Consider the following 55,370-nt stretch of genomic DNA (forward strand, 5'->3'; position numbering starts at 1 on the left):
ACAAAGTTGGGCGAGGCCGGTATCCTCTGCCCCACGGTCCCCGAGGAGTACGGTGGAATCGGCGCCGATTTCCGCATGCATACGGTTATCGCCGAGGAGCTTGCCTATTCCGGCTTCATGGGGCCCGCCGCCGATGTCTCGGTGCATTCGGACGTCTGCCTCGGTTATCTGCTGAAACACACCACGCCCGAGCAGAAGCAGCGCTGGCTGCCGGGCATGGTCGACGGCTCGCTGGTCTGCGCCATCGCCATGAGCGAGCCCGGCACCGGGTCCGACCTTCAGGGTGTGCGGACCAAGGCCGTGCGAGATGGCGACGACTGGGTGATCTCCGGCGCCAAGACCTTCATCTCCAACGGCCAGCACGCCGATATCGTGATCACCGTGACCCGCACGGGCGAGGGGCGCGGGCGCGGCGCCATGTCGCTGGTGGTGATCGAGGCGAACCGCGCGGGCTTTCGCCGCGGCCGCAACCTCGACAAGCTGGGGCAGATCAGTGCCGACACCTCGGAACTCTTCTTCGACGAGGTACGCGTGCCGGTCGCCAACACGCTGGGCGCCGAGGGTCAGGCGATGGCGATCCTGATGAGCGAACTGCCGCAGGAAAGACTGATCATCGGCACCACCTCGATCGCATCGGCGCAGAAGGCCTATGACATCACCGTGGACTATGTGCGCGAGCGTCAGGCCTTCGGCAAGGCGGTGGCGGAGTTTCAGACCACCCGACACAAGCTCGCCGAGCTGAAGACCGAGCTGACGGTCGGCTGGGCGTTTCTCGACCAGTGTATCGCGCGGCATCTCGACGGACAGCTTTCGACCTACGAGGCCTCGATGGCCAAGCTCTGGTGCTCGGAAATGCAGGGCCGCGTGGTGGATGCCTGCGTGCAGCTCCATGGCGGTTACGGCTTCATGCGCGAATACGAGATCTGCCGGCTTTACGCGGATGCGCGGGTGCAGCGCATCTATGGCGGCACGTCGGAGATCATGAAGGAATTGATTGCGAGGAACCTATGATGGCCTCCGGCGGGGCGGAATAGCCGCAGGGCGCCGCCTTTCAGCGGCACCGCCCGCCCGGGCCTGCGCTCAGCTTGCCCCGTAGCGTGTGTAGAAGGTGAAGGGTCCGCCAAGATAACGCGGGAATCCGGCGCGCGTGGCGCAGTAGAAATCCGCCAGATTGCGCTCTTGCGAAGCGATCCGGCCGCGCCAGTCCGCCGCCACCGTCGCACCGGCCGATAGCACCGACATGGCGGCGTCTTCGACGTCGCCCCGCGGGTCCTCGAACCATTGCGGCTTGCGCGCGGCGACGTCCCGCGCTGCACTCACATCGCCCGGCGCGGCCCCGTCAATCCCGGCGAAAGCAGCCGCGCGCTGCCCCAGTTCGCCGAACTCCGCGACCCGCGCCGCCATCGCCGCCTTCACCGCCTCGCCAAATTCCTCCAGCCCCTCGGGCAGCGCATTCTTGCGCTTGCGCTTGTCGTAGTCGAGCCTGCCCAGGAACATCGTCGCGATCATATTGCGCGGCTCGATGCGCTGCACCAGATCCTTGAACACGTCGATCTCGGCGGCAACACCCGCATCCATGCCGACCGGCAGCCCCCGGTCGAGGCAATCGAGGATCGCCAGCTCCGCCGGGAAATGCCCGCCCGTCTCGCGCAGATACTTTTCGCGCACCGGATCGGTGACCGCATGCAGCTCGGCCTCGGTCACCGGGACCCAGTCCTCGCGGTCCCAGGGCTGACGCGGATCGGGGGTGCTACGGATCCAGGCCTCGGCGGCGGCAATCGCCTCTTCTGCCGGAACCACCGCCTGCGCAAAGCCGTTTTCCAGCGCCTCGGCGGCGGTGAAGCGCGCGCCTTCCAGCAGCATGGGCAGAGACCTGGCCACGCCCACCACGCGCGGCATCCGCTGCGTGCCGCCGCCGCCCGGCAGCAGGCCCACCAGCGATTCCGGCAGTCCGACCTGGGTTTCGGGTGCGTCGCTCAGCACCCGGTAATGCGCCCCCAGCGCAAACTCGCAGCCGCCGCCAAGCGCCAGACCGTGGATCACCACCGCGACCGGCTTGCCCGCCGTCTCCAACTTGCGGAACGCCCGTCCGATGGGCGAGAAATGCGCAACGGTCAGCGCATCGCGCTCGGCCTCGCGGGCGGCCATGATCATGTCATAGGCCTCGGACAACTCTCCCAGATCGGCACCGGCGCAAAAGGCGCCGCTCTTGCCCGACGAGATCACCACGCCGCTCACATCCGCGCCCGCCAGCCAGTCGGCAAAGGCCTCGGCTTCGTGGATGGCCGCATTGGAGAACACATTCATCGACCGGCCCGGCATGTCGAAGATCAGGTGCAAGATTCCGTCTTCGGTCCTCCCGGTGCGGAAATTGGTCATCTTGGGTAAATCGCTCATGCGCCTGTCGCCTCCCTCGCGCAAAACCATACGGTTCAGCATAGTAAGTTAGCTAATATCTTCAATGGCGAAGTTATCTTTTTGCGCGATTTTTGTAACTTAGCGTACTATATGCTATACATATGTCTTGATCGCCGCTAGTCTGGCGTCGGAGCAGGAGGAGGAGCCTATGAGCCCGTATCGCGGCGACGTACTGAAGGGAAAGCGGATTCTGGTGACCGGCGGCGGCACCGGGCTGGGCAAGGAGATGTCGGTGGGCTTTGCCGCCCATGGGGCGCATGTGGCTATCTGCGGGCGGCGCGAGGCGGTGCTGGAAGAGGCCTGCACCGAGATCGCCGAACGTTCGGGCGGCACGGCGGAATACCGCGTCGTCAACATCCGCGACGCCGAGGCGGTCGACGAGATGGTGGGTGATCTCTGGCAGGGCGGGCCGCTGACCGGGCTTGTCAACAACGCGGGCGCCAATTTCATCGCGCCGACCGAGTCGATCTCGCACCGCGCCTATGACGCGGTGCGCGCAACGGTTATGGACGGCAGCTTTTATGCCACCCATGCCTGCGGCAAGCGCTGGATCGCCGAGGGGCTGCCGGGCACGGTGCTGTCGAACCTCGTTACCTGGGTGTTCTCGGGCTCGGCCTATGTCGTGCCCTGCGCCATGGCCAAGACCGCGGTCCACGCCATGACCATGTCGCTCGCCGCCGAATGGGGGCCGAAGGGCATCCGCCTGAACGCGGTGGCACCGGGGCCGTTCCCGACCGAGAACGCCTGGGAAAAGCTGAACCCGATCCCGGGGTCGTCCTTCGGCGCGACCCAGCCCGACATGGTACCGATGCGCCGCTACGGCCAGATGGACGAGCTGCGCAATATCCTCATCTTCCTGATGCTGGACGAATGCTCCTACGTGAACGGGGTCACCATACCCATCGATGGTGGTCACCGGCTGACTGCGCATTCCACCTTTGCCGAAATGTCGAAGATGAGCGACGAGGACTGGGACAAAGCCCGCGAGGCGCTGAAGGCCAGCCAGGCGAAGGAACGGCAGGGGCGATGAGCGAGGTCCTGCTAGAGATCGACGGCCCGGTCGCCACCATGCGGCTGAACCGTCCGGAGAAGCGCAACGCGCTGACCGACGGCATGGTCGACCTGCTGCTGGCACAGCTCGACGAAGTGGCGCGGTCCGACGCGCTGGTGCTGGTGCTGAGCGGCGAGGGCAAGGGCTTCTGCGCGGGGTTCGACCTGTCGCTGGCCTCCGACGCCTCGGACGATACCGGGTTCTGGATGGCCAGGCAGGAGAAATACGCCTCGGTCGTGACCCGGCTGCGGGCGATCCCGCAACCCACGATCGCGGCAGTGAACGGGGCGGCGGCGGGCGCGGGTCTGGGACTCGCGCTGGCCTGCGACACGCGGATCGGGTCGACCGCCTGCCGGTTCAACTCGGCCTTCATTCGCGTTGGCATGTCGAGCTGCGACATCGGGGTGAGCTGGCTTCTGCCCCGGGTGCTGGGCATCACGCGCGCGTTCGAGATGATGCTGACCGGCCGCATGGTCGAGGCCGAAGAGGCCGAACGCATCGGCCTGGTGCTGCGGCTGACCGAGCCGGAGGCGTTGCTGGCCGAGGCGCAGGCGCTGGCGGGAATGATATCCGAGAACGGGAAAATGGGCATCTGGATGACCAAGCGCGGCATGTGGGCCAATCTCGAGACTGGCAGCCTGCAGACAGCCATCGAACTCGAGAACCGGACACAGATCCTCATGCGTGGCACCGGATCTTTGGAGAGCCGCGCCGAGGCACGTGGCTTTCTCCAGAAGGATCAATCCAGCAACAGCCGGTAGATGCCGCTTGCGCGCAGGCAGGGCACGCCATCCGCCTCGATCAGTGCGCGGAAGAACAGCATAGAGCCGGTCTCGCGCACGAGCTCCGGCGTGCTTTGCACCCAGGCGCCTTCCGGTGCGGGGCCGGCATAATCCAGCGACAACGTGACCGTGGGCGACTTTCCCTTCAGCCCCAGCGTTTTTTTCAGCGCGCTTCCCTGAATGTCGGCGAAGGTCGCCAGCACCCCGCCATGACAGATTCCGAAACCGTTCAGCTTGGCCGTGGTCACGCGGAAGCCGAGCTGCCAAACGCCCCTTTCGGTGCAACGTTCGTAGAACGGGCCGGCATGGGCTTCGATCGGCATGCGTCCGGTGAGTTGCGTGAACCCCTCGGGTGGCGCATCTTCACTGTAGCCACGGGTTTGCAGATCGTCCATGGGCCCTCCCCTCCCGTGGTCGGGAAGGAAAAATCCCGCCTTCCCGCAAGTCGTTCTCTTGCTAATCGTACGTATATGTACAAAATAGGCAAGAGCTTCAGGGAACGGGAGGAGCCCGCATGGACGTGATTGCACTGGACACACTGACCTGCCGGATCGAGGACGGTCTGGCGGAGGTGACACTGACCGAGGAGAAGCGGGGCAACCCCATCGACGGACCGTTCTGCGCCGACATGAATGCGCTTTCGGTGGCGCTGGCCACGCGGGCGGATATACGCGCGGTGCTGATTCGCGCCGAGGGCAGGTTCTTTTCGGTGGGCGGCGACATCCGCAGCTTTGTCACCGACCGCGCGGCGCTGCCGGGCAAGGTGATCGCATGGACCTCGGATCTGCACATGGCCATCGGCCGGATGCAGCGGATGAACGCGCCCGTGGTTTGCGCGGTACAGGGTGACGTCGCGGGCGGCGCGGTGTCGCTGGTGGCCATGGCCGATGTGGTCTTTGCCGCCGAGGGGGTGAGCTTCAACGCGGCCTTCTCGATGATCGGCTTCTGCGCGGATTCGGGCTCGACCGTGTCCCTGTCGAACCGCATGGGCCTGTCTCGGGCCAAGCGCTTTCTGCTGCTCTCCGAGGCGCTGACCGCGGCCGAGGCCGAGGCGGCGGGTCTGGCGGATTTCGTGCTGCCCGCAGAAGAGCTGGGGGCGGCGTCGGAAAAGCTCGCCCGCAAGCTCGCGGCGGGGCCGACGCTGGCCTATGGCGATATCAAGCGGACGATGATGACCGCCCGGACCGAAGCCTTCGAGACGCAGCTCGAGCACGAGGCACAGGCGCTGGCGCGGCTCGCGGCGACCGACGACGCCTGGGAGGGGGTCACGAGCTTTGCCGAGCGGCGCAAGCCGGCCTTCAGGGGGCGCTAGATCTAGACAGCGGCGGGGCGGGGGCCGCGCCCGTTCCGGCTGCGGCCCCGCGCGACTTCAGGCCGTCAGACTGGTTTGCCGGCCTTGAAATCCTCAGCCGCCTTCACTGCGTCGGCGGCGAAGCTGTTGAGGGTGATCGCGGTGCCTCCGCCATCCACCGGGATCACGGCTCCGGTCACGAACCCGGCGGCATCGCTGGCAAGGAAGGCCGCGACATTGGCGATGTCCTCGGGCTGGCCCGCCCGCCCGATGGGCTGAACCCTGGCCACGCGCTTGCTGAGATATTCCATGAATGCCTCGGCCTGATCGTCGGGCACACCGAAAGAATGCGGCATGATCGGCGTCATGATGATGCCCGGGCAGATCGCATTCGACCGGATTCCCAGCGGCGCCAGCTCGGCCGCGGCCTGGCGGATCACACCCAGCACCCCGTGCTTGGCGATGGTATAGCCGGCCGCGCTCCACCCGCCCTCGAGCGCTGCGGCGCTGGCGGTGGTGACGATGGCGCCCGGCGTGCCCTGTTTCTGAAACTGCCGCGCGGCGTATTTGTGGCCCAGCACGACCGACCGCAGCAGCAGAGCCATGGTTTTGTCGAACCCGTCGGCGGGCATGTCGACCAGCGGCGCAGGGCTGCCCTGCGCGCCGGCATTGTTGTACAAGATGTCGAGCTTGCCGAATTTCTCGACGGCGAAATCGACCATCGCCTCGATATCCGCATCGCTGGTGACGTCGGTGTGCTTGTACGCGACATCGCTTCCCAGCCGAGCCTCGAGCGCGGCGCCCTGCTCGTCCTGGATATCAGCGATCAACACCTTGGCGCCCTGCGCCACAAAGGTTTCGACGCTTGCAAGACCGATACCGCTTGCACCGCCGGTCACGATCGCGACCTTGTTTTCAAGCTGCTTTGCCATGTAAAATCCTTTCGTTACACGCGGAGAAGGCGTTGACGGCCCGACTGCGGACAGCCTTGAAGCCCCTCTCCGCATTCTTTGTAGATAGACACCGCTCGCCCTCCAACCAGAGCAGGGGGGCGATCTGTCGCAGGCCGCCGGAGCTAGAGATGCTGCTTCCAGAGCTTCTGCAGCCCGCCGATCAGCCCTTCCCGGAAGATCAGCACGAAGACCATGAAGACCGCGCCCTGGATGAGCAGAACCCAGGGGCCGTATGGCGCCAGGAAATGCTCGAGCGCCAGCACCAGATAGGCCCCCGCCACCGGGCCGAAGATAGTTCCGATGCCGCCCACCAGGGTGATCAGCACCACCTCGGTCGTAGTGGTCACCGACACGTCGGTCAACGTCGCAATGCCGAAGATCACCGTTTTGAGCGAGGCCGCGAAACCCGACAGGGCCGCCGAGATGGTGAAGGAGAAGAGCTTGTAGCGGTCCACGTCGTAGCCAAGCGATTTCGCCCGCTCGGCATTGTTGCGGATCGCCCGCAGCACCTGTCCGAACGGCGAATGCACGATGCGGTTGTAGAACGCCACCACCGCCAGCACGATCACCGCCATCACCCAGTAAAGCGCGGTGTCGTTTTCGAGATCGACGATCCCCAGCAGGACACCACGCGGCACCGACTGGATGCCGTCCTCACCGCCGGTGAAGGGCGCCTTGAGCGCGATGAAATAGACCATCTGCGCCAGCGCCAGCGTGATCATCGCGAAATAGAGCCCCTGCCGCCGGATCGCGACCCAGCCGAACACCACCCCCAGAAAAGCGGCGAAGACCGTGCCCGCCAGCACCGCCAGTTCGACGGGCAGCCCCCATTGCGTCGCCGCATAACCGCAGAGATAGGCACCCGTGCCGAAAAACGCCGCGTGGCCGAAACTCATGAGCCCGGTGTACCCCAGCAGCAGGTTGTAGGCGCAGGCGAAGATGATGAAGCAGTAGATCTTCATCAGAAAGATCGGGTAGAGCACCATCGGCGACAGCGCCACCACGACCGCGAAAACCAGAAACAGGACGCTCCGCGCCTGGATGAACCCGAGGATGTGGAACTTGCCTTGATCCGCCACGCGCGAGGCTCCCTTGCTGTGCGTCTTCATCTCGATGCTCCTCACGCCATTTTTCCGAACAGGCCCCGCGGGCGCAGGATCAGAACCACCACCATGGCGACGAAGATCACGGTCGAGCTGGCCTCGGGAAAGACCGCCTTGGTCAGTCCCTCAAGCAGCCCCAGCCCCAGCCCGGTCACGATGGAGCCCATGATCGAGCCCATGCCGCCGATCACCACCACGGCGAAGACGACGATGACGATATTGGTGCCCATGGCCGGATCGACCGACATGATCGGCGCCGCCATCACCCCGCCTAACCCTGCCAGCGCCACACCGGCGCCGTAGGTGAGCGTCAACATCACCGGCACGTTGATGCCGAAAGCCTGCACCAGTTTCGGGTTGTCGGTGGCCGCGCGCAGCTTTGCGCCGAGCGGCGTGCGCTCGATCACCGCCCAGGTCGCAAGGCAGAGCACGATCCCCGCCACCACCACCCAGACCCGGTAGAGCGGCATGAACATGAAACCCAGATTGACCGCCCCGCGCAGGCTGGGCGGGATCGCATAGGGCAGGCCCTGCGGCCCGAAGACGATGCGGATGAACCCCTCGGCAAAGAGCGCGATGCCCAGCGTCAGCAAGAGCCCGTAAAGATGGTCGAGCTTGTAGAGATGCCGGATCAGCAGCACCTCGACCACCAGCCCGAGCGCGCCGATGATCAGCGGCGCCAGCACCAGCGCGCCCCAGTAGCCGATGCCCAGCGTTTCGCCCAGCATATAGGCCATGAAGGCGCCCAGCATGAAGAACACGCCATGGGCGAAGTTGATGACACCGAGGAGGCCGAAGATAATGGCGAGCCCCAACGACAGGATTGCGTAGAACACCCCGTTCACCAGACCCAGCACCATCTGGCCCATCAGCAGGTCAAGATTGATATCGAACATCGCGGTCTCCTCAGACGCCCAGAAGCCGGTCGACCCGGTCGATGTTGGCCGAGAACTCGGTAGCCTCGAGCCGGTCGACGATAGCGCCGTTCTCGATCAGGTAATGGATGTCGGCGAGCCCCTCGACGAAATGCGCGTTCTGCTCGACCAGCAGGATGGTGTAGCCGAGGCTCTTGATCTCGGCCATGGTGCGGGCGATCTGCTGCACAATGACCGGCGCGAGCCCCTCGGTCGGCTCGTCAAAGAGCAGCACCCGCGCGCCGGTGCGCAGGATCCGCGCAATCGCCAGCATCTGCTGTTCGCCGCCCGAAAGCTGCGTGCCCCGGCTGGAACCGCGTTCCTTGATGTTCGGAAAGAGTTCGTAGAGATGCGCGACACTCATGCCGCCCTTGGCGACGATGGGCGGCAGCATCAGGTTCTCGGTCACCGTGAGCGAGGGGAAAATCCCCCGGTCCTCGGGGCAGAGCGCCACGCCGAGCCGGGCGATCTGGTCGGGGCGCAGGGTCAGGAGATTTGTGCCCTTCAGCGCAATGGCCCCCTCGGCACGGTCCATCAGCCCCATGATCGCGCGCATGACCGTGGTCTTGCCCGCGCCGTTGCGGCCGAGAAGCGAGACGACCTTGCCCTCGGGAATCGTCATGTCGAGCCCGTGCAGTACATGGCTTTCGCCGTACCAGGCGTTGAGGCTTTGCATCTCAAGCATGGGCCGCCCCCAGATAGGCCTCGACCACATGCGGGTCGTGCGCCACCTCGTCATAGGTGCCGCGCGCGATGACCTGGCCGCGCGCCAGCACGGTGACATGATCGCACAGCCCCGAAACGACGGGCAGGTTATGCTCGACCATCACCACGGTGCGGCCCACGGCCACCTTGCGGATGAGATCGGTCACCCGGCCGATATCCTCGCGCCCCATACCGCTGGTGGGCTCGTCGAGCAGCAGCACCTTGGGGTCGAGCGCTAGCGTCGTCGCGATTTCGAGCGCGCGCTTGCGGCCATAGGGCAGATCGCCGGCGCGGGTCTCGGCCCAACTCGCCAGATCCAGATCCTCGAGCAGCGCCATGGCGCGTTCGTTCAGCCGGTTCAGGCGCTTTTCGGAGCGCCAGAAATCGAAGTTGCTCTTGCGCTCCAGCTGAAGCGCGAAGCGCACGTTGTTGAGCACGGTGAAATCGGGAAAGATCGAGGAGATCTGGTATGAGCGCACCAGACCCTTGCGGGCGATGCGGTCCATGGGCAGGCCCGAGATCGTCTCGCCATGCAGCCTGATCGTGCCCGCGCTCAGCGGCAGATTTCCGGTCAGCAGGTTGAAACAGGTGGTCTTGCCAGCCCCGTTGGGACCGATAAGGGCGTGTATTTCGCCCGCCGCGACATCCAGATCGACCCCATCCACAGCCTTGAACGCGTCGAATATTCTGGTGATGCCCCGCACTTCGAGAGCCGTCTGAGCCAACCGTTCCTCCTCCGCTTCAGATCGTGGCCGGACCTTGCGGCCCGAGTGGGGCCGGGCGGGCGCCTGAAGCTCGCCCGCCCACGCCTCTTTCGATCTCAGCCGCCGGACACCAGCGGGCAGGTGCTATCCTCGAGCGAGGGCGCGATCTGGTCGGCGGGAACCGTCCCGGTGATCTCGAGGAAGTCCCAGTCCCCATCGCTCTCGCCCGGTGTCTTGGTCTTGTAGGAGAGCACGTCGCGCAGCGTGTAACCGTCCTTGCGGATGGTTGCGGTGCTTCCGTTGATCAAGGACATCGGGTTTTCCTGGAGCCAAGCCTGAATCGCATCGGCATCGGTGCCGCCGGTGGCCTCGACCGCCTTCAGGTAATGCCTGGTGAACTCGTAGGCATAGGCGTTGGTAAAGCTGGGCGGCCGATTGAAGCCCTCCTGGAACCTCTCGGAAAACGCGCGGGTGGCATCGTTCTCATCCCAGTAGAACAGGATCGTGCCAGTGACGTTCTGCAGCGTGTCGAGCCCCGCCGACTTGATATCGGTAATCGCCAGATAGAAAGGCGAGAGGCTGGCGGAAACGCCGAATTCCTGCGCCTGCTTCGAGATCGTGTTCTGCCAGGCGCCGAAGGTCGCCATGCCGATATTGCTTGCCCCGCTGTTCATCGCCTCGAGCAGGAAGGACGAGAAATCGGTGGCCTGCGGCGAATGGATCACCGAGCCCACGACCTCGCCGCCCGCCTCCTCGATGGCCTTGCTGGCCTGGGCCTGCAGGTCGTGGCCCAAGGCGTAATCGACGGTGATGAAGAACCACTTGTCACCGCCCGCCTCGACCTGCGGCAGCGTCACCGCCTTGGCCAGTGCCGAGGTGTCAAGCAGCATCATGGACTGATGCGGACCACAGCTTTCATTGATAAGCTTGGAATTCGAAGCGCCCATCATCATGGTCACGTTCTTGTCCCGGATCAGATCGCTCACCGCCAGCGCCACCGCCGAATTGTCGACGTTGAAGAGCAGGTTGACTTTCTTCTCGTCGATCCACTCGCGCGCGGTGCCGAGGCCCACATCGGGCTTGCCCAAGTGGTCGGCCACCAGAACCTCGATGGGCTCGCCGTTCACCTCGCCGCCGAAGTCCTCGATGGCCATGCGCATAGCGTGCAGCGAGCCCTCGCCGCTCATGTCGGCCTGTGCCCCGGAAAGCGCGGCAAGATAGCCGATGGTCACATCCGCCTTTGCCGGTAATGCGGATGTCGCCGTAAGTGCGAGGGCCAAGACAGCCGCTCTGGTCCATTGAATCGTCATGTGTTTGCTCCTCCCTGTCGAGCTGCGGCGGCTCCTCCTCCGCCGCCGTATCCAGCGTCGTTCTGCTCGTCCCACCCCGGGGATGCGCGCACCAATCGAGCCGGATTAAAGTAAGTTAGCGTATCTTATATCATCTGCCAAGATTTAAATAATCTACCGTATCGTTCATCCATAATACGGATTAACGGGCTGCGGGTTCGCGCATCAATAGGACACGGCCGCGCGGCCGATCTTCTGGCGGGCGATGATCTGCTTCATCACCCCTGCCGTGCCATCGCCGATCTGGAGCCCCATCACGTCACGCATCCGCTGCTGGTGCGGGCTGTCCATGGACCAGCCGTAATGGCCGAAGCTCAGCAGGCAGTTCTGGATCACTTCGGCCGCGAATTTCGGCCCCATCCATTTGCACATCGCCGCCTCAGACGTGTGCGGCATACCGGCCTCGCGCAACTGAAGCGTGTGATAGGCAAGCTGCCGGATGGCCTCCATCATCGACTCGCCCTCGGAAAGCGGAAAGCTCACTCCTTGGAACTGGCCGATGGGCCGCCCGAAGGCCTGCCGTTCCTTCACATAATCCCAGGTCTCGTCCAGCGAGGCGCGCGCGGCGCCCGCGCATTCCAACGCGATGAGCGCACGTGAATAGTCGAAGCCTTGCATGACCTGGGTAAAGCCGCTGCCCTCCGGCCCCAGCCGGTAGCGTTCGGGGATCACCACGTCCTCGAAGAAAAGCGAACCGCGCCCGACCACCTTGTGCCCGAAATCGTCGAAGACCAACCGTCCGATCCCCGGCGTGCCCTCGGGGATGAAAAAGGCCGAGACGCCGCGCGCGCCCTCCTCCGGGCCGGTGCGGGCGAAGACGAGGAAGATGTCGGCGCTGTCCACGAAGCTGATCGAGGTCTTCTCGCCGCTCAGCACATAGTCGCCGCCGCGCTTCTTCGCGCGCAACGCCAGCCGCGCCGCATCGGACCCGCCGCGCGGCTCGGTGAGGCAGATTGCCATGATCTTCTGCCCCGCGATCATCTGCGGCACCCATTCCTGCGCGATCTCGGGCGTGGCGTGCTGCAGCAGGACGGCGGCGTTCAGCGACACGTTCACCGGAATGGCCGCGATGTTGAAATCGCCATAGGCCAGCGCCTCGGCGACGATGCCGGCCATGATCGAATCCGCGCCGAGCCCGCCCAACTCCTCGGGCAGGTCGGCGCCCAGAAAGCCCATGGCGCCCAGCTCCCGCACCAGTGACCTGTCGAGCGGCGCCTTTTCACGCGCCTGATAGCCGGGCAGCAACGCGTCGCGGGCAAAGCGAAGCGCCGCCTCGCGGATCGCATTCTGGTCGTCGTTGAAAATCATTGGGCCTTCTCCATGATACCCCAGTCTTTCAGCACCTCTGCCGTATCGGCCCCGGGCTCCGGTGCCGGATTGCGCAGGCGGCCCGGCGTCGCCGAGAGCCGCGGCGCCGGGCCGGGCCAGGTGAGCCCGGCCATTTCCTGAAACGTGCCGCGCGCAACCATCTGCGGATGAGCCCAGGCCTCGTCGATGCTCAGCACCGGCGAGAAACAGGCGTTGCGCCCGGCCATATGCGCCTCCCATTCGGCGCGGGTTCTGGTCGCAAAGACCGCAGCGAAGCGCGCCCGCAATATCGGCCAGTTGGCCCGGTCGGCGCGATCGGGCAGCATCGCGGGGTCGAGATCCAGCGCCGTCAGCAGGTTGGCGTAGAACTGCGGCTCCATCGCACCGACCGACACATAGAAGCCATCCGCCGTCTCGTAAGTGCCGAAATAGGGTGCGCCGCCGTCGACGATATTGTCCTGCCGGTTGGCCGACCAGCTTCCCTCCTGCCGGAAGGCCTGAAAGGCCGACATAAGCTGGGCCACGCCATCAAGCATGGCGCAATCGACAACCTGCCCCTGCCCCGTCGCCCGGGCGTGATGCAGCGCCACCAGCAGCCCCATGACGAGGAACATCCCTCCGCCGCCGAGATCCGCCACGAGGTTCAGCGGCGGCGACGGCGGCGCATCGGCGGGACCAATCGCATGCAGCGCGCCGGTCAGCGCCAGATAATTGATGTCGTGCCCGGCCTCCATCGCCATGGGCCCGTCCTGTCCCCAGCCGGTCATGCGGCCATAGACCAGCTTCGGATTCAGCGCCGCGCACTCCTCCGGCCCCAGCCCCAGCCGTTCGGCGACACCGGGACGATAGCCCTCGATCAGTATGTCGGCCCCGGCGATCAGCGCCCTTGCGGTCGCCCGGCCCGGCCCGGATTTCAGATCCAGCGCCACCGAGCGCTTGTTGCGGTTGTAGAAATCGAACTTGCGCAAGACCTCAGGCCGCCAGCCGCTTTCCGGCGGGCGGTCGACGATCACCACGTCGGCACCGAAATCCGCCAGCAGCGCGCCGGCGAAAGGACCGGGGCCCTGCCCCGCGAGTTCGACGATCCTTACGTCGGACAAGGGCGCACTCATATCGCGTCTCCGCGCCCGACCACGAACCGCGCCACCTCTCCCTTCGGGCACAACTCGATGATCGTGCCGTGACCATCGCCTTTGGTGATCCAGCCGCGATGCAGCGGCAGGTTGTCAGTCGGCTTCTGGTGATAGGCCTTGATCCCCGCGGCCTGCAGCCGGGCGATCTCCGCTTCCAGATCATCGACCTCCAGCGCCACGACCACGTCGCCATGGGCCATCTCGCTCTTGCCGGAGCTTTCCACCAGCTCGATGGGAAGTCCCCCCTGCCCGGTGAAAAACGCCAGCCGCAGCTTCAGCTCGGGCACCTCGCGGATCACCGGATCCCCCTGCCCGATCAGATCGCGGTAGAACGGAATTGCCGTCTCAAGATCTTCGACGAAAATGCCGATATGGTCCAAGGCGCCTGTCATGACCTTTCCTCCCCTTTCGGATTCTTAGATAGCTAGTTTACTTTTATAAAGCTTACCGTACAATGAGTCGGGTAAATTTCAATGCAGCAGATGCCCCCGGAGGAGACCCTGCGCATCTGCCGGGAGGACCGAATTGAAAAGGCTGGAGGGCCGCAGGGCCATCATCACCGGCGGCGGCAGCGGCATGGGCCGCGCCAGCGCGCTGCGCTTTGCCGAAGAAGGCGCCATCGTCATGGTCGTTGGCCGCCGCGAGGCGCCGCTGCAAGAGACCGTAGCCGAGGTCACGGCGGCGGGCGGCACCTGCGTGGCGCATGTGGCCGACGCGGGCGACGAGGCCGCGATCCAGGGCGCCATCGACCGGATGGTGTCCGAGTTCGGCGGGCTGGAGATCTTCTTCGCCAATGCCGGCAACACGGATTCCGTCATGCCCTTCACCGAGCAATCGGTCGCGCAGTGGGAAGGCATGTTCCGCGACAATGTCGTGACCGCCTTTGTCGCCTGCAAGCTGGCTGGCGGCTATATGGCCGAGCATGGCGGCGGATCGATCATCCTCAATTCCTCGACCGGGAGCCTGCGCGCGCGCGGCGGCACCGAGGCCTATGGAGCGGCCAAGGCCGGGGTGAATCACCTCACCATGACCGCCGCCTGCGCCTTTGCCGGCAAGAATGTGCGCGTGAACGCGATCCTGCCCGGGCTGACCGAGACGGGGCTGACCAAACCCATGTTCGACTGGGCGCGCTCGGCGGGCAAGGAGGACCGGCTGGGCAAGCTCACTCCGCTGCAACGTCCCGGTTATGTTGAGGATATGGCCGCCGTGGCCGCTTTCCTGGCGTCTGACGATTCCTCCTATATGGACGGCCAGCTTCTGCCGGTGGACGGCGGGATTTCGGCCACCCACCCGGCGGGCAAGTTCGTTTATTGAACCAGGCGCGGAGCGGCGCGCGGTTGCAGCGCTTGACAGTATGCGATATGATGTGCCTTAGTATTGTAAGATAGCGTACTTAATTCGCGCTGCCGGACGAGGAGGAAACGTGCGGCGGCGCTGCTCAGGGGGGTGGGGTATGGCAGAAGCGTTCGATCTGGAGGCCCACAAACAGGCCATGCGCGATGCGGGCTGGTGGGAAGACAAGACCGCGGACGATCATTTGGAGGCGGCGATTGCCGCGCATCCAGAGCGCAAGGCCGTGGTCGCCTACCGCAAGGACGCGCGCTATGAGACCCCGGTCAAGGTCATGACCTACGCCGAACTGGGCGAGGCGGTGGCGCAGGCGGCCGGCTCGTTCCGCGCCATGGGCATCGGGCCGGGCGATGTGGTCGGCGTGATGCTGCCGAATTGGTGGGAATTCGTCGTGGCCGTGCTGGCGCTGGGACGCGTGGGGGCGGTGCCGAACCCGCTCATGCATATCTTCCGCGAACATGAGCTGCGCTTCATGCTGGGCTTTGCCGAGGCCAAGGCGATCCTGATCCCGAAGCATTTCCGCAATTTCGATTACGGCCCGATGCTGGACAAGCTGCAAGCCGAGCTACCCGCCCTGAAATACGTAATCGAGGTGGATGGCGAAGAGCGCTCCTTCGACAATTTGGTGATGAAGTCCGGCGCCGCGCCCGTGTCCGCCGCCGAGGGCACGCCGGTCGATCCCGGCGAGATGGCGGTGCTCATGTACACCTCGGGCACCACGGGCGAGCCCAAAGGCGTGATGCATTGCTTCAACACGCTGTTTGCCTGCACCAAGTCGCTGAGCACGCGCTTTGGGCTGGGTGACGCCGAGGTGGTCTTCGGCTGCACGCCCTTCGGCCATATGACGGGCTATGCGGCGGTGATGTTCCAGGCGCTCTATCTCGGCAGCACCATCGTGATGATGGATGTCTGGGAGCCCGAGGATGCCATTGCCATCATGCGCCGCGAAGGCGCCACCCATATGCCCGGCGCGACGCCGTTCCTTGCGGATATGTGCCGCGTTATCCTCGAAGGCGGCAAGGCGCCGAACCTGCGCACCTATCTTTGCGGCGGCGCTCAGATCCCGCCGGTGGTGATCGAGAACGCGCGCAAGCTGCTCGGGCTGGGCGCCTCTTCGCTCTGGGGCATGACCGAAGGGCTGTCCGGCAGCCTGACCGAGCCGGAAAAGGCCGATACCCATTCCGCCACCACCGACGGGCGCGCGGTCGACGGAGTTGAGTTGCTGGTCGCCGACGAGAACCTGAATCCGATGCCGACGGGCGAGACGGGGCGGCTCTATTTCCGCGGCGCGCAGCAGTTCCTGGGCTATTACAAGAAACCCGGCCTCGACGGGCGCGGCCCCGAAGGCTGGTTCGACACCGGCGATCTCGCCTATATGAACGAGGAGGGTTATATCCGCATCGACGGGCGGTCGAAGGATATCATCATCCGGGGCGGCGAGAACGTCCCCGTGGTCGAGATCGAGACGGTGATCTACAGCCATCCCCGCGTCGCCGATGCCGCCATCGTCGGCTATCCCGATGTGCGCTTGGGTGAAAAGGGCTGCGCCTTCCTCACCCTGAAGGATGGCGGCACGTTCGACATGAAAGAGCTGTGCGCCTGGATGCAGGAAAAGGGCGTGGCCAAGCAGTACTGGCCCGAAGCCGTGGAAGTGATCGAGACGATGCCGCGCACCGCCTCGGGCAAGATCCAGAAATTCGTTCTCAAGGATCTGGCCAAGAAGCATTCCAACATCACGACCGACGCCTGAATTCTGCCGCGAGGTCCCGTACCACGCGGCTCCATGAGTCTTTAAGGGAGGGGATTGCATGGATTTCGACCTGCCGCAGGAGATCACCGACAAGCTGGCCGAGCTCGACGCGTTCATCGAGACCGAGATCAAGCCGCTGGAGGCGGAGAACATACGGTTCTTCGACCATCGTCGCGAATATGCCCGCACCGACTGGGAAAACGATGGCGCGCCGTCCGAGGCCTGGCGGGCGGTGCTGACAGAGATGGAGCGCCGCGCCGATGCGGCGGGGCATCTGCGGCTCTGTCTGCCCGAAAGCTGCGGCGGTCAGGCGGCGGGCAACCTGATGAACGCGGCGATCCGCGAGCATCTGGCCGGCAAGGGGCTGGGGCTGCACAACGATCTGCAGGACGAGAACTCCATCGTCGGCAATTTCCCCATCGTGCCGGCGCTCGCCCGCTACGGCACCGAGGAGCAGAAGGACTTCATTGAGGGCATCATCACCGGCAAGAAGCATCTGAGCTTTGCGCTGACCGAGCCGGGCCACGGATCCGATGCCACCTGGATGGAGACTCGCGCGGTGCGAGACGGCGATCATTGGGTGATCAACGGCCAGAAGCGCTGGAATTCCCAGGTGGGCCGGGCGCATTCCAATCTGGTCTTTGCGCGAACCTCCGGCGAGGACGGCTCGAGCCGGGGCATCACCGCCTTCATCGTGCCGGTCGACAATCCGGGGCACAGATGGGTGCGAAACCTCTGGACCTTCAATATGCCCACCGACCACGCCGACGTGGATCTGGTGGACTGCCGGGTACCCGACAGCGCCATCCTGCACGAAGAGGGCCGGGGGCTGGAGATTGCGATGATCTTCATCCACGAGAACCGCATCAGGCAGGCGGCGGGCAGCGCCGGCGCCGCGCGCTACTGCATCGCCGAAGCGGTGAAATACGCGAAAGAGCGCGAGCTTTTCGGCGAAAGCCTCGCCTCGCGTCAGGCGATCCAGTTCCCGCTGGCCGAACTGCACGCGGAATGCGAGACGATCCGCAATTACGTGTTCCGCACCGCCTGGCGCATGGACCGGATGCCGCCCGCCGAGATCACCGACGAGGTCTCGATCTGCAATTACATGGCCAACAACCTGGTGTGCCGCGCCGCCGATTTCGCCATGCAGGTGCATGGCGGCCTCGGCTATTCGCGCCACAAGCCCTTCGAGCACATCTATCGCCACCACCGGCGCTACAAGATCACCGAAGGCTCGGAAGAGGTGCAGAAACGGCGCATCGCGCACAAGCTTTTCGGCTTCGGACGCGGCACGGCATGAGCGCAGTGGCCGTTGCCGAGCAAGCGGGGATCGACCTTAAGGCGCTGCGCGGGTTCCTCGGCGGTTTCCTCGGGCGACCGGTGGCCGAGCTGTCGCTGCGGCCCACCGAAGGCGGCATGTCGAACCCCACCTTCTTCGTCGAGGCGGATGGCTGGCGGGCGGTGCTGCGCAAGCAGCCGCCCGGCCCGCTGGCGAAATCCGCCCATGCCATCGACCGGGAATATCAGGTTATCTCGGCGCTGGCGCGGACCGATGTGCCGGTGCCGAAACTCTATCACTATCACGAGGATCCTGCCCTGATCGGCACGCCTTTCTATCTTATGGAATGGCTGGAGGGCCGGGTCTTTACCGAATACTCGGTGCCGGGCGCGATGCCGGAGGAGCGCGCCGCGCTCTATGCCTCGATGTGCGAGACCATGGCGCGGATGCACCGGCTGGATTATGCCGCCCTGGGGCTGGGCGCTTACGGTCGCCCGGGAAACTACTTCAAACGCCAGCTCGGGCGCTGGTCGCAGCTTTGGGAGCATTACCGCGAGGCGGCCGGGGCGAACTCCGAACTCGAGGCGATGATCCCCTGGCTGGAGGCGCGCATCCCTGAAAGCGAGCTGCTCAGCCTCTGCCACGGCGATTTCCGCATCGGCAACATGATGTTCCACCCGACCGAGCCGCGCGTCATCGGCGTGCTCGACTGGGAACTGTCAACGCTGGGCCATCCGCTGGTGGATGTGGGATTCAACACCCAGGCCTGGCACATGGCGCCGGACGAGAACGGCGGGCTCATGGGGCTCGATCTCGGTGCGCTCGGGATCCCCGCCGAAGAAAGCTATCTGGAGCGCTATTACGCCGAGGCGGGAAGCCCCGAGCGGATGACGGATTTCCACCGCGTCTTTGCGATGTTTCGCGCCTCGGTCGGGGCCGCCGGCGTTGCCGTGCGCGGCGCGCTGGGCAATTCCACACTCCCCGACAGCGTGGGGATCGGGCGCAAGCTGATGCGTGCCTATGCCACGAGGGGCATGCAAATCGCTCGGGGCAAGGCATGAGAGGAGAAGACATGGGGATGGATCTGGACGAGGCGATCTTGAAACGCCGCTCGGTACGCGGCTATCTGCCCGATCCGGTGCCCGACACGGTGATCCGCGAGGTCCTGACGCTCGCCCAGGCGGCGCCCTCGAACTGCAACATCCAGCCCTGGATCAGCCACGTGGTATCGGGACAGGCACTGCGCGATCTGGGTGCGAAGATGGTGGCGGCCTCGGAAGAGGGCATTCCGCCCGATCCCGATTTCACCGCCGACCGCAAGTTTCAGGGCATCTACCGCGACCGTCAGGTCGATGCGGCGGTGCAGCTTTACGGTGCCATGGGAATCGCCCGCAACGACCGGCAGCGCCGCGACTGGGCCTATCGGCGCAACCTCGAATTCTTCGGCGCGCCGCATGCAGTCTTTGTCTTCATGCCCGGCGTTTTCGGGGAGCGCGAGGCGGTGGATCTGGGTATCTACACCCAGACCCTGCTGCTCGCCTTGACCTCGCGGGGGCTGGCTTCCTGCGCGCAAGGGGCGCTCAGCCTCTATCCGACGATCATCCGGCGCCATCTGGACGTGCCTTCCGACCAGCATCTGCTGCTCGGCATCTCCTTCGGCTATGAGGACGAGCGTATCGATGCCAATCGCGCCCGGGTGGGGCGCGCCTCGATCGACACGACTGTGAGGTTCCACCAATGAACAAACCGCTGGAAGGCAAAACCGCCGTCGTGACCGGCGCCGCGCGCGGCATCGGGCGGGCCTATGCGCTGCGGCTGGCGCGGCTGGGGGCGGATGTGGTGATCGCCGATCTGAACCTCGCGGGCGCCGCACGGATCGGCGAAGAACTGACCGCCGACAGCGTGATGGCCGAGGTCCAGGCGCTGGGGCGGCGGTCCATCGGGGTCGAGGGTAATCTTTCGCAGCCCGAGGCGGCGCAACGCCTGATCGACGCGGCGATGGAGGCGTTCGGACGGGTGGATGTACTGGTGAACAACGCGGGCGTGGCCGTGGCGCGGAACAGCGGCACGCTGCCCACCGATACCACGCCCGAGGCCTTCGACTACCTGATCGCCGCCAACCTGAAATCGACGCAGCTCTGCTGTGCCGCCGTGGCGCCGGTGATGAAGGCGCAGGGCGCGGGCGCGATCGTCAATATCTCGTCCCAAACCGGAATCTCGATGCTCGAAGGCGGCAATCTGGCGATCTACGGCGCGGCGAAAGCGGGCGTCGCCTATTTGACGCGGACACTCGCCGCCGAACTGGGGCCATACGGCATCCGGGTCAACGCCATCGCGCCGGGCATCGTCGAAACCGCACGTCTGAAAAAGCTCGACCCCTCCATGGGCGTCGGCACAGAGGCGCAGCTCAACGCGATCGCCCTGCGCCGTTTCGGGCAGGTCGGGGATATGGCCAATGTGCTGGAGTTCCTCGCAACCGATCTCTCGGGCTATGTCACCGGGCAGATCATTTCGGCCTGCGGCGGGGCCGTTCTGCATCCACACTGACCCCCGCCCTTCCGACGGGACGCCCGCGACAGAGCGTCCCGTTTTTGCGTGTCAGGCCGCGCGGTTGCGCTGCACGTCGATGGTCTCCAGCATGGCCTCGAGACGGCTTTGCAGCACCTCGTCCTTGTAGAAGGACTCGTCGGCAACATCGCCCTCGAAGAACATCGTCTGCATGCCCTTCGCCTGCGCCATCTTGGCCAGCAGGAGTTGCCCGTTGGTCGCCGAGCGGCAGGTGCGCGTCGCGTGGAAGACGATGCCGTCGATGCCATAGGTCTCGCAATCGCGCAGGATCTGCTCGGCGAGGTTCTTGGCGCTGTGGTTGAACGGGCACAGCAGGTAATGCTGGGCCATGCCGAGGATCGGGTCGTCCTCGTCGATCAGCTGCGGCTCGTGCCAGAAGCTGTTGTGGGTATAGCGCCCGCAGACCACCGCCGCCTCGTGCTCGGCGAACTTGTTGGCCAGCCAGCCGACCTTGTTCCAGTTCATGATCCCGTCGAAGGCAAGGCGATAGCGCTCGTTCGGCAACGCGGGCACGCTCTCGGCCAGCCGCTGCTCAATCTCGGTCTTCACCCCCTGGAAGTAATCGACCAGCGCCTGATTGCCGGGCAGGAAGTTGATCGGTGCAATGCTGGCGACCCAATCCCAGAACACCGCGGGCGTGGGCCTTGCCTTGCAGAGCTCCAGCGCGTCGAGCCGGAGCTGCGCCGCGCGCTTGATGTAATGCATCGACTCGCGCAGCCCCTCCCAGTCGAACTTGTTGCCGGTGTGGTGCTCGAGGAATTCGATAAGCTGGTAAAGCTGGCTCGCCACGTATTTCGAGGCGTTGTCCCATTCCTCGCCGCGAAGATAGCCCGCGTCGGATTTGTTGCCCCAGAGCAGCGGATAGGAGACTTTGAAGAAGGGCAGTTCCTTACCGAAGACCCGGTACGAGATCTCGTCCCATTGCTGGCCGGTGCTGCACCCCGCATAGGCATTGACGAAGAGGTCGGGCGGCGGCAGGCGGCCTGCCAAAACCTCCTTGTCGGGCACACCCGGCAGCCCGTCCATCTCGACCTTGACCGCGGCCTCCTTTTTGGTCAGCAGCGCGCAGCCCAGCGTGGTGCGGGCATAGGAGCAAAGCTCGTTGATATAGCCATAGGCCTCGCCCGCCTGCTGCGCGGGGCCTTCCAGATGCATCGCGGCCAGCCGCGCGCCAAACGCCTCGCCATGGCACCATTCGACCCCGGCGGCCTGCAGGATCGGATTGATCGCGGCGCCGTTGTACCAGACCACCCTCGCGCCGCGTTCGCGCGCGGTGAAGAGGTTGTCCCAGTAATCCTTGACCATCTTGCCGCCGGCGCGGGTGCTCACCAGCCGGTTGGCTGGCGCGGCGGTCCGGGCCGGATCGGGTTTCGTTTGCTCCGTAGCGACAGACATTTCTTGCTCCTCCGGGATTGGTTGGGCTCAGGCGGTTTGTTTTGCGAGCGCGGGACGGCGGATACCTTCGACCAGAGCCTCGACCCGCGTCTTGAGCATTTCCAGCGCCAGACCCTCGTGTTCCGTCTCGATGAGCAGATGCGGGATGCCCTGCTTCTGGAACGCCTTGCGCAGCTCGGGGTAGTAAAGCATGTGCGGCTCGCAGAACTTGACCACCAGCACGATGACGCCCTGCGCGCCGCTCTTCTCGATGGCCGTTTCTAGATAGCTTTCCCAGTCGACGCTCTTCTGCGCGCGCGTCGAACAGGGCACGTTGTTGTTGCGGTCGAAATACCATTGTGTCAGCGCCGCGACGGGATCGCCTGCCACGGGCACATCCGTTGCGATGTAGCGATAGCCGGTATAGACATCGTCATCGACCACGGTGACCCCGCAGCTTTCGATCATGTCCAGCAACTCCGGCCGCGGCGCGTGACAGAAATGCCCCGAGAGATGGAGCCTGACGGGCGCCGTCGGCGCCGCGGGCTGCGTCTCGATCAGCGCGACGAGGCGCGCCATCTCCGCGCTGTGCTCGTCCACATCCATCACCATTGCGGATTTGACCAGCGCCTGCATCTGGCGTGTGGTCAGCGCGATCCGCCCCGCGCGGCGCATCTCGTAGACCCGGCGCAGCAGCGCACGGTCGCGATTGTAGGCTTCGATGCTGCGAAAGATCGCCGCGTCCTCGATCCCTGCCCCGCAAAGCTCCCTCAGCCGCTCTCGCAGCTCGCCGATGCGTTCGCGGATCTGCGGTCGGGTCGAGTCCTCGTCCATCGAGGCGGTGAACTGGGCAAGATAGACCGGCATCTCCGGCAGCTCGAAGCGGATCGCATCAACCGCGCCCAGAAGCGCGACGCAATGATCGACGAGGAAGATGCCGTCATAGACCGCGAGCTTTCCGGTCGCCGCCTGATCGACGAGGCTGCGGGTATAGCCGCAATAGAACTCGTGCAGCAGGCTGCGCCCGTAGGTGATCGCCGCATCGTCCTCCTGCACCAGCACCGGCAGGGCGCCCGCCGCGTGGACGATCTCGGGCGGGAAATTCATCGGCAGGATGCCGATCACCTTGCGCCCGCTACGGGCCTTCCACGCCGCCGCATAGGCACCCGGATCCGCCGCGATCCGCGCCAGCCCTTCGATGATCTCCTGAATTTCGGCTGCCTGATCCATCCGGCTCCTCCGCTGTCTGGTAAGTGCCACTTTCTTATGCGCCCCGTCCGGGATGCCTGAAAAGTGGAAAGGTAGCGCATCGTTATCTTCCTAACATTTATGAAGAAGTCCTCGATGTCAACCATACTTTCTGAAGGGATCACATGGCCGAAGCGACATGACTTTCCCCGCGAGGTAAGTACTACTCATCTTCGAACCCCCCATTGCCAAAGCCGCCGTGCCGAGAAGCGCGGCGCTCGGAAATGTCATAAGATCACTGAAGGAAGGCCCGATCCGCAGAGCGAATCGGGCGATGCGCCTGTATGGATGCGCCCGCCGCCGGAAGGCCGTCTATCTACCCTTTGAAGTTCGGCGCCGCTTTTCGAGAAAGGCCGCCATGCCCTCCTGCTTGATCGCGCGTGCCGAAAAGCTCCCTGGGTGAAAAATCCCTAGGGCTCTCCTCCCGCTTTCGCCGGAGCTTGGAACAAGACAGATAGGCACATAAGCAAATCGTACTATATAAAACTATATTATCGCCGCGCGCCGTCATCACTCTCCGACATAGATCAGCAGCTTTCCAGCGTTCCGCCCCTCGTAAAGTGCGGCGATGGCGCCCGGCGCGCTGTCGATCCCCGTCCAGCGATCGGTGGCAAAGCGCAACCGGTCCCCGGCCCAGAGCGCGGCCAGCGCATCGCAGGCCGTGCCATAGGCGTCCATATGGTCGAAGATCACGAAGCCCGACCATATCAAACGCCGGTTGAGTATCTCGCGTTCGTTGCGCGGCCCCGTGGGCGGCGGCGACCAGCTTGCGATCGACGCAGTGCCGCATTGCACCACCCGGCCGCCCACCGCCATCTGCCGTAGAACGGTGTCGAGGATCGGCCCGCCGGTGTTGTCGAAATAGACGTTCACGCCCCCCGGGGCCGCCGCGCGGATCGCGGCGGGCAGGTCTGCGCTCTTGTAATTGACGGCGGCATCGTAGCCGAAGGTCTCGAGACAGCGCGCGACTTTCTCGTCGCTGCCCGTGAGACCGATGGTGCGGCAGCCGAGGCTGCGGCCGATCTGCCCGACGCAGCTTCCCACGGCTCCCGCCGCCGTCGAAACCACGAGCGTATCGCCTTTTTGCGGACGCCCCAGCCGGGTGAGCGCCAGATACGCCGTGACCCCTGTGATGCCGCAAAGCCCGGCAAAGGCGTCGAGCGGCAGATCCTGGGTACAGCGGTGCAGCACCGCCGAGGGCGGCACGACGGCATAATCCTGCCAGCCGAAAAAGCCGTAGAGGAATTCGCCCTCGGCATGGTCCGGATGGCGCGATTTCAGCACTACCCCCACCGCCAGCGCCCGCATCGGCGTGCCGAGCGGCACCGGTTCGGAATAATTCGCCACATCCGCCGCCCAGCCCCGCTGCGCCGGATCAGCGGAGAGGTAGATGTTGCGGATCAGCAGCTCGCCCTCGGCGGGCTCGGGCACCGGCGCCTCGTCCGGCGTGAAATGCTCCGGCGCCGGAATGCCGGTCGGACGCGCCGTCAGCAGCACGCGGCGGTTGCGTTCGGGTAGGGAATAGGCGGGGATGTCGCGGGGCATGTGAAGGCTCCTCCAGAAGGCGGTCAGCCGATCACGCCACGGGCGCGCAGCCCGGCGATATCTTCGGCACTATGACCGAGCCAGTCCAGCACATCGTCACTGTTCTGGCCCAATGTGGGCGGCGGCAGACCGACATTGCGCTTGCGCCCGCTGAAGCGCACCGGGTGGGCGATGCCTTTCAGCTCTCCGATTCCGGGCTTGTCGTAGCGCTGCACGATGTCGCTCGACGCCGTATGCGGATGGGCCAGCACCTCGGCCAGCGAATTGATCGGCGAACAGGGCACGCGAACCCTGGCGAGTTCGGTATCCCAATAGGCCACGGGCCGGGCGGCAATGGCGGCTTTCACCAGTTCCAGCGTCTCGGGCCGATGGGCAACGCGGGCGGCGTTGGTGGCAAAGCGCGGGTCGTCGCGATGCGCCTCGAGCCCCGCCACGGCGCAGAAGCGCTGCCAGAGCGAGTCGTTGGCGACACCGATCATAACCGCGCCGTCCGCCGCCTCGAAGGCCTGATAGGGGCAGAGCGATTCATGGCTCGACCCGCAGCGGACGGGCTGGGTGCCCTTCTCCCAGTAGCTCTGGAAATTATAGCCGAGGAAGGCCATCGAGGTCTCGTAGAGCGACACCTCGACGGAGTCGACCTGCCCCGTGACCTCACGCCTGTAAAGCGCGGCGAGGATGCCCGAGAGCGCATGGATGCCGGTGGTCTGGTCGATGGGCGAGATCGGGCTGCGCACGAAGGGCCCGCCTTCCTCGCCGGTCAGCGCCATCATGCCCGAGAACGCCTGCAGGATCACGTCATAACCCGGCGCATTGGCCATCGGTCCTTCGCGCCCGAACCCCGCGATCGAGCAATGGATCAGGCGGGGGTTGATCGCCTGCAGCGTCGCGCGGTCGATGCCGAGCCGTTCCGCCACCCCGGTGCCGAAGCTTTCGATGGCCACGTCGCAGCGTGCGGCAAGCGCTTGCACGATGTCCCTTCCCTCCTCGGTCTTCAGGTCGACCGCGAGGCTACGCTTGCCGCGGTTGGCGCTGAGGAACACCGCCCCCAGCCCCGGCGCCCGGAACGGCGGCCAACCACGAGTGTCGTCGCCGCTGCCGGGCGGTTCGACCTTGATCACCTCGGCACCCATCTCGGCCAGGTATTGCGTGCAGAGCGGTCCGGCAAGCACCTTGGAAAGATCCAGCACGCGGATGCCGTCGAGCGGCTTCTGGGGCCGGGTTTGGCTCATGTTTCGCTCTCCCCTTCGGCTTGCGGCTCACGCAGCTCCCTACGCAGAAGCTTGCCCGCACTGCTGCGCGGCAGACTATCGACGATATAGACGTCGCGGAGTTGCTTGGTCTTGCCCAGGCGGCTGTGGCAAAAGGCGTGGAAACGGTCGAGGAAATCGGCGTCGCAGCCCGCGCTCTTGCAGCTGCGCACGACAAAACCCACGGGGCGCTCGCCGAAACGGGCGTCCTTGCGGCCGACCACCGCGCATTCGGCCACCTCCGGCATCTCTTCCAGCGCCTTCTCGATTTCCTGCGGATAGAGGTTCACACCGCCCGAGATGATCATGTCGTCCATGCGGTCGGTGAGATACATGAAGCCGTCCGCCTCAACCCGCCCGATATCGCCAAAACTCTGATACCCCTGCGGCGAGGTACGCCCAGCGGTCTTGTCCGGATCTTGGAAATAGGTGAAGGGTGCTATGCCGCTGAAATAGATGGCGCCGGTCTCACCCGGCGGCAGTTCCTGCCCGTCGGCGTCCAGCACATGGGCCACCCCCTTGACCACCCGGCCCACCGAACCCGGCCGGACCAGCCAGTCGTGGCTGTCGATAAGCGACAATCCCACACCCTCGGTGCCGGAGTAATATTCCACAAGGATCGGCCCCCACCAGTCGATCATCTCGCGCTTCATGGCGGGCGAAATGGGCGCGGCGCCGTGGATCGCCTTGCGATGCGCGGGCGCGTGGAAGGCCGCGCGGATCTCGTCGGGCAGGTCCAGCAGCCGCCGGAACATCGCAGGCACCCATTGCGAGGCGGTGATCCGATGCCCTTCAAGCAGGACCAGAGCCTGTTGGGCATCGAACTTGCGCATTACGAAACTGGTGCCGCCGGCGGCGGCGGTGGCAAGCGCAAAGCGCATGCCCGCTGCATGGTAGAGCGGCTGGGTCGAGAGATAGCGCGTGTCGCGGGTCCAGTCGAAGATCTCGATCAGGTCGGCGGCGAAGGGCGGTGCGGCCTCGCCGATCTCTTCCCGGCTCGGCAGAGGGCGCCAGATGCCCTTGGGCGCGCCAGTGGTGCCCGAGGAATACATCATCAGCGCACCGGGCGTTTCGTCGCAAATCGGCACGCCGGGAAGCGAGGCAAGCGCGGCGTCGAGATCCTGAAACCCCGGCAGCGTGCCGCCGGTGGACAGCCCCGCGATCAGCCGGGGGGTGGTCGCGGGGATCCCGGCCACACTCTCGGCGAAGCGGTGATCGGCCAGCAGCAGCCTGGCTTCGCAATTCGACACGACATAGGCGCATTCGGAAGCCGAGAGCGTGGTGGCGACCGGCGTGAGATAAATCCCCGCCCGCCAAGCGCCCCAGACCGCCGCGATCAGCTTCGGATCATTGTGCAGCATGGCGGCGACGTGGTCCCCGGGCGCAAGGCCGAAGGCGCGGAAAAGCTGCGCGAAGCGGTCGGCAAGCGTGTCCAACGCACCATAACTCAGAGTTTCACCGTCATCGAAGACCAGAGCAGGGCGATCGGGATCGAGCGCTGCCCAGTGGCGGGGATCGAATTGCATCCTGTCTCCTTCCTAGTTCAGTTGCGCCGGCAGCCAGAGCGACAGCGCCGGATACAGCACCAACAGGCCCAACACGGCGAGATCCATGGCGAAGAACGGCAGCACCCCGCCGAAGATGCGGGAAATGGCAACGCGCGGTTCGGTCACGGAATGGATGACAAAGACATTGAGCCCCACCGGAGGGGTCAGCAACCCCATCTCGAGCAGCTTCACCACGATCACCGCGAACCAGATGGCGTTCATCCCCTGCCCCTCGATCAGCGGCAGGGTGAAGGGCAGCGTCAGAAGCATGATCCCCAGCGGATCGAGGAACATGCCAAGCACGATATAGAGGCAGACAATGCCGAAAATGAGCGTACCGGGTCCCGGATCGAAAGCCGTGATCTGCGCCACCAGCCAGGGCGCCACATTGGTCAGCGCAACGAAGGTGACGAATATCTTGGCGGCGCCCGCTATGAGGAAGATCGCAGCGGTCTGGTAGGCGGCTTCGCGCAGCGCGGCGAGGAAAGCTTCCGGACGGATGCGGCCGGTGGCAAAAGCCAGCAGGCTTACAGTGGCGAAACTGACCGCAGCCGCCTCGGTCGCGGTGAAGATGCCGCCATAGATCCCGCCTATGATGATCAGGAACATCAGAATTGCGATCCAGGCGCGGGCGAGCCCCCTGAGGCCCTCGATCAGCGTATGGCGTTCGGCGGTGGCGGGCACATCGGAACGGCGCAGCAGCGCCCAGCCGAAGACCACCAGCGCATAACCCGCCATCGAAAGCAGGCCGGGGATCACGGCGGCGATGAACAGCTTCGAAATGGATTGCTCGGCAAAGATGCCGAAGAGGATGAAAAGCACGCTTGGCGGGATCAGCGCGCCCAGCGTGCCGCCCGCGGCCACCGCGCCGGTGGCGAGCCGGTCGGAATAGCCGTAGCGCAACATTTCGGGCACGGCGACCTTTCCCATGGTAGCCGCACAGGCGACACTGGAGCCCGAGATCGCCGCAAAGCCGCCGCAACCCAAGATCGAGGCGATGGCGAGCCCGCCCGGCACCCGCGACAGCCAGACCCGCGCAGCGGCGTAGATGTCGGTCGTCACCCCGGCGGCAAAGGCGACATGCCCGAGCGCGATGAAGAGCAGCACCGCCGAAAGATCGTAGGACTGGAAGAGCTCGTAGATCGCGCCGCTGGCCAGCGTCATGGCGGGGCGGACCGCATAGGCGAAATCGGGTGTCTTCCCGCCCATGAAGGCGAAGTTGAGATAGGTGCCCACGCTGGCGCAGGCGGCCAGCGCGAAGGAGATGGGCGTGCGCAGGGCAATGAGCACGAAGGTGACGACCAGCCCGGCGATCCCGATCACGATGGCGCTCATCTCACTCGGCCCCGCCTGGCGGGGCATCGTAAGGGCCGGACCGCAGAAGATCGCCAATCAGCAGCAGAAGCAGCCGCAGGTTCATTGCGAAAAGCCCGAGGAAAAAGGCGAACTCCGCCGGCCATTCCGGCAGCTTCAGCTTGCCATACATGTAATCGCCGTTGCTCAGCGCTTCGCGGAAGGTCGAAAAGGCAAAGGCACAAAGCGGGCCGAACGCCACCAGCCCGACTGCCAGCGCCAGCAGGTTGCAGCCCTTGCGCAAGGGCGCGGGCAGGTGCTGGTAAAGCAGGTCGACGGCGATGTGGCCGCGGGTCGCCGTGGCATGGCCGAGAGCCGCCGCAATAGTGGCCACCATGAGTTGCCGGACGATCAGGACATCGTCGGGCAGACCCGGCAGATGCAGCGATCGCGCGAAAATGCCGTAACAGATGATCCCGGTGATCACGATCATCGCGATCACCGAAAGAGACAGGAACAGCGCCTCGATCCGTGCGAGAACACGGTCGGCCAGCCTGCCCCGCGATGCTTGTCCGGCGGTCATTACATATGGGACTTGATGAGGGTTTCGTATTCCTCGACCACCGCCTTGCCATCGAAGCCGAAATCGGCGGATTCATCGACCCAGGCCTGAACATAGGGGGCGCTCGCCGCCTCGATCCGGGCACGGTCCTCGTCGCTGATCTCGACCACGGTCAGGGTCCGGCCGTCGATCCCGTCCGGAAAGGCCGCGATGGCCTCCTGGTTGGCGGCGCGGATGGCGGTGGCATTGCGCTCGGTCATCTCCTTGCCGGCCTGAAGCACGATCTCCTGGTCCTCGGGCGACAGCCGCTCGAAGGAGCGCTTGTTCATGAAGATGCCGTTCGAGCCCAGCGTCCCCAGATCGAAAACCAGAAACTGGTCGGCGACCTCAATGAGTTTGTAGGACAGCGTCGTGTAGGCATAGGTCTGCGCGCAATCCACAAGGCCAGTGCTGAGCGCTTGATAGATCTCGGGTGTGGGCAGGGAGATGGTGGTCACGCCCATATCCGCGAAGATTTTGCCGTATTCAGCGGTATAGCGGACCTTCTTGCCGACCAGATCGTCGAAGCTCTGGACATCGGCGCCGTTGCAGACCATCTGGATCGGCCCGACGGTGTAATTCGCCAGATAGACCACGCCCGCCTTGTCGAACTGCGCTTTCATCGCCTCATTCGTGGTGGCGAGATCGTAAAGCGCCATGGTCTGCGCAACCTCGTTTTCGCCGGTGATCGGCAGGTCGCCGACGCGGTAGGCGAAGAGATCCTTGGGCGCATATACCGCGGTAATCGTGACGATGTCGGCGACGCCGGACTGCAGCCCGTCAAAGCCGTTGCTGGCGCCGAGAAGCGCGCCGCCCCAATGCTGGTCGATCATGACCCGGCCCTCGGTGCGGGCCTCGATCTCGGAAAACAGCCACTCCACCGTCTCCGCCCGCGTCCCACGGTTCGGACCGTAATCAGCAAAACGCAGAACCGTCTGGGCTGCGACGCTTTCCGCGCCCACGCCCGTGAATGTCAGACCGAGAACCCCCAGCCCGAACAGCACCCTCCAGCTCACACTAATTCCCTCCTCTGAATATAGTATGCAAGCAAATAGTACGCCATCGATACAATCTGTCAACAGTCAGATCGGGGTCGGAGCAGGAGCGGTCCGAGATCAACAGAAATTGCCGTCGTCGAGCATTCCCCTGAAGATCCGACAGGCGTAGGTCTTCGCACCATAGGTCCGCAAGCTCGTTCGGATCGTGTCCCGGGAGGAGGTGTGGCAAGTTGGCGGAGGTCGCCGGTGTTTTACCCACGTTCTCACCGATTTCTGACAATTGCCAAGAAAATACAAAACCCTGTGCAACGCAGTTTCGCTTGCGTGGTGTGGTACAGGCAGCCTATTGTTTCCTGAAACGTCGGGTCGGCTTATGTCTGAACTCGATACGATTTCTGAGCCCCTCAGTGCGTCGCACTTTTCACAAACAGGGAGACAACCCGCATGAAAAAGAAACTTCTGCTTTCCGCCTGCCTCGCGCTTGTCATGGCCGCGCCTGCCCTGGCGGCAAACCCGCAGCCGGACGAAAAACTGGCTGATAACCAGAACCTCAATTATTGGCTGCTCGACGCGATCAAGACCAAGGATCCGCAGCTCAACAGCGCGGTCGAAGGCTCGCATGTCGCCCGCCAGCTCTTTGAAGGTCTCTATAATCAGGACAATGCCGGCAATCTTGTGCCGGGCGTTGCGACCGATTACGAGGTTTCCGAGGATCAGACGGTCTACACCTTCCATCTTCGCCCCGAGGCAAAATGGTCGAACGGCGATCCGGTGACAGCAGAAGACTTCGTATACGCCTGGCAACGCCTTGCCGATCCGGCGACCGGTTCGACCTATGCCTGGTATGAAGAGCTGATGAATGTGAAGAACGCCTCGAAAATCATCGCAGGCGAGGTGGAGCCGTCCGAACTCGGCGTCAAGGCCGTCGATGACCACACTCTGGAAGTCACGCTTGAAAGCCCCATCCCCTATTTCACCAAGATGCTGACCCACACCTCGACTTTCCCGGTCAACAAGGCGGTGGTCGAGGAATATGGCGACCAGTGGACCCTGCCGGGCAATATGGTCGGCAATGGCGCCTACAAGCTCGTTGAAGACAAGCTCGGTCAGGACCTTACGCTTGAGCGCAACGAGAATTACTGGGACAACGACAATACCGTCATCGACAGCATCCACTTCCAGGCAATCAACGACAAGAACGCGGCTTTGACGCGCTATCTGGCCGGTGAACTGGACTATATCGAACTGCCGTCCGGCCAGTTTCCCCGCCTGAAGGAAGAATATCCCGACCAGACCCATGCCGTGCCGCGTTCGTGCACCTATGCCTATCTGTTCAATGTTTCCGACAAGGGGCCGGAAGCCTTGAAGGATGTACGCGTGCGCAAGGCGCTCTCCTATGCGCTGAACCGCGACATCATCGTCAACAACATTACCCGCAGCGGCGAGAAGCCCGCCTATAGCTGGACTTATTACGCCACCGCCGATTTCACGCCGCCGGTCACCGACTATTCGCAGTGGTCGCAGGAAGAGCGCAATGCGAAAGCGGTCGAGCTGCTCAAGGAAGCTGGCTACGACAAGAGCAACCCGCTGGAGCTGACACTTTCCTACAATACCTCTGACGACCACAAGAAGATCGCCATTGCCGCCCAGCAGTTCTGGAAGGCCATCGGCGTCAACGTCACGCTCAACAACACCGAGTGGAAGGTCTATCTCGACAACCTCAAGAACTACAATTTCGATATCGGCCGCTACGCATGGTGCGGCGACTATGACGAAGCCTCCACCTATCTCGATTATTTCCGCACCGGCGGCATGAATTATGGCGGGTTCTCCGATCCCGACTACGATGCCGCGATGAAGGCATCGCTGACGGCGGAAGACCCGTCAACCGATTACGACAAGGCGGAGCAGATTCTGGCCGAGCAGATGCCGCTGGCGCCGATCTACTTCTATTCGACGCCGGTCATGGTCCCGGCTGATCTGAAGGGGCTTCCGGTCGAGAACGTGTTGCAGAACTGGTACGCGAAAGACCTCTATCGCGTTGCCGACTAAGGTCTGAAACCGGCTTCGCGGGCGGCGCACCTAGCCGCCCGCGAAGCTGCAACATCCGTTTCGCCCGGATCCGCGCGCGCCTTGATATCAAGATGTTTGCGGGCGGTAGACCGGATCAAAAGGCCGAGCCAGACCGATCATGACCGGTTACATCATCAAGCGCCTGTTTGTGGCGATCCCGACAATCCTGTTGCTGATTGTCTTCTCTTTCTTTCTGATGCACGCCGCTCCGGGCGGACCGTTCTCCTCCGAGCGCGCCCTGCCGCCGCAGGTGCTCGCGAATATCAACGCCAAATACGGACTCGACCAGCCGCTGTGGCAACAGCTAGTCGATTATGTCTGGGGCATCGTTTCCCGGTTCGATTTCGGCCCGTCATTCGTCTATCCGGACCAGACGGTGAATTCGATCATCGCGCAGGGCTTTCCCGTAACGCTGACCTATGGATTGCTGTCGGCGATCGTGGCTGTGCTTGTCGGGGTGACGCTGGGCGTGGTTGCCGCCGTCAGGCACAATAGCTGGCTGGACAGCCTGGCCGTCGGCATTTCGGTTGGGGCACAGGTCCTGCCGAATTTCGTCATGGCGCCGATCCTCGTGCTGATCTGCACGCTGTGGCTGCGCTGGCTGCCGGGCGGCGGCTGGGAAGGTCTCGGTCACCCGGCCTATATGGTGATGCCGGTGATCGCCCTTTCGACATCCTATATGGCGTCGCTGGCCCGCATTACCCGTTCATCCATGCTGGAAGTGCTGAATTCCAACCACATTCGCACGGCGAAGGCCAAGGGGCTTCCGATGCGCCGGGTGGTGATGAAACATGCGCTGAAACCGTCTCTGCTGCCGGTCATTTCCTATCTCGGACCCGCCTTTGTCGGCATGATCACCGGTTCGGTGGTGATCGACATGTATTTCTCGACCGGCGGCATCGGCAAGTTCTTCGTCGAATCCGCGCTTAACCGCGATTACGCCGTGATGATGGGGATCACCATTCTGCTTGGCGCGCTGACCATCGCCTTCAATCTTTTTGTCGATATCCTTTACGCCTGGATCGACCCGAAAATCAGGTATTGAGCCATGCTGATTGAAAGAGAGAAGATTCAAAGCCTGTCCGAGGCGATGGCCGATGAGGCGGAGAAAGGGCGTTCTCCCTGGGCGGACGCCCGCGTGCGGTTCTTCAAGAACCGGCAGGCCGTTATCGGGCTCTGTCTGCTGATCTTCGTGATAGCCTTTGCCGTCTTCGGTCCATTCATCGCCCGCTGGTCGATCGACGAGATCGACTTCATGGTGATGGGCGACATCGTGCGCGAAGGCGCGCCTTCCTTTGCCAACGGGCACTATTTCGGCACGGACGATCTCGGCCGTGATCTTTTTGCCCGAACGGTGCTTGGCACACAAATCTCCCTGGCCGTCGGCCTCATCGGCGCGTCGATCGCGGTGATCGTCGGCACGATCTATGGCGCGGCCTCGGGATTTCTCGGCGGCCGGATCGACAACGTGATGATGCGCACCGTCGATATCCTGCTCGCCATTCCCTACATGTTCGTGCTGATCCTGCTGCTGGTCATGTTCGGCCGGTCGATCGTGCTGCTGTTTGTCGGCATCGGGCTTTTATCCTGGCTCGACATGAGCCGCATCGTCCGCGGCCAGACATTGTCACTGAAGGGCCGCGAATATGTCGAGGCCGCACGGGCGACGGGCGTTGCCTCCAGCACCATCATCCGCCGCCACGTCGTGCCCAATCTGCTGGGCGTCGTCATCGTCTATGCGACATTGCTGGTGCCGGGCATGATCCTGTCGGAGAGCTTTATCTCCTTCCTCGGGCTCGGCGTCCAGGAGCCGCTGACCAGTCTCGGGGCGCTGATTTCCCAAGGCGCTGCGACGATGAATTACGGCACGCTCTGGCAGCTCATCTTCCCGCTCTTCTTCTTCATCGTCACGCTGTTTTCGTTCTTCTTTCTGGGCGACGGCCTGCGCGATGCGCTAGACCCGAAGGATCGCTGACATGGCGCTTCTCGACGTTTCCAATCTGGATATCCGGTTCACGACCAATTCCGGCCCCGTCTTCGCCGTGCGCGGCGTCGACTTCTCGCTTGATCGCGGCGAGACGCTGGCGATCGTCGGCGAGAGCGGATCGGGCAAGAGCCAGACGGTGTTCGCGATGATGGGTCTTCTGGCCGCAAACGGCGAGGCCACCGGCTCGGTCAAGTTCGACGGAACCGAAATCCTCAACGCCCCGCCGAAGGTCATCAACCCCATCCGCGCCAACCGCATGGCGATCATCTTCCAGGACCCCATGACCTCGCTGAACCCCTATATGCGGGTTTCCGAGCAGATGGCGGAAGTGCTGCAGCTTCACAAGGGCATGTCGAAACGCGCCGCGATCGCCGAAAGCGTGCGCATGCTGGATGCCGTGCGCATTCCCGATGCGAAATCGCGCGTTAATCTCTTTCCTCATGAGTTTTCCGGCGGCATGCGTCAGCGCGTAATGATCGCCATGGCGCTGCTCTGTCGCCCCGAAGTGCTGATTGCCGACGAGCCGACGACCGCGCTCGACGTCACCGTTCAGGCGCAGATCATGCGGCTGCTTTCCGACCTTCAGCGCGATTTCGGCATGGCGCTGATCCTGATCACCCATGATCTCGGCGTGGTTGCCGGCGCGGCCGAACGGGCGATGGTGATGTATGGCGGACAGGTTATGGAAAAGGGGCCGGTGGACGCGTTGTTCAAAAATGCGACCCACCCCTATACGCGCGGGCTTATCGGCTCCATCCCGCGCGTCGACCGCAACGACGATGTGCTCCGTTCCATTCCGGGCAACCCGCCCAACATGGCGCGCCTTCAACAAGGCTGTCCGTTCGCGCCGCGCTGTGATTTTGCCGGAGAGGACTGTCTGGACCATCTCGACCCGCTGACCGAGTTCGCCCCTGGCAGATTGCGCGCCTGCAACCGGCCGATCGCCGAGGTGACCGGCGGCGATATCGAAGCCAAGGGAGATGTCCAATGACGGATGATGTTCTGCTGAAAGCGGACGATGTCCGCGTCACCTTCGATATTCACCGCAGGGGCAGCATGCCCTGGCACAAGCCTTTATCCCTGCATGCCGTCAACGGCGTCAGCTTCGAGCTTCGTCCGGGCGAGACATTGGGCATTGTCGGCGAATCCGGTTGCGGCAAGTCGACGCTGGCGCGCGCCATCATCCGCATGGTGCCGGCAACAGGCCAGGCGCTGTGGAACGGCCGGACGAACCTGCTGGACCTGTCCGCGCGCGAAATGCTGAAATATCGCAGCGATATCCAGATGATCTTTCAGGATCCTCTGGCAAGCCTCAACCCCCGCATGAAGGTCGGCGATATCATCGCCGAACCGCTCATCACCCACCAGAAGGGCATGGCAAAGGAAGAGGTCCGCGAACGGGTGCAGGAGATGATGAGCCGGGTCGGGCTTCTGCCGAACCAGATCAACCGGTATCCGCATGAGTTCTCCGGCGGCCAGTGCCAGCGTATCGGCATCGCCCGCGCTTTGATCGTGCGCCCGAAACTGATCATCTGCGATGAACCGGTCTCCGCGCTTGACGTGTCGATCCAGGCGCAGGTCATCAACCTGTTGATGGAGTTGCAGCGCGAGCTGGGCCTCGCGCTGATGTTCATCGCCCACGACCTGTCTGTGGTGAAACATATCTCGACGCGGATCATGGTGCTCTATCTCGGGCGGGTGATGGAAGTGGCGCCGAGCGACGTGTTGTACGCCTCGCCGCAGCATCCCTATACGCAGGCCCTGCTTTCCGCCGTGCCGATCCCCGACCCCGAGATTGAACGCAACAAGAAGGCAGTGCCGCTCGAAGGTGATCTGCCGAGCCCGCTCAATCCGCCGTCAGGCTGCGTTTTCCGCACCCGTTGCCCCCGGGCGACCGCGATATGCGCGAACGAGGTCCCGGCGCTGCGTACGGATCCGAGCGGGGACCCTCAGCACAGTTTCGCCTGCCACCACCCGGGGCCAGCGACAGAGAACGCGAACGCGTGATCAAGTTCACCAGTTGTGATAATCTGAGAGGCTCCTGATTCCGTAGTTGCCATTGAGTGTCATTCGGCAGTCTTGCCCGTGTGAGAATCCGCGAGCGGCGTCTCGATCTTGGAAATCACTTTGCGGATACATTCTTCAGCACGCGTCACTGCTGTGTCGAGCGTGCTGTCCCTGCGGCGACAGCACCTCAGTCTGTGGCTTGCAATGTCGCGGCCATGGATCGGAATATAGACAGCCCCCGGCGTCGAAGTGTTCCCGTCCGGGCAGATCGCCGCTCTACGCCAGGGCGCGGAAGCGGTTCAACTCGGCACTGTCGATTTCGTCTGGTCGGACATGGGCACGCTCGGCAACTGGCGACCCGAATACGGCTTTGTCAGCCTGCCGTTCCTGTTTTCGGGCAACGAGCATTTCGCGGCATTTCTTCGATGGCGAGGGCGGCGAAAAGGTCGCCGAGAGCCTGCGCAAGAACCTCGACATCCAGGTACTCGGCTACGGCAATGCCGGCTTCCGCGTCAACGCGACCCGAGACCCGGCGGAGCTTGAGCCTGCGGATCTGAAAGGCGTGCGCATCCGGGTGCCGGAGGTTCCGGTTTATATCAGTGCATTCAAGAGTGTCGTCGCCCATCCGACGCCGCTCGCCTGGGGCGAGGTCTATACCGCAATGCAGACAGGCGTAATCGATGCTGTCGAAAACCCGACCGAGGGCCTTGTCAACGGCACACTGAACGAGGTTGCCCCTCTGCGTCCGGTTAGGTCTCTCCTAATCAGCGCTATCGGATTTGCTATTTTTGTTTGCCAGGCAATGCCCCTAGGTTTTTGCTGCGCAGAAAGAGGACCGGTGATGGTTCGCGCGCGTCGCGAAGATGGGGTGAAGTGCGTATGGCTTTGGAGAGATTTGACACGATCGTGGTCGGCGCGGGTCAGGCCGGGATCGCTGCGAGCGAGCATCTGGGCAACAACGGCACGCGGCATGTCGTGCTCGAGCGGAGCCGGATTGCCGAACGCTGGAGAACGGCGCGCTGGGATTCGCTCGTTGCAAATGGTCCGGCCTGGCACGACCGTTTCCCGAACCTGGAATTCGAGAGCGCCGACCCGGATAGCTTTGTGCACAAGGATGCCGTTGCCGATTATTTCGTCGCCTATGCCGAGAAGATCAATGCGCCGGTCCGCTGCGGGGTCGAGGTTCTTTCCGTCGAACGCAAGGACCACGAACGCGGCTTTCTGGTGAAGACCGACAAGGGCGACTTCGAAGCCCTGAACGTGGTCGTGGCCACCGGCCCGTTTCAGCAACCCGCCATGCCGCCGATCATTCCGGAAACGGCTTCGGTCAATCAGATGCACTCGTCCGCCTACCGCAATCCCGCGCAACTGCAGGCCGGCAACGTCCTGGTTGTCGGCGCGGGATCGTCCGGCGTCCAGATTGCCGATGAACTTTCCCGCAGCGGGCGCAAGGTTTATCTGTCCGTCGGCCCGCATGACCGGCCGCCGCGCGCCTATCGCGGCCGGGATTTCGTCTGGTGGCTGGGCGTTCTTGGCAAATGGAACCTGCAGGCGCAGGCGCCCGGCACGGAACATGTGACCATCGCCGTCAGCGGCGCGCGCGGCGGAGAGACCATCGATTTCCGCAGGCTGGCGGAGAACGGCATGACGCTGGTCGGCCGCACCGAGCGTTTCGAGAACGGCGTCCTCAGCTTCGCCCATGACCTTGCCGACAACATCGCCGGCGGCGATGCCTACTACCTGTCGCTGCTCGACGAGGCCGACGCCTATATCGCGCGCAACGGCCTCGACCTGCCGGAAGAACCCGAGGCGCGCATCTTCGGCCCGACGCCCGACTGCATCGCCAATCCCGTTTCCGAACTCGATCTCGAAGAGGCCGGGATCACGACGGTCATCTGGGCGACCGGATTTCGCTCCGACTACAGCTGGCTGAAACTCGACATATGCGACGAGCGCGGCCAACCGGTTCACCAGCGCGGCGTGTCCGGCGAGCCGGGCCTCTATTTCCTCGGACTGCCCTGGCTGTCCGGGCGCGGGTCGAGCTTCATCTGGGGCGTCTGGCACGATGCGAAATATGTTGCCGATCACATCCTGATCCAGCAGAAATACCGCGATTATCAAGCGCCTTCGGATGGCTTGCGATCAGCGGCGGAATAGGCCGCGTTGCCGCATCGGGCCCGATCTCAGACGCTAACACAAAAGGGGAGCCACATGGCACATACGCGCATCCGCAAGTTCAACACCAGGGACACCTATCCCGAGCAGAAGCTCGACAACGACCTGTGCCAGGCCGTGGTCGCGCGCGGCAGGACCGTGTTTCTGCGCGGCCAGTGCCCGCAGGACCTCGACACCGCCGAAAACATCGCAAGCCATGATCCGGTCGAGCAGACCCACAAGGTCATGCAGAATATCAAACAGCTGATCGAGGAGGCCGGCGGCTCGATGGAGCATTTGTGCAAGGTCGTCGTCTATCTCACCGATGTGCGCCATCGCGAAGCCGTCTACCGCACCATGGGCGAATATATCAAGGACGTGCATCCGGTCTCGACCGGCGTGGTCGTGACCTGTCTCGCGCGGCCGGAATGGCTCGTCGAAATCGACGGCACCGCCGTCATCCCCGACTGAACCAACCCCGACCGAACCAACAAAGGCCCGGACATGACCTTTTCAATCGTTGCCCGTTGTCGCGACACCGGACAGTTCGGCGTCGCCATCGCCTCGTCCTCCCCGGCGGTTGCCGCGCGCTGCATGTTCGCCGAGGCCGGCGTCGGCGCGGTCTCGACCCAGAACGTCACCAACCCGGCGCTCGGCCCGCTGATGCTTGCCGCAATGAAGAAAGGCGCTGGCGCGCAAGAGGCCGTGGCTTCCGCCCGCGATGCCGACGGCTTTCCGGCCTACCGGCAGCTTCTGGCGATCGACGGCAAGGGCGAAAGCGCCATCCATTCGGGTCCGAAGGCGCTCGGGATCTGGACCAGCGCGGCCGGAACCGATTGCGCGGCCGGCGGCAATCTGCTGGCCAATGACCAGGTGCCCGCGGCGATGGTTTCCGCCTTCGAAACGGCCGCCGGCACGCTTGCCGACCGGCTGGTCGCGGCGATGCAGGCGGGCCTTGCCGCGGGCGGTGAGGCGGGTCCCGTCCACTCCGCCGGCCTTCTGGTCGTCGACCGGCAGAGCTGGCCCTATATCGAGCTGCGCATCGACTGGCTGGACGCGGATTGCCCGATCGCGGCCCTGGCCCGCGCCCTTGAAATCTACAAGCCCCAGGCGGACGACTATGTCACCCGCGCCCTCAACCCCGAGGCCGCGCCCTCCTACGGCGTGCCGGGCGACGAATGACGGAACCCGGTCGGCCGTCCCATGCTCGATTGCTCCCCGGCAAAAGCACCTTATACTGGATCATCGGCTGACAGGCCTGGTGCTTTTGAAGGATAGAGGAACAGGGTGCCGCTTCGTATCACCTTCAGACAGCTGGAATATTTCGTCGCGGTCTGTGACTGCGGCTCGATTGCGCATGCCGCGCAGAAGATCAATGTTTCCTCGCCCTCCATCTCCGCCGCCATCGCCCAGCTTGAGGCGGAGTTCGGCCTCAAGCTGTTCGTGCGCCGCCATGCCCATGGCCTGTCCCTGTCGCAGACCGGCGAACTTTTCCTCAACGCCGCGCGCGAGACGCTGGAAAAGGCCAATGCGCTCAACCAGCTGGCGGCCGATGTGGCAGGAACGGTGCGCGGCAATCTCAGGGTCGGCTGTCTCCTCACCTTTGCGCAGATCGTGCTGCCGCGCCTGCGCCGCAGCTTTGTCGATCTGTTCCCCGAGGTCGCGTTCAGCCAGTTCGAGCGGGACCAGTCCGAGCTTTTCAACGAATTGCGCGCCGCAAGGCTCGATATCGCGCTCACCTACGATCTCAACATTCCGGCGGATCTGAACTTCGTGCCGCTGGTCGAGCTGCCGCCTTTCGCGCTGTTCAGCGAGGCCCACCCCCTGGCCGAGCGCCCCTATGTCTCGCCGATGGACCTTGCGCGCTATCCGATGATCCTGCTCGATCTGCCGATGAGCACCGATTATTTCCTATCGATCTTCTCGTCGCTGGGCATCCGTCCGGAAATCGCGGAGCGGACCCGGGATATGGCGGTAATGCGCTCGCTGGTGGCCAATAATTTCGGATATTCGGTCGCCAATATCCGCCCCTTGTCCAATCTCGCGCCCGACGGCCAGAAGCTTCGTTTCGTGCCGCTGTCGGGATCGGTGCGGCCGCTCAATATGGGGCTGCTGATGTCGGAGGGGGCGGCAAACGCCCGCACCGTTTCGACCTTCATCGAACACGCCAAGAATTTCATCCAGAACGACGACACCTTCCATTTCGCCGGAAGCTAGACCGCGTACGTCACAGTCAGAGAAACCCGCCATGCCGGACAGAATAAAGCCGCTGCTCGAACAGCTCGTCGCCTTCCCGACGATCGCCGGCACGCCCAATATCGACCTGATTGCCTGGGTGAAGGACCAACTGGATATTGCAGGATTTGCCGTGACCGTCATCCCCGCGCGGGACGGGACCAAGGCCGGCCTGCTCGCCCGCTTCGGCGATGGCGATGGCGGCACGCTGTTTTCCGCCCATACGGATGTCGTTCCGGTCGACGGGCAGAACTGGACGGAAGAACCGTTCCGGCTCACCGAGCGCGCGAGACGCTATATCGGCCGCGGGACGACCGACATGAAGGGCTTCATCGCCTGCGTGCTGGCGCTGGCCGAAACACTGCGGGAAACGCCGCCGCCAAGACCCGTTCTGATCTGCCTAAGCTGGGATGAGGAGCTCGGCTGTCGCGGCATTCCGGAGATGATCGACAGGGTTGTGCCGGTGCTGGGCCGGCCGGATATCTGTATCGTCGGAGAGCCGACCCTGATGCGTCCCGTGTTGGGGCACAAGGGCAAGGCCAGCTACCGCGCCGAATTCGCCGGCACGCCGGGCCACTCCGCGATGGCGCCCTATTTCACCAATGCGCTTCACGGGGCCGCCGAATTCATCCTCGCGCTGAGACGCCTTCAGGACACACTGGCGGGGCAGGGGGCGCACGATGAGGCCTTCGACCCGCCTTTTTCCACCGTCCATGCCGGCGTTGCCCGTGGCGGCGTGGCGCTCAACATCGTGCCGGATCACGCCGAGGTTCTGTTCGAAATCCGCCATCTGGCGAGCGAAACGCCGGAGGCCATTTTCTCGCGCATCGTGCTTCCCGAGGGAGCGCGGATCACCTGTACCGGACAGTATCCCGGTCTCTCGGCCGCTGCGGACCACCCCATGGTGGAGCGGTTTTCCGGCGCTCTGCCCGATCCGACGCCGGCGACCGTCGCGTTCGGGACCGAGGCCGGCTATTTTGCCGAACGCGGCATCCCGACCATCGTCTGCGGTCCGGGCACGATGACGGACGGTCACCAGCCGGATGAATCGATCGCCATTGACCAACTCGCGCGCTACCACGCCCTGATCCGCGACTGGGTCTTTCGCTGACGGCTTCGCCTTTGCTTAATTGCAACTAAGCGATTTCTTTCTTTCTCTGTTGCCCGCCGCGCGCCATTCTGCGGTTAATATGCCTTGGGCAGAGCCGCGTCGGAAGCCGCGACGCAGCATGAAGACCGGGCGTCGCGAAAAGGAGAGTGGAATGACGAAGCATATGGACGCGGTGCGCGAGCTTGCCGAGAATGTGGCAACCCCGTTCGAAAACGCCCAGGCGATGCCAGTTTCGGCCTATACCAGCGAGGATTTTCTAGCACTCGAGCAGTCCGAGATCTTCTCCAAAAGCTGGCTTTGCGCCGGACGGGCCGATGCCCTGAAAAAGCCCGGCGACTACATGACGATCGAGATCGCGGGCGAACCGATCATCGTCCTGCGCGACCGGGAAGGCGAATTGCGGGCGCTCTCGAACGTCTGCCGCCACCGCATGTCGGTGCTGCTGGAAGGCCGCGGCAATGTCCGCACGATCACCTGTCCCTATCACGCCTGGACCTATTCGCTCGATGGCAGCCTGCGCGGCGCGCCGGCGATGGAGAAGAACGGCAGCTTCTGCAAGAAGGACGTCCACCTGCCGGCGATCCGCTGCGAAGAGTGGCTGGGCTGGATCATGGTCACGCTCGACCCCGACCTGCCGCCCGTCGCGGAAACGCTTTCCGACGTCGAAACGCTGGTCGGCTATCTGAACATGGGCGACTATGTCCAGACGTTCAGCGAAGAGCATCGCTGGAACACCAACTGGAAGATCCTCGCCGAGAATTTCATGGAGAGCTACCATCTGCCGATGTGCCACGCCGGCACGATCGGCGGCGCGTCGAAGCTCCAGGACATGGTCTGCCCGGAAGGGTTTCCCGGCTTCAACTACCATCACATTCTCAAGGATGACTCCGTGCCGCTGGCGCTGGCGCATCCTTCCAACACGGTGCTTCAGGGCGACCAGCGCCGCCGCACCTGGCTGCTTGCGATCTACCCGTCGCTGATGATCACGCTGACGCCCGGTTATTTCTGGTATCTGTCGCTTCTGCCCGATGGTCCGGGCGGCGTGAAGATCCTCTATGGCGGCGGCCTGTCTCCGGACTATATGAACGACCCGAAGGCGGAGGAGCACTTCGCGGCGCTGAAGGGCCTGCTCGATCACGTCAACGAGGAAGATCGCGGCTGCACCGAGCGTGTCTGGAAGGGCCTTCAGAGCAAGTTCGCCAAACCGGGCGCGTTGTCCCATCTCGAACGCCCCAACTACGAATTCGCCACCTGGATTTCGAACAAGGTGTCGGGGAGGTAGAACGGCCCCGATGGTCCGGATTTCACCGTGTGAACCCTCCTGCCTGGAGCCGTTCAGCATGGTGAAGATGATATCGGCGCCGGCGTCGATCCCGGCCGGACCGGAAATGCCGAGCCAGTTTTCCGCGACGATATCAGAGAGCCCCAGTAGGGAATGTGCGGGAGTTCGACGCCGGCCGTCAGAACCAGGCCAACGGGTCGACGCCGATCAAGAGCCGGTGCCCCTGAAGCAGGAACCAGAGGTAGAGCGCGAAGCCCGTCGCTGTCCAAAGAAGAAAGGCCCGATCCGGTCTGAAGTGCGCCCGCCCCGCAATGATCGCCGCGAGCGGCAGAACCGAGGTCCGCGCCTTGAGCGCCAGCCATTCCGCCTCGCCCAGCCGCCGTCGCGCCCGCCGGTCCAGCACGGCCATGCCCAAAAGCGCCAGCAGCGTCATGGCGCCGAACAGGATCAACGATACGACGTCGCCATTGGGCGGGACATGCGCCAGCGCCCAGATCAGGAAACCCCAGAGGACGGGGTGACGCGTGATCGCGACAATCGCGCTCTGGCGACCGTTGCGGGGGCGCAAGGTCACGGACGCAGGATTATCCGCCGCAAGTCCGCCGGCAAGCAGAAAGAAGGCGATCGGCATGGCCGCCAGCGGCACCAGCGCCTGCCAGGGTGCGGGATACCAGATGAAAACCATCGGCGCCCGCCGTGCCGCCACGATGATCCAGCCGAGCAGGACGGTCGAGAGAAAGGAATAGGCAAAGAGATAGACCCGGCGCCCGAGGAGCGCGATCAGCCTGCCGCGGACCGGCGGCGCCGGCGGCACCACATGCGCCAGCAGAAACACGAATATCGCCAGGAGGAAGTTCGTCATGAGACCGCGCGTCCAGATGAATGTCGATAGATAAGGTTCATGCAACCTCCAACGTAACGACGCAAGCTTCCGGTGATCCCGCCGCTATGGGGAAAGACTCGATGCGACCCATCGTTCCTTGATCACGGTCAATTTTGGTCCGCTGACTTCAATGTAGATTGGATACCGAAGATGGTCTGTTTCGCACCATGCGGCAGAACCGGACAGCAGGCCACCCTTGCGCATATGCGAGGGTCGTTCGCCCGCTAGGTTCGGGTTCCATGGGGCGAACGATCGCATCAAGGGCCTGGACCGCCGTTCCGGCCACGGTGGTTATCTGATGAGGAGGAGAGATCGGATGAAACGCAGAGAATTCCTCGGTCTGGCGGCCCTCGGCGGCGCTGCGGCCGCGCTGCCCATGACCGAGGCAAAGCCAGCCCGGGCGCAGGTGTCGACCTCGGCCAGCATCGTTATCGTCGGGGCCGGGGCCGCCGGGACGGCGCTCGCCAACCGGCTGAGCGAACGGCTCGATGGCGCGCGGATCACGATCATCGATCCGCGCACCACGCATCTCTATCAGCCCGGCCTCTCGCTTGTGGCCACCGGGCTGAAGCCGGCCTCTTACGTCACTTCGGACGAAAGCCGCTGGCTGCCCGATGGAATAGACTGGATCAGGGAAAAGGTCGCCGCCGTGGATGCCGAGACCAGGACGGTCTCGACGGAAAGCGGACGGACCATCGACTATGACTGGCTGGTGCTCGCCCCCGGTCTGGTTCTGGATTACGGCGCGATCGAAGGCTTTTCCGTAGACATGATCGGCCAGAACGGCATCGGCGGGCTTTATGGCGGACCGGAACAGGCTGCACGCACCTGGCAGGCGGCGCAGAAGTTCACCGAGGACGGCGGCATCGGAATATTCACTCGCCCCGCGACCGAAATGAAATGCGCCGGCGCGCCGCTCAAGCACACCTTTCTGATCGACGATATCGCCCGCCGGGCGGGCAATACCGGCAAGATGAACATGATCTACACCGCGCCGCAATCCTCCCTCTTCGGCGTGCCGATCGTGGCCGAGAAAGTGCGGATGCTTTTCGAGGACCGCGGTATCAACACGATTCTGCAGCGCACGCTGACGGCGGTGGACGCCGGCGCGAAGCGAGCCACCTTCGCCACCGGCGACGGCAAGGAGGAGATCGACTACGACTATATCCACGTCATCCCGCCGCAGCGCGCGCCGGACTTCATTCGCCAGTCGGGTCTGTCCTGGTCCGACAAATGGACCGATCAGGGTTGGGTCGAAGTCGACATGCACACTCTGCGCCATCTGCGCTACTCCGAAATCTTTGCGCTTGGCGACGTGGCGGGCGTGCCGAAAGGAAAGACCGCGGCAAGCGTGAAATGGCAGGTCCCGGTGGTCGAGGATCACCTCGTCGCCGCCATCGATGGCCGCGAGGGCACCGCGAGCTATAACGGCTATACCTCGTGCCCGCTGATTACCCGGATCGGCCGGGCAATGCTGGTCGAGTTCGACTACCGCAACAACCTGGTTCCCTCCTTTCCGGGCATCATCGCCCCGCTGGAGGAACTCTGGATAAGCTGGCTGATGAAAGAGGTTGCGCTGAAGGCGACTTACAATGCAATGTTGCGCGGCCAGGCCTGAGGAGGACCGGACATGAAAGACATGACACTTTCGACACTGATCGCCGTTCTCGAGGAAATTTTCGGCCGGAGCGTGTTCTGGGCCATGGTTGCCGCTGCGGCGATCGTGACGCTGGCCTATTTCTACGTTCTCGTTCGCGATCGTTCGGTCAGCTGGAAAAAATTCCTGCTGGCGCAGCTTTCCATGCCGGTTGGCGCGGTGGCCGCGGTCTGGTTTCTCATGGTCATGACCCATTCGCGCCTGTCCGACATGGGCGGGCCGATAGACGTTATCGTCCTCTTGGGCGTGGCCGCGGCTGGCGCCATCGGCATGGCGATCCTCGTCTACACCGTCGAGGCGCTTATCGGCTCCGACCGGACCACGGACGAGGGCAAGTAAACACAGTCAGGATCACGCGGGAAAAGCCGCCCGCAGTCATCAGCGATGGAGGGAGTTCACCATGCAGATCAGCGTAACCTTGCAGACGTCGCATGCCACCCCCTGCTCGGCGGTCGATGCCTATGCGGCGCTGCGCCCGAAACAGGCCGTCAGGCGGGCCGTCAAGGGTCGCACCGTCGTGCAAGAGTCCGACTACGCCGCCCATTCGATGTTGCTGCTGAACGGCTGGGCGGCCCTTTCCAAGACATTGCCCGAAGGCGGCGTGCAGATCATCGACGTGATGCTGCCCGGCGATTTTTCGTTGATCGGCGCGGCGGTCGCCCCCGTCGCCGCCTTCACCGTTGAGGCGCTGACCGATATCACCTACGTCACGATACCGCTGGAACACGTCAACGGCCCGGCGCCGGAACACGCGGAACTGCGCGGGCTCCTCACGGCGATGCTGGTGACGGCGCAAGCGCGCATGTCCGAACTGTTGTTGCGCATGGGCCGAAGCAGCGCCGCGTGCCGCCTCGCCTATACGCTGCTGGAGCTTTATGTCCGGCTGGAGCATATCGGCCTGACCCGGAACGGGCGCTTCGTCCTGCCCATGAACCAGCACAAGCTCGGAGAGTTCGCCGGTCTCAGCAACGTGCATGTGTGCCGCACCATGCGCCGGTTTGCCCGCAGCGGGCTGATCACCCATCTCGATGATCATGAGATTGCCCTCAACGATCCGGAAACGCTAAGCGAACTTGCGGGGATCGACCTTGCGCGGTTCCGCGAGGAAATCCTGCTGCGCCGGCCGCAACAGGGACAGGGATCCTGAGCAAAGGCGGATGCCGGTCTTCCGGACACGACACAACGGCTTCAGCGCGTTTCGACCACCTCGCCGAGCGTTTGCCCCGCAAGCTCTTCATCGGCGTCATTGGCGATATCGCCAAGCGACATGATGCCGGCGACGGCGCCCGCCTCGTCTACGACGACCAACCGGCGAATCTGCAGGTCTCCCATGCGGTTCGCCGCTTCGCGGACCGTCTGACCCGGGCGACAGGTGGCGACGCCGCGCGTCATGATCGCGGCGACCGCGACATCGCACACAGCATTGGGAAGATAACGCGTCACGATATCCCGGTCGGTGACGATGCCGACGACCTGCTCCGCCTCGCAGACCACGACGGCGCCGATATCGCACTCCTTCATCAACGCCGCCACGGCGTGAACAGATGCCGCGGGTCCGACAGTGGTCACCGGGCAACGCATGATGGATTTGACGAACATCTCCGATCTCCACACCGGGTAACTGACAGGTAATTTCCAACGTGCCTCCAATGCTGTTTTTCAGTATAGCATCGCCTTTCGCCGCGGGCTTTGCCTGCGGTTAACGCAACCATCCCGAAAAACACATCAAAGCGGGCTTCCCGCCCCTAAATTCGCTGTTCAGGTTCGTCTTCGTCATGCCGTTTCTTTCGATGCGTCTTCAACGCCTCGAAACCGATGATGACATCGAGCAGTTCGGTGGTGATCTCGCTCTGTCGCAACTGGCGCATCTCGCCCACCAGTTCCTCGCGCCGGTCATCGATCGCGCGTTCGGCCTGCTGCATGCGCGCCAGACGCGCGGCGTTTTCGGTCACCAGCGCCTCGGCCGCGGCGAGAAAGAGTTCGGTGAAAAGGAAGCTGCGGACAAGGGCTGCAAGAAGACGTCCGGGCGGCAGGGAGAAGGTCGGCAGGCTGCGCGATGTCCAGGGGCGCGCGGCCAACGCCCCCGTCATGGCCGGGTCGAGCGGCAGCAGCCTGCGCGTCACCGGCGCCTGCCGGCCATGCTCGGCGCGCTGCATGAACACCAGCGACACGGTCATGCCGGCACCGCCCCTGGCGCCCTGAATATCGTCGATGAGGGTGATCAGTCTTCCGGCAAGCCGGCCCAGCCCGTCGACATTCGCCGGCGGCAGAAGCGCGGTATCGGCGGCGATCCCCTGCCCCGCCAGCGCATCCTCCAACTGCGCGCCAATGCAAATCACCCGCGTCGGGGCCTCATCGCCCGAGCCGCGCAGAACCTCTTCTGCCAGCAGTTCGTTGTAATTGCCGCAAAGCCCGTGATCGGAGCCGAAAGCGATCGTGACCCGCTCCGCGGCGTTTTCGAAAACCTCGGGCAAGGGTCCCTCGACGGTGATGAACGCGTGCAGGCCGTCCAGAACCGTGGCGCGATAGGCCTCGATGGCGTGCGCGGCCTGTTCGTAGGGCGCGGCATTGATCGCCGACATCGTCTTCATCGTGCGCACGATGCCGCGAATGCTGTCCATGGTTTCGGCGCGGCGGGTGAGAAGCTCAAGCGTCTGCGTCATCGCCTTTTCCCATCGCTTCGACGGCTTGGCGCGCCCTGGCCGTGACGCCCACGCGAATCACGTCCGTCAGGGCCTCGTCGGCTGTGAGGCTTGCCGCAAGTCCGGCATCGTCCTCGCGCACGGCGCGGCGGATCGCGGCCATCGCCCGCATGGCCCGCACCTCATCCATTCCGTCCAGCAATCCCTCCATCGCGGCGATGAGGATGGCGAGTTGCTCGGCCGCCGGCATCGGATCGCGCTCGGGCTGGCGCAGCGCCGCGCGCACCGCCGCCCCGCGCGCCAGACGCGCGCGCGTATCCTCGTCCAGCCGCGTGCCGAAGCGGGCGAACTCCTCGAGCTCCTCGAATTGCGACAGCGTGACGCGCAGATTGCCCGCGACCGCGCGAAAGGCCCGAGCCTGCGCCTTGCCGCCGACGCGACTGACCGACACGCCGAGATCGACCGCCGGAAACTGGTTGCGCCGCACCAGCCGCGGCGAGAGATAGATCTGCCCGTCGGTGATCGAGATCAGATTGGTCGGAATATAGGCGGAGAGATTTTCCGCCTGCGTCTCGACCACCGGCAGGGCGGTGATCGACCCGCGCCCCTCGCCGAACTGGCCGGCGCGCTCCAGAAGCCGGGCATGGATGAAGAAGATGTCGCCGGGAAAAGCCTCACGTCCCGGCGGACGGCGCAGCAAAAGCGACAGTTCGCGATAGGCCCGGGCATGGTGCGTCAGGTCGTCCAGCACCAGAAGCACGTCTTGTCCCCTGGCCGCAAACGCTTCGGCCATCGCCATGGCTGCATAGGGCGCGACATAGACGAGGCCGGGCGCATCCTCGTCGCCCGCCGCCATGATGACGGTGCGCTCCATCATGCCGCCCTCGCGGATCGCGCCGATGACCTTGGCGACCGCATCGCCCCTTTGCCCGATCGCGCAATAGATGCAATGCACTCCGGTCGTGCGCTGGTTGAGAATCGCATCCACCGCGATAGAGGTCTTGCCGGTCTGCCGGTCGCCGATGATCAGTTCCCGCTGGCCCATGCCGACGGGCACCGCCGCGTCCACCGCCTTCAGTCCGGTAGCGAGCGGCCGCGACACCGCCCGCCGCTCGAGAATCCCCGTCGCCGGCCATTCAATGGGGCGGTGATGGTTCGTCTCGACCGCCCCCTGTCCGTCCCGCGGCCGGCCGGTCGGATCCACGACCCGCCCCAGAAGCGGTGCGCCGACCGGCACGCTTACCACCTGGCGGGTGCGTCGCACGGTCTCTCCCGGCGTCAGGCGTTCCGTGGGGCCGAGCAGAACGACGCCCAGCCGGCCCGGCTCCAGATCAAACACGATGCCCTTTACGCCGGAGGCGAATTCCAGCACTTCATCGGCCAGCGCCGAGCCAAGACCGGTGACGATGGCGACGCCGTCGGCGACTTCCTCCAGACGCCCCATCTCGCTGACGCGCGGTGGCGGCGCCGGTGCCTCCAGGAGTTTGCGCAGCAACGCGCCCGCGCCGGTTTCGCCAGCACCTTCATCCGTCATCGTGCGCGCTCCCGGCCGGCAGGTCGTCCATGGCCTGATCCAGCATCGCCTCGAGGTCTTCGAGATAATCGTCGATCGTCCAGTCCACCTCGGCGCTGCCCAGTTTCAGGCCGAGCCCCGGCGATCGCGTCTGATCGGTCTCGAAACTGAGCTGCGCGCTTGGCGCAAGCGTCTTCAGCGCATCGCGCAGGCCGTTGCGCACATCCTCGGGCAGCGGATTGCGGGTCACCGCCACCGCGTGTTGGGGCTCGCCATGCAGTCTGTCGGCCACCTCGGGCAGGCGCGCCACGGCGCGGGCCACGATACGGCTCTCCAGCGTCTCGTCGGCCAGGTCCGTCAGCGCCTTGCGGGTCAGCGACAACAGCGCCTCGGCGCCGGTTTTCTGCAGCTCGGCCCGGTAGGCGCGCGCATCCTCGGCGCGTTGCGCGGCCCGCTCCGCCTGTTCGTGGTCGATTTTCCGGCGGGCCTCGGCCAGCATTTCGCGGCGCTCCTTCTCAGCCTCCTGCCGGGCTGCTTCCAGCGTTTCGGCGCGGCTGGCCTGCAACGCCTCGATCCGCGCCTCATACTCGGCCTTCTGCTTCTCAGCCGCCGCCTCGACCCGCGCGGCTTCGCCCATGCGCGTGGAGATTTCCCGCTCGCGCGCGTCGATGCCATCGAGAATGGGCCGGTACAGGAAGCGCTTCAGCAGCCAGACCAGGACCAGGAAATTGCCGATCTGCGCGCCGACCGTGATCCAGTCGATCGACATGGCGTCAGCTCCCGGCCCCTTGCGCCGCCGCCTCCAGCGCCGCGTTCCAGAACGGGTTGGCAAACAGCAGGATCATGGCGACGACGAAACAATAGATGGCCGTCGATTCGATCATCGCGAGGCTGACGAACAGCGTGCGCGACAGGGTCGAGGCGGCATCGGGTTGCTGCGCGATGGCGCTGAGCGCGGTCGAGGCGGCGCGCCCTTCGCCAAGGGCCGGACCGAGCGCACCGAACGACACCGTCAGCCCGGCGGTCAGGATCGAGATGAAAGCGATGATGGAAAGGTCAGTCATGGGGCATGTCCTTTTTGTCGTCGGCGGCATCGGAAACGGCGGTGGCCGAGGAAATGTAGACGGTCGCCAGAACGGCGAAGATGTAGGCCTGGATAACGCCCGTCAGCAGGCCCAGCATGTCCATGACCACCGGAAAGAAGAACGGCGCGATGGACAAGAGGATGGCAGCGATGACGGCGCCGCTCATGATGTTGCCGTAAAGGCGGATGGCGAGCGAAACGCCGCGCGATGCCTCGCTGACGATGTTGAACGGCAGCATGATGATCGAGGGCTCGGCGTAGGTCTTCAGGTAACCGCCCAGCCCCCGGGTGCCGATGCCGAAGACCGGCACCGCCACCAGCACGGAGAGCGCCAGCGCCACCGTGGTCGAAAGCGACGCCGTCGGCGTATCGAAACCGGGCACGACCATGAGAAGGTTCGCGGTCACGATGAACAGGAACAGCGTGCCGACGAAATAGAGGACGCGCGGATCGCGCCGCTGGGTCACCTCGGCGATCTGGCCGACAATCAAGCTGACGATGACTTCGAGCGCGGTGCGCCAGCGGCTCGGCGGAACATCCGGGCGCAGCCGGCGCGTGACCAGGGCCGACACCCCGACAAGCAGCGCCATGATGATCCACGTATTGACGATCGTGGCGTTGATGGCGATGCCGAGAATGGTGAAGACGATCGTGTCGTCGGGCGTCAGTTGCATCTCTGAGCCTCGCGCGCCTGGCCCGATCGAACCACGGCCACAATAATCGTCCGCGTGAGGAGAAAGCCGAGAGCGAAGGCCGCGATCGCCTGGAGACCCAGCCCCGCGACCCACCAGCCAAGCCCGAGCAGTGCCGCCATGCGCAGCGCGGCACTGAGAAACAGCACCAGTGCCGGGCTCTGCCGGCGCAACGCAAACCGGATGCCGAGCGCCAGGCCGCCGAGAAACAGGGCAGCCGCCACGGCGCCGGCCAGAAAGCCCGGCGCAACCAGTGTCCAGTCAAGAGCGATCATCGTCATTTCCTTCCTTCAAGACCCAGCCCCAGGCGATGAACACGCCAATGACAACGCCGCCGAGCAGCAGTGCCAGCGTCCACGAAAACCCCTGCGGCGCGACGCGATCCAGCCAGAGGCCCAGAAGCGCGCCGCCCACCGTCGGCACGGCAACCGACCAGCCGATCATGCCGAAGGTGCCAAAGCCCCTGAGCGGGCTCGGGCCGGGCTTGTCGCGCGCGTTCTTCATCCGGCCGGCGCGGCGGCCGATCTCGCTGGCGGCGCGGTCGTCCTCGTCGTTCATGGCTGCATCTTCCTCAGGCTGGCGAAGCGGCGCACCATCTCCGCCTCAAGCCGCGACAGGGCGGTGCGCGCCACGCGCTCCTCGTCCTCGATTTCGGCGAAGCTGCGGACCACGCGCGCGCGCAGGCTCTCCAGATCGTCGCTCTCGATCCCGCGGCGCACCGCAACATCGACGGCATGCCCCTTCTTGACCAGAAGCCCTTCATCGATGCCGAAGAACCGTTCCCGCCCGTCCGGCTCGCTCAGCAGGAGGACCGAGGGCACCAGGGCCGTGACGAAATCCACATGGTTGGGTAGAATGCCGAAGCCGCCATCCTCCGCCTCCGCCCTCAGCCGCGTGGCAGCGCCTTCGAACAGCACGGCGGAGGGCAGGCGCAGATGAACCTGCATTTGCGCAGCCGTGCTCATGCCGCCGCCTCCCCGAGCTCTTTCAGGCTGCCGATCATGTAATAATCGCTTTCCGGGCGGTCAAAGCTCGTTTGCGAAAGGATCGCCTCGCAGCCATCCAGCGTCTCGTCGATGGAAACGAGCCTGCCCGTGGTGCCAGCGGACGCGCCGACGGTGAAGAAGGGCTGGGTGAGGAAGCGCTCCAGCCGCCGGGCCCGAGCGACGACGGCGCGGTCATGCGCCGACAGCTCCTCAATGCCGAGCATGGCGATGATGTCGCGCAGATCCTCGTATTCCGCGAGCGTCCGGCGCACCGCGCGCGCGACATCGTAATGGCGCTGCCCCACCACGTTGGGCGTCAGCATGACCGAGGTCGAGGCCAGCGGATCGACAGCCGGATAAAGCCCCTCGCTCGCGCGCTTGCGCGACAGCACCACCGAGGCGGAAAGATGCGAAAAGATGTGGGCGGCGGCCGGATCGGTGAAATCGTCGGCCGGGACATAGACCGCCTGGATCGAGGTGATCGCGCCCTTGCGGGTGGAGGAGATGCGTTCCTCCAGCTCAGCCAGTTCGGTCGCCAGCGTCGGCTGATAGCCCACGCGGCTCGGCATCCGGCCCAAAAGCCCGGAAAGTTCCGAGCCCGCCTGCACGAAGCGGAAGATATTGTCGATCAGCACCAGCACATCCTGCCCGCGCGTATCGCGGAAATATTCGGCCATCGTCAGTGCGGATTTGCCGACGAGATAGCGCACGCCCGGAGCCTCGTTCATCTGGCCGAACAGCATCACCATCTTGTCGCGCACGCCGGCCGCGCCCATCTCGCGCCACAGCTCCTCCGCCTCGCGCGAGCGTTCGCCGATGCCGCAGAACAGGCTGACGCCGTGATGGTGCTCGACCGTGTTGTGGATGAGCTCGCTCAGAAGAACCGTCTTGCCGACGCCCGCCCCGCCGAAAAGCCCGGTCTTGCCGCCGCGTTCGATGGGGGAAAGCAGGTCGATCGCCTTGATGCCGGTTTCCAGCACCTCGGCCCGCAACACCCTGTCTGCCAGATGCGGCGGCGCGGCGTGTATCGAACGGCGGTCCTCGGCCTCCGGCGCGGGCCGCCCGTCGAGCGGCCGACCGAACATGTCGAGCATCCGCCCCAGCACCGCCTCGCCCACCGGAACGGCAATGCCGCCGCCCGTGTCGGCAACCTCGGCGCCGAGCGCCAGACCGCCAACGACGCCGAGCGCAATGCAGCGCACGGTGCGCTCGCCGACCATGGAGGCAACCTCCATCGGAATATCGCCGGCCATCAAAAGGCTGTTGATGGCGGGAACCCGGTCCGCGAACGCCACATCGACGATCCCGCCCCGGATCGCCACGACGGTCCCGCGGGCTTCTCCGGCATCCAGGACACCTTCATCCGGCTTTACATCCTGCATAGGTGATCTCCCGGGCGGCGTTCGGTCATCACGTCGCGGCCATGCCTCCGTCCACCGGATATTGCGCGCCGGTGATGAAGGCGGATTCGTCGGAAGCAAGGAACAGCACGAGATTGGCGATATCCGCGCTTTCGCCATACCGGCCCAAAGGAATGGTGGAGGCAAGCTGGTTCTTGACCTCATCGCCGTGGCCGGGGCTGAACCCGTCTTCGAGCGAGCGCATCATGCGCGTGTTGACCGGCGAAGGATGGACGGAATTGACCCGCACATTGGCCACCGCCGCCTCGACCGCGGCCGCGCGCGTCAGGCCGACCACCGCATGTTTCGAGGTGATGTAGGGGGCGACATTGGGGCTGCCCTTCAGCCCGGCAATCGACGACATGTTGATGATACTGCCCGATTTCTGCTTCATCATCACCGGCAGAACATGTTGCAGGCCCAGGAAGGGGCCGCGCACATTGACGGCGATCACCCGATCGAAATCCTCGATCTTCTGCTCGGCCAGCGGGGCGACCTTGCCCTCGATGCCGGCATTGTTGAAAAAGATGTCGATGCGGCCGAACCGCTCCACGGTTTCACGGACGTAGCGCGCGGTGTCTTCCGGCGAGGACACGTCGGCCGCTACTGTCAGAACATCGGACGAGCCAAGACTTTCGGCCGCCTTCTTCAGGTCTTCCGCGCGCAGGTCGACCAGCGCCACGCGCGCGCCTTCCTTCAGGAAGAGCCGCGCGGTTTCAAGCCCGATCCCGGCGCCGCCGCCGGTAATGAGCGCGATCTTGTCCTTCAAGCGAGGCATGGTCTTTCCTTTCCTTATCTTCCATCTCTGACAATGCGGGTGCCGGCGCGTTTCTCCAGAATGGCGGTGGCCTGGTCGAGCCGGCCAATCCCGGCCAGTCCGCCATGGCTTGCGAACTCCGCTGCGGCCCTGATCTTCGGCCCCATCGACCCAGCCGGCAGGTCGAGTTCACGGGCCTCCTCGGGCGCAAGTTCCGCGATCGCCGCCTCGTCCGGCGTACCGAAACCGCGATAGACCGCGTCCACGTCGGTCAAAAGCAGCAGGGCGTCGGCCCCGAGTTGTTGCGCCAGAAGGGCGCTGGCGGCGTCCTTGTCGATCACCGCCTCGATGCCGGTCATGCTGCCATCGGGCAGGCGCAGCACGGGAATGCCGCCG

57 protein-coding genes and 1 pseudogene (2 of these 58 running past the window's edge) are annotated in these 55,370 nt (G+C 64.4%); 26 read left to right on the forward strand and 32 right to left on the reverse strand.

Annotated features, from left to right (window positions below; all coding sequences use genetic code 11):
* On the forward strand, positions 1–1,011 hold the 3' portion of the coding sequence (locus tag V6766_RS14425) for an acyl-CoA dehydrogenase family protein (RefSeq protein ID WP_448467540.1). It extends 135 nt beyond the left edge of the window; the window shows 1,011 of its 1,146 coding nt (coding positions 136–1,146); its start codon lies beyond the left edge, outside the window; it ends in the stop codon at positions 1,009–1,011.
* 69 nt (positions 1,012–1,080) lie between these two features.
* Here V6766_RS14425 and V6766_RS14430 read toward each other — a convergent pair whose 3' ends face one another.
* A complete protein-coding gene (locus tag V6766_RS14430) occupies positions 1,081–2,397 on the reverse strand; it encodes an enoyl-CoA hydratase-related protein (RefSeq protein WP_448467542.1) in 1,317 nt (438 codons plus the stop codon).
* A 169-nt stretch (positions 2,398–2,566) separates the two neighbouring features.
* On the opposite strand from V6766_RS14430, the gene V6766_RS14435 reads away from it, so the two are divergent.
* The gene (locus V6766_RS14435; RefSeq protein ID WP_448467544.1) at positions 2,567–3,448 is read left to right on the forward strand and encodes an SDR family oxidoreductase; all 882 of its coding nucleotides are present in this window, start codon (positions 2,567–2,569) and stop codon (positions 3,446–3,448) included.
* The gene (locus V6766_RS14440; protein ID WP_448467546.1) at positions 3,445–4,230 is read left to right on the forward strand and encodes an enoyl-CoA hydratase/isomerase family protein; all 786 of its coding nucleotides are present in this window, start codon (positions 3,445–3,447) and stop codon (positions 4,228–4,230) included. Before V6766_RS14435 ends, V6766_RS14440 begins: the two co-directional genes overlap by 4 nt.
* Here V6766_RS14440 and V6766_RS14445 read toward each other — a convergent pair.
* Entirely contained in the window at positions 4,209–4,646 is a 438-nt protein-coding gene (locus tag V6766_RS14445; protein WP_448467548.1) for a PaaI family thioesterase, read from the reverse strand. The genes V6766_RS14440 and V6766_RS14445 overlap by 22 nt on opposite strands.
* Positions 4,647–4,765: 119 nt before the next feature.
* On the opposite strand from V6766_RS14445, the gene V6766_RS14450 reads away from it, so the two are divergent.
* Positions 4,766–5,563, forward strand: a complete 798-nt coding sequence (locus tag V6766_RS14450; RefSeq protein WP_448467550.1) for an enoyl-CoA hydratase/isomerase family protein — start codon at positions 4,766–4,768, stop codon at positions 5,561–5,563.
* Between the two features lie 65 nt (positions 5,564–5,628).
* On the opposite strand, the gene V6766_RS14455 is transcribed toward V6766_RS14450, so the two are convergent.
* From V6766_RS14455 to V6766_RS14495, 9 genes are all read right to left on the reverse strand, one after another.
* Complete coding sequence (locus V6766_RS14455; RefSeq protein WP_448467552.1) at positions 5,629–6,474, reverse strand: SDR family NAD(P)-dependent oxidoreductase; 846 nt, start codon at positions 6,472–6,474, stop codon at positions 5,629–5,631.
* A 143-nt stretch (positions 6,475–6,617) separates the two neighbouring features.
* Entirely contained in the window at positions 6,618–7,604 is a 987-nt protein-coding gene (locus V6766_RS14460) for a branched-chain amino acid ABC transporter permease (protein WP_448467554.1), read from the reverse strand.
* Between the two features lie 11 nt (positions 7,605–7,615).
* On the reverse strand, positions 7,616–8,494 hold the full coding sequence (locus V6766_RS14465) for a branched-chain amino acid ABC transporter permease (protein WP_448467556.1): 879 nt from the start codon (positions 8,492–8,494) through the stop codon (positions 7,616–7,618).
* 10 nt (positions 8,495–8,504) lie between these two features.
* Positions 8,505–9,197 (reverse strand): ABC transporter ATP-binding protein, encoded by a 693-nt coding sequence (locus V6766_RS14470; RefSeq protein ID WP_448467558.1) that lies wholly within the window; start codon positions 9,195–9,197, stop codon positions 8,505–8,507.
* Positions 9,190–9,942, reverse strand: coding sequence for an ABC transporter ATP-binding protein (locus tag V6766_RS14475; protein ID WP_448467560.1), 753 nt, complete (start codon positions 9,940–9,942; stop codon positions 9,190–9,192). Before V6766_RS14475 ends, V6766_RS14470 begins: the two co-directional genes overlap by 8 nt.
* A gap of 95 nt (positions 9,943–10,037) precedes the next feature.
* Complete coding sequence (locus tag V6766_RS14480) at positions 10,038–11,231, reverse strand: ABC transporter substrate-binding protein (protein ID WP_448467562.1); 1,194 nt, start codon at positions 11,229–11,231, stop codon at positions 10,038–10,040.
* Positions 11,232–11,435: 204 nt separating this feature from the next.
* Positions 11,436–12,578, reverse strand: a complete 1,143-nt coding sequence (locus tag V6766_RS14485; protein ID WP_448467564.1) for an acyl-CoA dehydrogenase family protein — start codon at positions 12,576–12,578, stop codon at positions 11,436–11,438.
* Positions 12,575–13,690 (reverse strand): CaiB/BaiF CoA transferase family protein, encoded by a 1,116-nt coding sequence (locus V6766_RS14490; RefSeq protein WP_448467566.1) that lies wholly within the window; start codon positions 13,688–13,690, stop codon positions 12,575–12,577. Before V6766_RS14490 ends, V6766_RS14485 begins: the two co-directional genes overlap by 4 nt.
* Positions 13,687–14,103: a VOC family protein gene (locus tag V6766_RS14495; protein WP_448467568.1), complete on the reverse strand. Its 417-nt coding sequence runs from the start codon at positions 14,101–14,103 to the stop codon at positions 13,687–13,689. The genes V6766_RS14490 and V6766_RS14495 overlap by 4 nt, the downstream gene beginning before the upstream one ends.
* Before the next feature lie 133 nt (positions 14,104–14,236).
* Here V6766_RS14495 and V6766_RS14500 point away from each other — a divergent pair, with 133 nt between their 5' ends.
* The 6 genes from V6766_RS14500 to V6766_RS14525 all read left to right on the forward strand — a co-directional run bounded on the left by V6766_RS14500 (position 14,237) and on the right by V6766_RS14525 (position 20,637).
* A complete protein-coding gene (locus tag V6766_RS14500) occupies positions 14,237–15,025 on the forward strand; it encodes an SDR family NAD(P)-dependent oxidoreductase (protein WP_448467570.1) in 789 nt (262 codons plus the stop codon).
* A 139-nt stretch (positions 15,026–15,164) separates the two neighbouring features.
* Complete coding sequence (locus V6766_RS14505; RefSeq protein WP_448467572.1) at positions 15,165–16,811, forward strand: AMP-binding protein; 1,647 nt, start codon at positions 15,165–15,167, stop codon at positions 16,809–16,811.
* A 58-nt stretch (positions 16,812–16,869) separates the two neighbouring features.
* Positions 16,870–18,111, forward strand: coding sequence for an acyl-CoA dehydrogenase family protein (locus V6766_RS14510; protein WP_448467574.1), 1,242 nt, complete (start codon positions 16,870–16,872; stop codon positions 18,109–18,111).
* Positions 18,108–19,151, forward strand: a complete 1,044-nt coding sequence (locus V6766_RS14515; protein ID WP_448467576.1) for a phosphotransferase family protein — start codon at positions 18,108–18,110, stop codon at positions 19,149–19,151. The genes V6766_RS14510 and V6766_RS14515 overlap by 4 nt, the downstream gene beginning before the upstream one ends.
* An 11-nt stretch (positions 19,152–19,162) precedes the next feature.
* Positions 19,163–19,831, forward strand: a complete 669-nt coding sequence (locus V6766_RS14520; RefSeq protein WP_448467578.1) for a nitroreductase — start codon at positions 19,163–19,165, stop codon at positions 19,829–19,831.
* Positions 19,828–20,637 carry an SDR family NAD(P)-dependent oxidoreductase gene (locus V6766_RS14525; protein ID WP_448467580.1) on the forward strand — a complete coding sequence of 270 codons (810 nt, stop codon included), beginning with the start codon at positions 19,828–19,830 and terminating at the stop codon, positions 20,635–20,637. The genes V6766_RS14520 and V6766_RS14525 overlap by 4 nt, the downstream gene beginning before the upstream one ends.
* A 51-nt stretch (positions 20,638–20,688) precedes the next feature.
* Here V6766_RS14525 and V6766_RS14530 read toward each other — a convergent pair whose 3' ends face one another.
* From V6766_RS14530 to V6766_RS14565, 8 genes are all read right to left on the reverse strand, one after another.
* The gene (locus tag V6766_RS14530) at positions 20,689–22,053 is read right to left on the reverse strand and encodes a 2-hydroxyacyl-CoA dehydratase subunit D (RefSeq protein ID WP_448467582.1); all 1,365 of its coding nucleotides are present in this window, start codon (positions 22,051–22,053) and stop codon (positions 20,689–20,691) included.
* A 27-nt stretch (positions 22,054–22,080) separates the two neighbouring features.
* Positions 22,081–23,262 (reverse strand): 2-hydroxyacyl-CoA dehydratase subunit D, encoded by a 1,182-nt coding sequence (locus tag V6766_RS14535; protein ID WP_448467584.1) that lies wholly within the window; start codon positions 23,260–23,262, stop codon positions 22,081–22,083.
* Between the two features lie 528 nt (positions 23,263–23,790).
* Positions 23,791–24,825, reverse strand: coding sequence for an NADP-dependent oxidoreductase (locus V6766_RS14540; RefSeq protein WP_448467586.1), 1,035 nt, complete (start codon positions 24,823–24,825; stop codon positions 23,791–23,793).
* 23 nt (positions 24,826–24,848) lie between these two features.
* Entirely contained in the window at positions 24,849–26,054 is a 1,206-nt protein-coding gene (locus tag V6766_RS14545; RefSeq protein WP_448467588.1) for a CaiB/BaiF CoA transferase family protein, read from the reverse strand.
* Complete coding sequence (locus V6766_RS14550) at positions 26,051–27,598, reverse strand: AMP-binding protein (RefSeq protein WP_448467590.1); 1,548 nt, start codon at positions 27,596–27,598, stop codon at positions 26,051–26,053. Before V6766_RS14550 ends, V6766_RS14545 begins: the two co-directional genes overlap by 4 nt.
* Positions 27,599–27,610: 12 nt before the next feature.
* Entirely contained in the window at positions 27,611–28,954 is a 1,344-nt protein-coding gene (locus tag V6766_RS14555; RefSeq protein ID WP_448467592.1) for a TRAP transporter large permease, read from the reverse strand.
* Position 28,955: 1 nt separating this feature from the next.
* Positions 28,956–29,495 (reverse strand): TRAP transporter small permease, encoded by a 540-nt coding sequence (locus tag V6766_RS14560; protein WP_448467594.1) that lies wholly within the window; start codon positions 29,493–29,495, stop codon positions 28,956–28,958.
* Positions 29,495–30,529: a C4-dicarboxylate TRAP transporter substrate-binding protein gene (locus V6766_RS14565; protein WP_448467596.1), complete on the reverse strand. Its 1,035-nt coding sequence runs from the start codon at positions 30,527–30,529 to the stop codon at positions 29,495–29,497. Before V6766_RS14565 ends, V6766_RS14560 begins: the two co-directional genes overlap by 1 nt.
* Positions 30,530–30,955: 426 nt before the next feature.
* On the opposite strand from V6766_RS14565, the gene V6766_RS14570 reads away from it, so the two are divergent.
* From V6766_RS14570 to V6766_RS14630, 13 genes and pseudogenes are all read left to right on the forward strand, one after another.
* Positions 30,956–32,563 (forward strand): peptide ABC transporter substrate-binding protein, encoded by a 1,608-nt coding sequence (locus V6766_RS14570; protein ID WP_448467598.1) that lies wholly within the window; start codon positions 30,956–30,958, stop codon positions 32,561–32,563.
* 139 nt (positions 32,564–32,702) lie between these two features.
* Positions 32,703–33,629: an oligopeptide ABC transporter permease OppB gene (gene oppB / locus V6766_RS14575; RefSeq protein ID WP_448467600.1), complete on the forward strand. Its 927-nt coding sequence runs from the start codon at positions 32,703–32,705 to the stop codon at positions 33,627–33,629.
* Positions 33,630–33,632: 3 nt separating this feature from the next.
* The gene (locus tag V6766_RS14580) at positions 33,633–34,559 is read left to right on the forward strand and encodes an ABC transporter permease subunit (protein WP_200337496.1); all 927 of its coding nucleotides are present in this window, start codon (positions 33,633–33,635) and stop codon (positions 34,557–34,559) included.
* Position 34,560: 1 nt separating this feature from the next.
* Positions 34,561–35,562, forward strand: coding sequence for an oligopeptide/dipeptide ABC transporter ATP-binding protein (locus V6766_RS14585; RefSeq protein ID WP_448467602.1), 1,002 nt, complete (start codon positions 34,561–34,563; stop codon positions 35,560–35,562).
* Entirely contained in the window at positions 35,559–36,578 is a 1,020-nt protein-coding gene (locus V6766_RS14590; RefSeq protein ID WP_448467604.1) for an oligopeptide/dipeptide ABC transporter ATP-binding protein, read from the forward strand. Before V6766_RS14585 ends, V6766_RS14590 begins: the two co-directional genes overlap by 4 nt.
* A gap of 249 nt (positions 36,579–36,827) precedes the next feature.
* Positions 36,828–37,121, forward strand: a complete 294-nt coding sequence (locus V6766_RS14595; RefSeq protein ID WP_448467606.1) for a hypothetical protein — start codon at positions 36,828–36,830, stop codon at positions 37,119–37,121.
* Positions 37,027–37,257, forward strand: a pseudogene (dctP, locus tag V6766_RS14600) (TRAP transporter substrate-binding protein DctP); the annotation flags it as partial. The gene V6766_RS14595 and the pseudogene dctP, both read left to right, overlap by 95 nt.
* A 200-nt stretch (positions 37,258–37,457) precedes the next feature.
* Positions 37,458–38,735 carry a flavin-containing monooxygenase gene (locus V6766_RS14605; RefSeq protein ID WP_448467608.1) on the forward strand — a complete coding sequence of 426 codons (1,278 nt, stop codon included), beginning with the start codon at positions 37,458–37,460 and terminating at the stop codon, positions 38,733–38,735.
* 54 nt (positions 38,736–38,789) lie between these two features.
* A complete protein-coding gene (locus tag V6766_RS14610) occupies positions 38,790–39,203 on the forward strand; it encodes a RidA family protein (protein ID WP_448467610.1) in 414 nt (137 codons plus the stop codon).
* A 33-nt stretch (positions 39,204–39,236) separates the two neighbouring features.
* On the forward strand, positions 39,237–39,914 hold the full coding sequence (locus V6766_RS14615; RefSeq protein ID WP_448467612.1) for a DUF1028 domain-containing protein: 678 nt from the start codon (positions 39,237–39,239) through the stop codon (positions 39,912–39,914).
* A 105-nt stretch (positions 39,915–40,019) separates the two neighbouring features.
* The gene (locus tag V6766_RS14620) at positions 40,020–40,949 is read left to right on the forward strand and encodes a LysR substrate-binding domain-containing protein (RefSeq protein ID WP_448425957.1); all 930 of its coding nucleotides are present in this window, start codon (positions 40,020–40,022) and stop codon (positions 40,947–40,949) included.
* Positions 40,950–40,980: 31 nt separating this feature from the next.
* Complete coding sequence (argE, locus tag V6766_RS14625; RefSeq protein WP_448467614.1) at positions 40,981–42,078, forward strand: acetylornithine deacetylase; 1,098 nt, start codon at positions 40,981–40,983, stop codon at positions 42,076–42,078.
* A gap of 151 nt (positions 42,079–42,229) precedes the next feature.
* A complete protein-coding gene (locus V6766_RS14630) occupies positions 42,230–43,360 on the forward strand; it encodes an aromatic ring-hydroxylating oxygenase subunit alpha (RefSeq protein WP_448467616.1) in 1,131 nt (376 codons plus the stop codon).
* 178 nt (positions 43,361–43,538) lie between these two features.
* On the opposite strand, the gene V6766_RS14635 is transcribed toward V6766_RS14630, so the two are convergent.
* Positions 43,539–44,222, reverse strand: a complete 684-nt coding sequence (locus V6766_RS14635; protein ID WP_448467618.1) for an NnrU family protein — start codon at positions 44,220–44,222, stop codon at positions 43,539–43,541.
* 337 nt (positions 44,223–44,559) lie between these two features.
* Between V6766_RS14635 and V6766_RS14640 the strand changes: the two genes are divergently transcribed.
* The 3 genes from V6766_RS14640 (at position 44,560) to V6766_RS14650 (ending at position 47,047) form a co-directional block, all read left to right on the forward strand.
* Positions 44,560–45,861 carry an NAD(P)/FAD-dependent oxidoreductase gene (locus tag V6766_RS14640; RefSeq protein ID WP_448467620.1) on the forward strand — a complete coding sequence of 434 codons (1,302 nt, stop codon included), beginning with the start codon at positions 44,560–44,562 and terminating at the stop codon, positions 45,859–45,861.
* A gap of 12 nt (positions 45,862–45,873) precedes the next feature.
* Complete coding sequence (locus tag V6766_RS14645) at positions 45,874–46,239, forward strand: DUF5368 domain-containing protein (protein ID WP_448467622.1); 366 nt, start codon at positions 45,874–45,876, stop codon at positions 46,237–46,239.
* 61 nt (positions 46,240–46,300) lie between these two features.
* On the forward strand, positions 46,301–47,047 hold the full coding sequence (locus tag V6766_RS14650) for a Crp/Fnr family transcriptional regulator (protein WP_448467624.1): 747 nt from the start codon (positions 46,301–46,303) through the stop codon (positions 47,045–47,047).
* 41 nt (positions 47,048–47,088) lie between these two features.
* Here the strand turns inward: V6766_RS14650 and V6766_RS14655 are convergent, their stop codons facing one another.
* From V6766_RS14655 to arcC, 12 genes are all read right to left on the reverse strand, one after another.
* The gene (locus tag V6766_RS14655; protein ID WP_448467626.1) at positions 47,089–47,499 is read right to left on the reverse strand and encodes a CBS domain-containing protein; all 411 of its coding nucleotides are present in this window, start codon (positions 47,497–47,499) and stop codon (positions 47,089–47,091) included.
* Positions 47,500–47,645: 146 nt separating this feature from the next.
* Positions 47,646–48,563, reverse strand: coding sequence for a F0F1 ATP synthase subunit gamma (locus tag V6766_RS14660; protein ID WP_448467628.1), 918 nt, complete (start codon positions 48,561–48,563; stop codon positions 47,646–47,648).
* Entirely contained in the window at positions 48,547–50,076 is a 1,530-nt protein-coding gene (locus V6766_RS14665; protein WP_448467630.1) for a F0F1 ATP synthase subunit alpha, read from the reverse strand. Before V6766_RS14665 ends, V6766_RS14660 begins: the two co-directional genes overlap by 17 nt.
* Positions 50,066–50,824, reverse strand: a complete 759-nt coding sequence (locus tag V6766_RS14670) for a F0F1 ATP synthase subunit B family protein (RefSeq protein ID WP_448467632.1) — start codon at positions 50,822–50,824, stop codon at positions 50,066–50,068. Before V6766_RS14670 ends, V6766_RS14665 begins: the two co-directional genes overlap by 11 nt.
* 4 nt (positions 50,825–50,828) lie before the next feature.
* Entirely contained in the window at positions 50,829–51,119 is a 291-nt protein-coding gene (locus V6766_RS14675; protein WP_448467634.1) for a F0F1 ATP synthase subunit C, read from the reverse strand.
* Positions 51,112–51,813, reverse strand: a complete 702-nt coding sequence (locus V6766_RS14680) for a F0F1 ATP synthase subunit A (protein ID WP_448467636.1) — start codon at positions 51,811–51,813, stop codon at positions 51,112–51,114. The genes V6766_RS14675 and V6766_RS14680 overlap by 8 nt, the downstream gene beginning before the upstream one ends.
* Positions 51,804–52,106, reverse strand: coding sequence for an N-ATPase subunit AtpR (locus tag V6766_RS14685; protein ID WP_448467638.1), 303 nt, complete (start codon positions 52,104–52,106; stop codon positions 51,804–51,806). The genes V6766_RS14680 and V6766_RS14685 overlap by 10 nt, the downstream gene beginning before the upstream one ends.
* Positions 52,093–52,389: an AtpZ/AtpI family protein gene (locus tag V6766_RS14690; RefSeq protein WP_018063328.1), complete on the reverse strand. Its 297-nt coding sequence runs from the start codon at positions 52,387–52,389 to the stop codon at positions 52,093–52,095. Before V6766_RS14690 ends, V6766_RS14685 begins: the two co-directional genes overlap by 14 nt.
* Positions 52,386–52,796 (reverse strand): ATPase, encoded by a 411-nt coding sequence (locus tag V6766_RS14695; RefSeq protein ID WP_448467641.1) that lies wholly within the window; start codon positions 52,794–52,796, stop codon positions 52,386–52,388. The genes V6766_RS14690 and V6766_RS14695 overlap by 4 nt, the downstream gene beginning before the upstream one ends.
* Positions 52,793–54,199, reverse strand: a complete 1,407-nt coding sequence (gene atpD / locus V6766_RS14700; RefSeq protein WP_448467643.1) for a F0F1 ATP synthase subunit beta — start codon at positions 54,197–54,199, stop codon at positions 52,793–52,795. The genes V6766_RS14695 and atpD overlap by 4 nt, the downstream gene beginning before the upstream one ends.
* A gap of 28 nt (positions 54,200–54,227) precedes the next feature.
* A complete protein-coding gene (locus V6766_RS14705) occupies positions 54,228–54,995 on the reverse strand; it encodes an SDR family NAD(P)-dependent oxidoreductase (protein WP_448467645.1) in 768 nt (255 codons plus the stop codon).
* 14 nt (positions 54,996–55,009) lie between these two features.
* A protein-coding gene (gene arcC / locus V6766_RS14710; RefSeq protein WP_448467647.1) for a carbamate kinase crosses the window boundary here: on the reverse strand, positions 55,010–55,370 show its final stretch. Its footprint extends 554 nt past the window's final position; 361 of the gene's 915 nt are visible here — the last part of the coding sequence; its start codon lies off the right edge, out of view; its stop codon occupies positions 55,010–55,012.

It is taken from the genome of Martelella sp. AMO21009, assembly GCF_053484295.1.

What these genes read in the sequence shown, in the direction of transcription:
- atpD (WP_448467643.1), bottom strand. Translation starts at nt 54,199, where the DNA reads ATGCAGGATGTAAAGCCGGATGAAGGTGTCCTGGATGCCGGAGAAGCC.
- V6766_RS14645 (WP_448467622.1), top strand. Translation starts at nt 45,874, where the DNA reads ATGAAAGACATGACACTTTCGACACTGATCGCCGTTCTCGAGGAAATT.
- V6766_RS14650 (WP_448467624.1), top strand. Translation starts at nt 46,301, where the DNA reads ATGCAGATCAGCGTAACCTTGCAGACGTCGCATGCCACCCCCTGCTCG.
- V6766_RS14450 (WP_448467550.1), top strand. Translation starts at nt 4,766, where the DNA reads ATGGACGTGATTGCACTGGACACACTGACCTGCCGGATCGAGGACGGT.
- V6766_RS14680 (WP_448467636.1), bottom strand. Translation starts at nt 51,813, where the DNA reads ATGCAACTGACGCCCGACGACACGATCGTCTTCACCATTCTCGGCATC.
- V6766_RS14440 (WP_448467546.1), top strand. Translation starts at nt 3,445, where the DNA reads ATGAGCGAGGTCCTGCTAGAGATCGACGGCCCGGTCGCCACCATGCGG.
- V6766_RS14470 (WP_448467558.1), bottom strand. Translation starts at nt 9,197, where the DNA reads ATGCTTGAGATGCAAAGCCTCAACGCCTGGTACGGCGAAAGCCATGTA.
- V6766_RS14510 (WP_448467574.1), top strand. Translation starts at nt 16,870, where the DNA reads ATGGATTTCGACCTGCCGCAGGAGATCACCGACAAGCTGGCCGAGCTC.
- V6766_RS14495 (WP_448467568.1), bottom strand. Translation starts at nt 14,103, where the DNA reads ATGACAGGCGCCTTGGACCATATCGGCATTTTCGTCGAAGATCTTGAG.
- V6766_RS14530 (WP_448467582.1), bottom strand. Translation starts at nt 22,053, where the DNA reads ATGTCTGTCGCTACGGAGCAAACGAAACCCGATCCGGCCCGGACCGCC.
- V6766_RS14605 (WP_448467608.1), top strand. Translation starts at nt 37,458, where the DNA reads ATGGCTTTGGAGAGATTTGACACGATCGTGGTCGGCGCGGGTCAGGCC.
- V6766_RS14525 (WP_448467580.1), top strand. Translation starts at nt 19,828, where the DNA reads ATGAACAAACCGCTGGAAGGCAAAACCGCCGTCGTGACCGGCGCCGCG.
- V6766_RS14610 (WP_448467610.1), top strand. Translation starts at nt 38,790, where the DNA reads ATGGCACATACGCGCATCCGCAAGTTCAACACCAGGGACACCTATCCC.
- V6766_RS14515 (WP_448467576.1), top strand. Translation starts at nt 18,108, where the DNA reads ATGAGCGCAGTGGCCGTTGCCGAGCAAGCGGGGATCGACCTTAAGGCG.
- argE (WP_448467614.1), top strand. Translation starts at nt 40,981, where the DNA reads ATGCCGGACAGAATAAAGCCGCTGCTCGAACAGCTCGTCGCCTTCCCG.
- V6766_RS14655 (WP_448467626.1), bottom strand. Translation starts at nt 47,499, where the DNA reads ATGTTCGTCAAATCCATCATGCGTTGCCCGGTGACCACTGTCGGACCC.
- V6766_RS14615 (WP_448467612.1), top strand. Translation starts at nt 39,237, where the DNA reads ATGACCTTTTCAATCGTTGCCCGTTGTCGCGACACCGGACAGTTCGGC.
- oppB (WP_448467600.1), top strand. Translation starts at nt 32,703, where the DNA reads ATGACCGGTTACATCATCAAGCGCCTGTTTGTGGCGATCCCGACAATC.
- V6766_RS14675 (WP_448467634.1), bottom strand. Translation starts at nt 51,119, where the DNA reads ATGACTGACCTTTCCATCATCGCTTTCATCTCGATCCTGACCGCCGGG.
- V6766_RS14570 (WP_448467598.1), top strand. Translation starts at nt 30,956, where the DNA reads ATGAAAAAGAAACTTCTGCTTTCCGCCTGCCTCGCGCTTGTCATGGCC.
- V6766_RS14590 (WP_448467604.1), top strand. Translation starts at nt 35,559, where the DNA reads ATGACGGATGATGTTCTGCTGAAAGCGGACGATGTCCGCGTCACCTTC.
- V6766_RS14705 (WP_448467645.1), bottom strand. Translation starts at nt 54,995, where the DNA reads ATGCCTCGCTTGAAGGACAAGATCGCGCTCATTACCGGCGGCGGCGCC.
- V6766_RS14445 (WP_448467548.1), bottom strand. Translation starts at nt 4,646, where the DNA reads ATGGACGATCTGCAAACCCGTGGCTACAGTGAAGATGCGCCACCCGAG.
- V6766_RS14460 (WP_448467554.1), bottom strand. Translation starts at nt 7,604, where the DNA reads ATGAAGACGCACAGCAAGGGAGCCTCGCGCGTGGCGGATCAAGGCAAG.
- V6766_RS14695 (WP_448467641.1), bottom strand. Translation starts at nt 52,796, where the DNA reads ATGAGCACGGCTGCGCAAATGCAGGTTCATCTGCGCCTGCCCTCCGCC.
- V6766_RS14520 (WP_448467578.1), top strand. Translation starts at nt 19,163, where the DNA reads ATGGGGATGGATCTGGACGAGGCGATCTTGAAACGCCGCTCGGTACGC.
- V6766_RS14455 (WP_448467552.1), bottom strand. Translation starts at nt 6,474, where the DNA reads ATGGCAAAGCAGCTTGAAAACAAGGTCGCGATCGTGACCGGCGGTGCA.
- V6766_RS14435 (WP_448467544.1), top strand. Translation starts at nt 2,567, where the DNA reads ATGAGCCCGTATCGCGGCGACGTACTGAAGGGAAAGCGGATTCTGGTG.
- V6766_RS14430 (WP_448467542.1), bottom strand. Translation starts at nt 2,397, where the DNA reads ATGAGCGATTTACCCAAGATGACCAATTTCCGCACCGGGAGGACCGAA.
- V6766_RS14480 (WP_448467562.1), bottom strand. Translation starts at nt 11,231, where the DNA reads ATGACGATTCAATGGACCAGAGCGGCTGTCTTGGCCCTCGCACTTACG.
- V6766_RS14465 (WP_448467556.1), bottom strand. Translation starts at nt 8,494, where the DNA reads ATGTTCGATATCAATCTTGACCTGCTGATGGGCCAGATGGTGCTGGGT.
- V6766_RS14685 (WP_448467638.1), bottom strand. Translation starts at nt 52,106, where the DNA reads ATGATCGCTCTTGACTGGACACTGGTTGCGCCGGGCTTTCTGGCCGGC.
- V6766_RS14535 (WP_448467584.1), bottom strand. Translation starts at nt 23,262, where the DNA reads ATGGATCAGGCAGCCGAAATTCAGGAGATCATCGAAGGGCTGGCGCGG.
- V6766_RS14490 (WP_448467566.1), bottom strand. Translation starts at nt 13,690, where the DNA reads ATGAGTGCGCCCTTGTCCGACGTAAGGATCGTCGAACTCGCGGGGCAG.
- V6766_RS14560 (WP_448467594.1), bottom strand. Translation starts at nt 29,495, where the DNA reads ATGACCGCCGGACAAGCATCGCGGGGCAGGCTGGCCGACCGTGTTCTC.
- V6766_RS14545 (WP_448467588.1), bottom strand. Translation starts at nt 26,054, where the DNA reads ATGAGCCAAACCCGGCCCCAGAAGCCGCTCGACGGCATCCGCGTGCTG.
- V6766_RS14670 (WP_448467632.1), bottom strand. Translation starts at nt 50,824, where the DNA reads ATGTCGATCGACTGGATCACGGTCGGCGCGCAGATCGGCAATTTCCTG.
- V6766_RS14485 (WP_448467564.1), bottom strand. Translation starts at nt 12,578, where the DNA reads ATGATTTTCAACGACGACCAGAATGCGATCCGCGAGGCGGCGCTTCGC.
- V6766_RS14540 (WP_448467586.1), bottom strand. Translation starts at nt 24,825, where the DNA reads ATGCCCCGCGACATCCCCGCCTATTCCCTACCCGAACGCAACCGCCGC.
- V6766_RS14585 (WP_448467602.1), top strand. Translation starts at nt 34,561, where the DNA reads ATGGCGCTTCTCGACGTTTCCAATCTGGATATCCGGTTCACGACCAAT.
- V6766_RS14555 (WP_448467592.1), bottom strand. Translation starts at nt 28,954, where the DNA reads ATGAGCGCCATCGTGATCGGGATCGCCGGGCTGGTCGTCACCTTCGTG.
- V6766_RS14640 (WP_448467620.1), top strand. Translation starts at nt 44,560, where the DNA reads ATGAAACGCAGAGAATTCCTCGGTCTGGCGGCCCTCGGCGGCGCTGCG.
- V6766_RS14665 (WP_448467630.1), bottom strand. Translation starts at nt 50,076, where the DNA reads ATGACGGATGAAGGTGCTGGCGAAACCGGCGCGGGCGCGTTGCTGCGC.
- V6766_RS14690 (WP_018063328.1), bottom strand. Translation starts at nt 52,389, where the DNA reads ATGAACGACGAGGACGACCGCGCCGCCAGCGAGATCGGCCGCCGCGCC.
- V6766_RS14660 (WP_448467628.1), bottom strand. Translation starts at nt 48,563, where the DNA reads ATGACGCAGACGCTTGAGCTTCTCACCCGCCGCGCCGAAACCATGGAC.
- V6766_RS14635 (WP_448467618.1), bottom strand. Translation starts at nt 44,222, where the DNA reads ATGACGAACTTCCTCCTGGCGATATTCGTGTTTCTGCTGGCGCATGTG.
- V6766_RS14580 (WP_200337496.1), top strand. Translation starts at nt 33,633, where the DNA reads ATGCTGATTGAAAGAGAGAAGATTCAAAGCCTGTCCGAGGCGATGGCC.
- V6766_RS14550 (WP_448467590.1), bottom strand. Translation starts at nt 27,598, where the DNA reads ATGCAATTCGATCCCCGCCACTGGGCAGCGCTCGATCCCGATCGCCCT.
- V6766_RS14630 (WP_448467616.1), top strand. Translation starts at nt 42,230, where the DNA reads ATGACGAAGCATATGGACGCGGTGCGCGAGCTTGCCGAGAATGTGGCA.
- V6766_RS14505 (WP_448467572.1), top strand. Translation starts at nt 15,165, where the DNA reads ATGGCAGAAGCGTTCGATCTGGAGGCCCACAAACAGGCCATGCGCGAT.